Source organism: Kribbella sp. NPDC055110, from assembly GCF_053607525.1.
Map to the genome: position 1 here is coordinate 281,269 of NZ_JBSGTS010000005.1, position 55,979 is coordinate 337,247.

General features: G+C 69.4%; 55 protein-coding genes, 1 tRNA gene and 2 riboswitches (1 of these 58 running past the window's edge). Of the genes, 14 read left to right on the plus strand and 42 right to left on the minus strand.

What is annotated here, in order from left to right; translation table 11 throughout:
• Positions 1-4: 4 nt before the first annotated feature.
• The 16 genes from ACWF0M_RS11110 to ACWF0M_RS11185 form a co-directional block, all read right to left on the minus strand.
• Positions 5-1,009: an IucA/IucC family protein gene (locus ACWF0M_RS11110; protein WP_452235462.1), complete on the minus strand. Its 1,005-nt coding sequence runs from the start codon at positions 1,007-1,009 to the stop codon at positions 5-7.
• The gene (locus ACWF0M_RS11115) at positions 1,006-2,502 is read right to left on the minus strand and encodes a pyridoxal phosphate-dependent decarboxylase family protein (protein WP_452235463.1); all 1,497 of its coding nucleotides are present in this window, start codon (positions 2,500-2,502) and stop codon (positions 1,006-1,008) included. The genes ACWF0M_RS11110 and ACWF0M_RS11115 overlap by 4 nt, the downstream gene beginning before the upstream one ends.
• A gap of 70 nt (positions 2,503-2,572) precedes the next feature.
• A complete protein-coding gene (locus ACWF0M_RS11120; RefSeq protein ID WP_452235464.1) occupies positions 2,573-4,837 on the minus strand; it encodes a hypothetical protein in 2,265 nt (754 codons plus the stop codon).
• A gap of 36 nt (positions 4,838-4,873) precedes the next feature.
• A tRNA-Asn gene (locus ACWF0M_RS11125) sits at positions 4,874-4,945 on the minus strand.
• A 53-nt stretch (positions 4,946-4,998) separates the two neighbouring features.
• Positions 4,999-5,316 (minus strand): helix-turn-helix domain-containing protein, encoded by a 318-nt coding sequence (locus tag ACWF0M_RS11130; RefSeq protein WP_452235465.1) that lies wholly within the window; start codon positions 5,314-5,316, stop codon positions 4,999-5,001.
• A gap of 87 nt (positions 5,317-5,403) precedes the next feature.
• Positions 5,404-6,705 carry a serine hydrolase domain-containing protein gene (locus tag ACWF0M_RS11135; RefSeq protein ID WP_452235466.1) on the minus strand — a complete coding sequence of 434 codons (1,302 nt, stop codon included), beginning with the start codon at positions 6,703-6,705 and terminating at the stop codon, positions 5,404-5,406.
• A 41-nt stretch (positions 6,706-6,746) separates the two neighbouring features.
• Positions 6,747-9,578 (minus strand): aminomethyl-transferring glycine dehydrogenase, encoded by a 2,832-nt coding sequence (gene gcvP / locus ACWF0M_RS11140; protein ID WP_452235467.1) that lies wholly within the window; start codon positions 9,576-9,578, stop codon positions 6,747-6,749.
• 69 nt (positions 9,579-9,647) lie between these two features.
• A riboswitch (glycine riboswitch) is annotated at positions 9,648-9,737 on the minus strand.
• Between the two features lie 108 nt (positions 9,738-9,845).
• The gene (locus ACWF0M_RS11145) at positions 9,846-10,352 is read right to left on the minus strand and encodes a MerR family transcriptional regulator (protein WP_452235536.1); all 507 of its coding nucleotides are present in this window, start codon (positions 10,350-10,352) and stop codon (positions 9,846-9,848) included.
• A 296-nt stretch (positions 10,353-10,648) separates the two neighbouring features.
• On the minus strand, positions 10,649-11,143 hold the full coding sequence (locus tag ACWF0M_RS11150) for a bifunctional nuclease family protein (protein ID WP_130379352.1): 495 nt from the start codon (positions 11,141-11,143) through the stop codon (positions 10,649-10,651).
• Between the two features lie 62 nt (positions 11,144-11,205).
• Positions 11,206-11,919 (minus strand): transcriptional regulator FtsR, encoded by a 714-nt coding sequence (gene ftsR, locus ACWF0M_RS11155; protein ID WP_452235468.1) that lies wholly within the window; start codon positions 11,917-11,919, stop codon positions 11,206-11,208.
• On the minus strand, positions 11,906-12,466 hold the full coding sequence (locus ACWF0M_RS11160) for an FHA domain-containing protein (protein ID WP_452235469.1): 561 nt from the start codon (positions 12,464-12,466) through the stop codon (positions 11,906-11,908). The genes ftsR and ACWF0M_RS11160 overlap by 14 nt, the downstream gene beginning before the upstream one ends.
• Positions 12,467-12,603: 137 nt before the next feature.
• A complete protein-coding gene (gene gcvH, locus ACWF0M_RS11165) occupies positions 12,604-12,987 on the minus strand; it encodes a glycine cleavage system protein GcvH (protein WP_452235470.1) in 384 nt (127 codons plus the stop codon).
• 13 nt (positions 12,988-13,000) lie between these two features.
• Positions 13,001-13,813, minus strand: coding sequence for a DUF881 domain-containing protein (locus tag ACWF0M_RS11170; RefSeq protein WP_452235471.1), 813 nt, complete (start codon positions 13,811-13,813; stop codon positions 13,001-13,003).
• Positions 13,814-13,816: 3 nt separating this feature from the next.
• Positions 13,817-14,149, minus strand: coding sequence for a small basic family protein (locus ACWF0M_RS11175; protein ID WP_452235472.1), 333 nt, complete (start codon positions 14,147-14,149; stop codon positions 13,817-13,819).
• Complete coding sequence (locus ACWF0M_RS11180; protein WP_452235473.1) at positions 14,146-14,994, minus strand: DUF881 domain-containing protein; 849 nt, start codon at positions 14,992-14,994, stop codon at positions 14,146-14,148. The genes ACWF0M_RS11175 and ACWF0M_RS11180 overlap by 4 nt, the downstream gene beginning before the upstream one ends.
• Positions 14,991-15,587, minus strand: coding sequence for a CDP-alcohol phosphatidyltransferase family protein (locus ACWF0M_RS11185; RefSeq protein ID WP_452235474.1), 597 nt, complete (start codon positions 15,585-15,587; stop codon positions 14,991-14,993). Before ACWF0M_RS11185 ends, ACWF0M_RS11180 begins: the two co-directional genes overlap by 4 nt.
• A 193-nt stretch (positions 15,588-15,780) precedes the next feature.
• Here ACWF0M_RS11185 and ACWF0M_RS11190 point away from each other — a divergent pair, with 193 nt between their 5' ends.
• Entirely contained in the window at positions 15,781-16,149 is a 369-nt protein-coding gene (locus ACWF0M_RS11190) for a YciI family protein (RefSeq protein ID WP_452235475.1), read from the plus strand.
• The gene (locus ACWF0M_RS11195) at positions 16,149-17,330 is read left to right on the plus strand and encodes an RNA polymerase sigma factor (RefSeq protein ID WP_452235476.1); all 1,182 of its coding nucleotides are present in this window, start codon (positions 16,149-16,151) and stop codon (positions 17,328-17,330) included. The genes ACWF0M_RS11190 and ACWF0M_RS11195 overlap by 1 nt, the downstream gene beginning before the upstream one ends.
• Positions 17,331-17,358: 28 nt before the next feature.
• On the opposite strand, the gene ACWF0M_RS11200 is transcribed toward ACWF0M_RS11195, so the two are convergent.
• Positions 17,359-17,970, minus strand: coding sequence for a class I SAM-dependent methyltransferase (locus ACWF0M_RS11200; RefSeq protein WP_452235537.1), 612 nt, complete (start codon positions 17,968-17,970; stop codon positions 17,359-17,361).
• A gap of 173 nt (positions 17,971-18,143) precedes the next feature.
• Here ACWF0M_RS11200 and ACWF0M_RS11205 point away from each other — a divergent pair, with 173 nt between their 5' ends.
• The 3 genes from ACWF0M_RS11205 to ACWF0M_RS11215 all read left to right on the plus strand — a co-directional run bounded on the left by ACWF0M_RS11205 (position 18,144) and on the right by ACWF0M_RS11215 (position 22,457).
• Positions 18,144-20,366 (plus strand): glycoside hydrolase domain-containing protein, encoded by a 2,223-nt coding sequence (locus ACWF0M_RS11205; RefSeq protein WP_452235477.1) that lies wholly within the window; start codon positions 18,144-18,146, stop codon positions 20,364-20,366.
• The gene (locus tag ACWF0M_RS11210) at positions 20,363-21,655 is read left to right on the plus strand and encodes a glycosyltransferase (RefSeq protein WP_452235478.1); all 1,293 of its coding nucleotides are present in this window, start codon (positions 20,363-20,365) and stop codon (positions 21,653-21,655) included. Before ACWF0M_RS11205 ends, ACWF0M_RS11210 begins: the two co-directional genes overlap by 4 nt.
• Before the next feature lie 190 nt (positions 21,656-21,845).
• Positions 21,846-22,457, plus strand: a complete 612-nt coding sequence (locus tag ACWF0M_RS11215) for a GNAT family N-acetyltransferase (RefSeq protein ID WP_452235479.1) — start codon at positions 21,846-21,848, stop codon at positions 22,455-22,457.
• Here the strand turns inward: ACWF0M_RS11215 and ACWF0M_RS11220 are convergent.
• Positions 22,454-24,064: a DNA polymerase Y family protein gene (locus ACWF0M_RS11220; protein WP_452235480.1), complete on the minus strand. Its 1,611-nt coding sequence runs from the start codon at positions 24,062-24,064 to the stop codon at positions 22,454-22,456. The two genes, ACWF0M_RS11215 and ACWF0M_RS11220, sit on opposite strands and share 4 nt — an antisense overlap.
• On the minus strand, positions 24,064-24,834 hold the full coding sequence (locus ACWF0M_RS11225; protein WP_452235481.1) for a hypothetical protein: 771 nt from the start codon (positions 24,832-24,834) through the stop codon (positions 24,064-24,066). The genes ACWF0M_RS11220 and ACWF0M_RS11225 overlap by 1 nt, the downstream gene beginning before the upstream one ends.
• Positions 24,835-24,909: 75 nt before the next feature.
• Here ACWF0M_RS11225 and ACWF0M_RS11230 point away from each other — a divergent pair, with 75 nt between their 5' ends.
• A complete protein-coding gene (locus ACWF0M_RS11230) occupies positions 24,910-25,374 on the plus strand; it encodes a PPOX class F420-dependent oxidoreductase (protein ID WP_452235482.1) in 465 nt (154 codons plus the stop codon).
• On the plus strand, positions 25,375-26,112 hold the full coding sequence (locus ACWF0M_RS11235) for a PIG-L family deacetylase (RefSeq protein ID WP_452235483.1): 738 nt from the start codon (positions 25,375-25,377) through the stop codon (positions 26,110-26,112).
• On the opposite strand, the gene ACWF0M_RS11240 is transcribed toward ACWF0M_RS11235, so the two are convergent.
• From ACWF0M_RS11240 to ACWF0M_RS11295, 12 genes are all read right to left on the minus strand, one after another.
• Complete coding sequence (locus ACWF0M_RS11240) at positions 26,078-26,767, minus strand: GntR family transcriptional regulator (RefSeq protein ID WP_452235484.1); 690 nt, start codon at positions 26,765-26,767, stop codon at positions 26,078-26,080. The genes ACWF0M_RS11235 and ACWF0M_RS11240 overlap by 35 nt on opposite strands.
• A gap of 135 nt (positions 26,768-26,902) precedes the next feature.
• A complete protein-coding gene (locus ACWF0M_RS11245) occupies positions 26,903-27,838 on the minus strand; it encodes an alcohol dehydrogenase catalytic domain-containing protein (protein WP_452235485.1) in 936 nt (311 codons plus the stop codon).
• Between the two features lie 64 nt (positions 27,839-27,902).
• Positions 27,903-28,814: an amidohydrolase family protein gene (locus ACWF0M_RS11250; RefSeq protein WP_452235486.1), complete on the minus strand. Its 912-nt coding sequence runs from the start codon at positions 28,812-28,814 to the stop codon at positions 27,903-27,905.
• Between the two features lies 1 nt (position 28,815).
• Positions 28,816-29,205: a cupin domain-containing protein gene (locus ACWF0M_RS11255; protein ID WP_452235487.1), complete on the minus strand. Its 390-nt coding sequence runs from the start codon at positions 29,203-29,205 to the stop codon at positions 28,816-28,818.
• Positions 29,202-30,761 carry an FAD-dependent monooxygenase gene (locus ACWF0M_RS11260; protein WP_452235488.1) on the minus strand — a complete coding sequence of 520 codons (1,560 nt, stop codon included), beginning with the start codon at positions 30,759-30,761 and terminating at the stop codon, positions 29,202-29,204. The genes ACWF0M_RS11255 and ACWF0M_RS11260 overlap by 4 nt, the downstream gene beginning before the upstream one ends.
• A gap of 3 nt (positions 30,762-30,764) precedes the next feature.
• Positions 30,765-31,490 (minus strand): SDR family NAD(P)-dependent oxidoreductase, encoded by a 726-nt coding sequence (locus ACWF0M_RS11265; RefSeq protein WP_452235489.1) that lies wholly within the window; start codon positions 31,488-31,490, stop codon positions 30,765-30,767.
• Positions 31,487-32,185, minus strand: a complete 699-nt coding sequence (locus ACWF0M_RS11270) for a GntR family transcriptional regulator (RefSeq protein ID WP_452235490.1) — start codon at positions 32,183-32,185, stop codon at positions 31,487-31,489. Before ACWF0M_RS11270 ends, ACWF0M_RS11265 begins: the two co-directional genes overlap by 4 nt.
• Positions 32,186-32,224: 39 nt before the next feature.
• The gene (locus ACWF0M_RS11275) at positions 32,225-32,620 is read right to left on the minus strand and encodes a RidA family protein (RefSeq protein ID WP_452235491.1); all 396 of its coding nucleotides are present in this window, start codon (positions 32,618-32,620) and stop codon (positions 32,225-32,227) included.
• Positions 32,620-33,708: an Ldh family oxidoreductase gene (locus ACWF0M_RS11280; protein WP_452235492.1), complete on the minus strand. Its 1,089-nt coding sequence runs from the start codon at positions 33,706-33,708 to the stop codon at positions 32,620-32,622. Before ACWF0M_RS11280 ends, ACWF0M_RS11275 begins: the two co-directional genes overlap by 1 nt.
• The gene (locus ACWF0M_RS11285) at positions 33,705-34,499 is read right to left on the minus strand and encodes an ABC transporter permease (protein WP_452235493.1); all 795 of its coding nucleotides are present in this window, start codon (positions 34,497-34,499) and stop codon (positions 33,705-33,707) included. Before ACWF0M_RS11285 ends, ACWF0M_RS11280 begins: the two co-directional genes overlap by 4 nt.
• The gene (locus ACWF0M_RS11290; protein ID WP_452235494.1) at positions 34,496-35,293 is read right to left on the minus strand and encodes an ABC transporter ATP-binding protein; all 798 of its coding nucleotides are present in this window, start codon (positions 35,291-35,293) and stop codon (positions 34,496-34,498) included. The genes ACWF0M_RS11285 and ACWF0M_RS11290 overlap by 4 nt, the downstream gene beginning before the upstream one ends.
• Before the next feature lie 22 nt (positions 35,294-35,315).
• Entirely contained in the window at positions 35,316-36,350 is a 1,035-nt protein-coding gene (locus ACWF0M_RS11295) for an ABC transporter substrate-binding protein (RefSeq protein ID WP_452235495.1), read from the minus strand.
• 392 nt (positions 36,351-36,742) lie between these two features.
• Between ACWF0M_RS11295 and ACWF0M_RS11300 the strand changes: the two genes are divergently transcribed.
• Both ACWF0M_RS11300 and ACWF0M_RS11305 read left to right on the plus strand, forming a co-directional pair.
• Positions 36,743-38,026, plus strand: a complete 1,284-nt coding sequence (locus ACWF0M_RS11300) for a sensor histidine kinase (RefSeq protein WP_452235496.1) — start codon at positions 36,743-36,745, stop codon at positions 38,024-38,026.
• 1 nt (position 38,027) lies between these two features.
• Positions 38,028-38,678 carry a response regulator gene (locus ACWF0M_RS11305; protein ID WP_452235497.1) on the plus strand — a complete coding sequence of 217 codons (651 nt, stop codon included), beginning with the start codon at positions 38,028-38,030 and terminating at the stop codon, positions 38,676-38,678.
• Here ACWF0M_RS11305 and ACWF0M_RS11310 read toward each other — a convergent pair.
• On the minus strand, positions 38,675-39,223 hold the full coding sequence (locus tag ACWF0M_RS11310; RefSeq protein WP_452235498.1) for a MarR family winged helix-turn-helix transcriptional regulator: 549 nt from the start codon (positions 39,221-39,223) through the stop codon (positions 38,675-38,677). The two genes, ACWF0M_RS11305 and ACWF0M_RS11310, sit on opposite strands and share 4 nt — an antisense overlap.
• Before the next feature lie 122 nt (positions 39,224-39,345).
• Between ACWF0M_RS11310 and ACWF0M_RS11315 the strand changes: the two genes are divergently transcribed.
• Positions 39,346-40,014: an FMN-dependent NADH-azoreductase gene (locus tag ACWF0M_RS11315; protein ID WP_452235499.1), complete on the plus strand. Its 669-nt coding sequence runs from the start codon at positions 39,346-39,348 to the stop codon at positions 40,012-40,014.
• A 109-nt stretch (positions 40,015-40,123) separates the two neighbouring features.
• Here ACWF0M_RS11315 and ACWF0M_RS11320 read toward each other — a convergent pair whose 3' ends face one another.
• The 10 genes from ACWF0M_RS11320 to ACWF0M_RS11365 all read right to left on the minus strand — a co-directional run bounded on the left by ACWF0M_RS11320 (position 40,124) and on the right by ACWF0M_RS11365 (position 50,866).
• Positions 40,124-40,957 (minus strand): putative RNA methyltransferase, encoded by an 834-nt coding sequence (locus ACWF0M_RS11320; RefSeq protein WP_452235500.1) that lies wholly within the window; start codon positions 40,955-40,957, stop codon positions 40,124-40,126.
• Positions 40,958-40,962: 5 nt separating this feature from the next.
• On the minus strand, positions 40,963-41,838 hold the full coding sequence (locus tag ACWF0M_RS11325) for an ABC transporter permease (RefSeq protein ID WP_452235501.1): 876 nt from the start codon (positions 41,836-41,838) through the stop codon (positions 40,963-40,965).
• Positions 41,825-42,760 carry an ATP-binding cassette domain-containing protein gene (locus ACWF0M_RS11330; protein ID WP_452235502.1) on the minus strand — a complete coding sequence of 312 codons (936 nt, stop codon included), beginning with the start codon at positions 42,758-42,760 and terminating at the stop codon, positions 41,825-41,827. Before ACWF0M_RS11330 ends, ACWF0M_RS11325 begins: the two co-directional genes overlap by 14 nt.
• A gap of 8 nt (positions 42,761-42,768) precedes the next feature.
• The gene (locus tag ACWF0M_RS11335; protein WP_452235503.1) at positions 42,769-43,815 is read right to left on the minus strand and encodes a LolA family protein; all 1,047 of its coding nucleotides are present in this window, start codon (positions 43,813-43,815) and stop codon (positions 42,769-42,771) included.
• 182 nt (positions 43,816-43,997) lie between these two features.
• Positions 43,998-44,594: a hypothetical protein gene (locus ACWF0M_RS11340; protein WP_452235504.1), complete on the minus strand. Its 597-nt coding sequence runs from the start codon at positions 44,592-44,594 to the stop codon at positions 43,998-44,000.
• The gene (bluB, locus tag ACWF0M_RS11345; RefSeq protein WP_452235505.1) at positions 44,591-46,003 is read right to left on the minus strand and encodes a 5,6-dimethylbenzimidazole synthase; all 1,413 of its coding nucleotides are present in this window, start codon (positions 46,001-46,003) and stop codon (positions 44,591-44,593) included. The genes ACWF0M_RS11340 and bluB overlap by 4 nt, the downstream gene beginning before the upstream one ends.
• On the minus strand, positions 46,000-47,337 hold the full coding sequence (locus ACWF0M_RS11350; protein ID WP_452235506.1) for a cobyrinate a,c-diamide synthase: 1,338 nt from the start codon (positions 47,335-47,337) through the stop codon (positions 46,000-46,002). Before ACWF0M_RS11350 ends, bluB begins: the two co-directional genes overlap by 4 nt.
• 14 nt (positions 47,338-47,351) lie before the next feature.
• Positions 47,352-47,966 (minus strand): cob(I)yrinic acid a,c-diamide adenosyltransferase, encoded by a 615-nt coding sequence (gene cobO, locus ACWF0M_RS11355; protein ID WP_452235507.1) that lies wholly within the window; start codon positions 47,964-47,966, stop codon positions 47,352-47,354.
• 1 nt (position 47,967) lies between these two features.
• Positions 47,968-49,968 (minus strand): putative cobaltochelatase, encoded by a 2,001-nt coding sequence (locus ACWF0M_RS11360; RefSeq protein WP_452235508.1) that lies wholly within the window; start codon positions 49,966-49,968, stop codon positions 47,968-47,970.
• A 69-nt stretch (positions 49,969-50,037) separates the two neighbouring features.
• Positions 50,038-50,163, minus strand: a riboswitch (cobalamin riboswitch).
• The gene (locus ACWF0M_RS11365) at positions 50,159-50,866 is read right to left on the minus strand and encodes a FadR/GntR family transcriptional regulator (RefSeq protein ID WP_452235509.1); all 708 of its coding nucleotides are present in this window, start codon (positions 50,864-50,866) and stop codon (positions 50,159-50,161) included. (Overlaps the previous riboswitch by 5 nt.)
• A gap of 127 nt (positions 50,867-50,993) precedes the next feature.
• Here ACWF0M_RS11365 and ACWF0M_RS11370 point away from each other — a divergent pair, with 127 nt between their 5' ends.
• The 4 genes in view from ACWF0M_RS11370 to ACWF0M_RS11385 are tightly spaced (at most 11 nt apart) and all read left to right on the plus strand, a layout consistent with a single transcriptional unit that may run on beyond the window.
• Complete coding sequence (locus ACWF0M_RS11370; RefSeq protein WP_452235510.1) at positions 50,994-52,604, plus strand: ABC transporter substrate-binding protein; 1,611 nt, start codon at positions 50,994-50,996, stop codon at positions 52,602-52,604.
• A gap of 11 nt (positions 52,605-52,615) precedes the next feature.
• Positions 52,616-53,575: an ABC transporter permease gene (locus ACWF0M_RS11375; RefSeq protein WP_452235511.1), complete on the plus strand. Its 960-nt coding sequence runs from the start codon at positions 52,616-52,618 to the stop codon at positions 53,573-53,575.
• Positions 53,575-55,530, plus strand: a complete 1,956-nt coding sequence (locus ACWF0M_RS11380) for a dipeptide/oligopeptide/nickel ABC transporter permease/ATP-binding protein (protein ID WP_452235512.1) — start codon at positions 53,575-53,577, stop codon at positions 55,528-55,530. The genes ACWF0M_RS11375 and ACWF0M_RS11380 overlap by 1 nt, the downstream gene beginning before the upstream one ends.
• A protein-coding gene (locus ACWF0M_RS11385; protein WP_452235513.1) for an oligopeptide/dipeptide ABC transporter ATP-binding protein crosses the window boundary here: on the plus strand, positions 55,527-55,979 show its beginning. The gene runs 576 nt beyond the window's last position; 453 of the gene's 1,029 nt are visible here — the first part of the coding sequence; it begins with the start codon at positions 55,527-55,529; the stop codon falls past the right edge of the window. Before ACWF0M_RS11380 ends, ACWF0M_RS11385 begins: the two co-directional genes overlap by 4 nt.

Consider the following 55,979-nt stretch of genomic DNA (forward strand, 5'->3'; position numbering starts at 1 on the left):
ACTCTCACCGTGGGGGGGGGTCTTTTTTGTTTAAACCACCCCCCCCCCCCCCCCCCAAATCGCCCCGGCACACCGCGGCCCCCCCCCCGCCCCGCGCCCCCCCGCCGGGGCCCCCCACGATGCTGAAGCGCGGGTGCGCGGTCGCCGTACCCGCGTTGTACGCCGCGTCGAGCAACCGATTGATCTCCAGCCCGCGCCGCAGCTCGGTCGGGGTCGACTCGCGCCGCGAGTTCGTGATCCGCAGACCGAGCGACAGCTTCAGCATCACCGGCTGATCGGGGTGAAAGACCGTTCGCAGCGAAGACGTCGGGTACCACTCCGCACCCTGCGGCCCCAGTGCCTTCACGCGGCCGTCCCGAATCAACGAGGCCACCTGCGGCCGCGACAGCAACGACGACGCCTGCCACGGATGGGCCGGGATCAGGACCCGGCCCGACGACGGGGTGATACCGGCCAGCGCGCCCATCAACTGCACAGCGTCCAGTCCCTGCAGCGAGGGCGCGCCGGCCACCTGGTCCGACGACACCAGTTCGGCGTCGGCTTCGAACCAGTGCACTGCGAAACGGCCACCGAGCTCCGGCGAGTACGCCGCCAGCTCGGCACCGCTCAGTCCGTCCCGGCTCTTCGGCGCCGGGTGGTTCAGATGCCCGAACAGCAACGCCTGCTCGAACTCCAGGAAGCGTCCGGGCCCACGCTCGCCGTCAGCCTCGGAAAGAAACAAGGAGACGTTGCGCACCGACTCCGCCGTCCGCGCGGCCAGATCGTCGATCTCCGCCGGATCCGCGTCCGCCGACAGCAACCGCACCAAGTCCTCAGGAACAGCCGGTACGCCGTCCACCTGTACGTCGGTGAACTGGTGCAGCCCGGTCCGCGACGCGTGCTCCACCCGCGCCGTCACCGTCGAACCGCCGGTCTCGAAGGTCAGCGCCCCGACCGCGACCGGTACGGACGACTCGCGGGTATAACACCGCAGGATCGCGTTCAGATGCGCATCAGCCGCAATAGTCACGCCGCTCCTTCGCCGGTCTGGACGTCGAGGCCGGTGGCCACGACCTGGTCGAGCAGGTCCTCGATGTCCGTCGCGGTGGCGTTCGGGTTCAGCAGCGTCAACTTCAACGCGACTGCCGCCGGGCTGGGTGAACCGCCGCCGCGGGCCGGCAGCTTGGTCCGGCCGATCAGCACCCGCCCGGAGGTCAGCAACCGGCGCCGAACCTCGCCCTGGAGCGCGTCCAGTCCGGACGCGTCCAGGCCCCGCCCGGCGACCCGGAACAGCACCGTGGTCAGGGTCACCGGCGCCAGCAACTCGAGGTTGCTGTCGGCAACGACCCGGGCCGCGGCGGCGTGCGCGAGCTCGTGGCAGGTGTCGACCATCGTTCCCAGTCCGGCCCGTCCGTATGCAGTCAGCGTGGTGGCAACCTTGACGGCATCCGGTCGGCGGGTGGTCTGCAGACTGCGGCCGAGCAGCCCGTCCAGCCCGGAGTCGATGTCGTCGGCCGGGTTCAGGTAGTCCACCGAGCGGTCGAACGCCGCGAACCGGCTCCGGTCTGCCACCAGCAGCACGCTGGTCGCGGCCGGCTGCCAGCCGATCTTGTGCAGGTCCAGCGTCACCGAGTCCGCCAGCGGTACGTCGGCGAGCAGCGGCGCCAGCCGGTCGGAGAACAGTGCCCCGAACCCGTACGCCGCGTCGACGTGCAGCCAGGCGCCATGTGCTCGGGCCAGCGAGGCGATCGCAGCGATCGGGTCGATCGATCCGAAGTCCGTCGTACCGGCGGTTGCGATCACCGCGACCGGCGTACGGCCGGGCTTCGCGAGCTCGTCGGCGAGGAGGTCGGTCCGCATCTGGAAGTTCTCGTCGGAGGCGATCGTGATCGCGGCCTCCTCACCGAGCCCGAGGGCGGCGCAGGCTCGCTGGACCGAGAAGTGGGCGAGTTCGGAGCAGAACACGACCGGCCGGGCGAAGCCCTGCAGACCGTTCCGCCGTACGTCGACGCCCGCAGCGGCGGCTGCACTGTCGCGGGCGATCAGGATCGCGAGCAGGTTCGAGATCGAACCACCGGGCGTCAGCACGCCGTCCGCCTGCGGCCCGAAACCGGCTAGCGATGCTAGCGCCCGCACGACCCACTGCTCGATCGCCAGCGTCGCGGGACCGGAGTCGTAGGTGTCCATCGAGGCGTTCGAGGCCGACGCCAGGGCGTCCGCGTCGACCGCGACCTGCAGGACCGGCGGCTGCAGGTGCGCCGCTGCGTGCGGGTGGCTGAGGTCGATCCCATGCTCGTCGAGCAGCCCCGCGATCAGGTCGAGCGCGGCGGACTCCCCCACCCCGGTCGACGGGACCCGCGGCTCACCGAGCACCTCGGCGGCGCGCCGCAGTACCGCTCCCGGCGAACCGTGCGGCAACGGTCCGCGCTCACGGTCCGCGACCGTCGAGGCCAGCGGCCAGCGTGCGGCGAACGGATCGCGAACAGGTGCGGGCAGCGCGGTCAGACGCGCGGGCTGCGACATCCAGATCTCCCGGGAAGTTGTCGAGTAAGGCAACCCTTACTAAGGCAGACCTAACTTTTGCCCGGTGCACTCACGGTGTCAACTCGGCCACGTCCGAAGTGGCGATCCTCACGAGCCAATGCGGGCCGGTGGTCCAGCCGAGGAGGCGGCGGCCGCCTTGGGGGGTGCGGCCTTGGGCGTCGAAGCGCTCGCCGGCGGCTACGTCCAGGAGCCCGGTGACGGCTGGTGCGAACTGCGGACCGAGGACGCCGGCTCGCTCTACGAGCTTGGCCAGGACGTTGGCGCTGTCGCAGTAGCTGAGGAAGAAGATTGCCTGGCGCCAGGCGTACGCCGTGTTCTTCACGGCCTGCAACGAGACAGGCTGCGTCTGGCGCTGCATCGCCCAGCTGAACGCGCGGTCCGCGAGTTCGGGGCCGACCTCACGGAGCCAGTCGGTCAGGTCTAACGCCTCGACCAGTACGGCGAGGTTGTGCGAGGTCAGGATCTGGCTCTGCTCCAAGACGGTCCCGTTCTGGGCGACGTACCCGGGCGTCTGCGACGTGTGCGCCTCCTGAGCACGTAGGCGGCACATCTCCGCGAAGTCGTCGGACGTCAGCTTCCGCCAGCGGATCCGCGAACGCTGGGGAGCGGCCGGCCACGCGGCGGGTAGGTCGTAGTAGCGCCCGTACAGCGTCCCGGACAGCACCCGGCTCGCGACCGACGCCGCCTCCCGCCACTTCGCCGTGAACGTGCCCATGAAGATGTCGGCAGCGACCTCCTCGACGAGCGGCAGCCCGAGGCCGGCCTGGCTGACCAGTGTGCGGAACTCGCGGACGAGCGGGTTCGGCAGGATCGTCTGCGGGAACGCGCCGAGCGCGACGGCGGTGGTCTCACGCAGCGTCTGCGCGGCGGCTCGGGTCGCCTTCTGAGAGCGGTCGCGGTACGGCGCGACGGCGGAGATCCACGGCAGCTCGTCGAACCGGACCTGATGCTCGAGGTTCAGCAGCAGCAGAGTGCGCCGACGACGGAAGGCCGCGTACGTCTGCGCATACACCGAGGCCAGCACCGGATCCGCGATATTTGCCGCCAGCAACTGTGACGTGACCTGCGGCAGCACCTCGGCGAGCACCTCCCCCGAGCCGATGACGCCGCGATCCACCAACTCGCCGATCGGCGCCTCGAGCGCCCGCGCCGCCTTCGCCAGCAGGTGCGGCGGCATCGCCACGCCGGCGGCTGTCGGAAGCTCCGCACCGTCGACGTCGCCCGCGATCGGACCGAGCCCCGGCAGTCCTCCGTCCCGCGGGAAGCGGTCCAGCCGCGTACTCAGCACGTGCGCCAAGGTCGCGTACGTCGGACGCGCCGCCACCTCGTACTGCGCCGTACGCAAGGATGCGCGCGCCTCGGACCCCGGTGCGCCGTGGGCGCTGATCGTGTTCGCCAGCGCGCGCCGGATCCACCCGACCTCGCGCCCGGTCAGGGCCGAACTGTCGACGGGACAGCGTTCCAGCGCCGACTGCAGCCGCGCGAAGTTGCTCTTCGGGTGCCGCGCATGGTGGCGCTCGTCCGCGGCCGCGTACTCGTCCAGCCACTGGCGACGCCGTTCCATCCAGTCATCCGGCCAGACCCGGCACGGCCAGCCACCGCTCACCACGCCCGAACTCAGCTCCGGGAGGTCACCGTCGACCGTGTCGCACCACAGCGCCACCAGCCGGTCGTGGAGCGGGTTCCAGACGTGGAGAGTCTCCCGCATCGCGGCGATCCGCGGCGGAACCGTTGCCTGTCGCAACTGAGCACGGACCTGATCCACCGAGTGCCGCCGTACCACCGCCCCGGCCGGAGCTGACGACGGACCGAACGTCGGGGTGAATCGGAGCCGGTGCATCAACGGGCGAAGCGCGGCGACCAGGTCGAGCGCCGCGGCGAAATGCCCGTGTTCGAGCAACCAGGCGACGACCAGCAGCGCCGATTCCTCGGGTACGTCGACGCGGCAACGCCCGGTGCGCAGCGCCTGCCCCAGCTCCGCGAGGCCTTCGTCACCGAGGTACCAGAGATTCAGCCGTTCCCGATCCGTCTCCCCCGGCGCGTTCACCGGCAGCCGGGCGAGCTCGTCCGCACTCGGCGGCGATTCCGCCACGTACCGACCGGTCGCGAACCCTCCGGTCACCACCTCCAGCGTGACCCAGACAGGCGTGTCGGCGACCGGCGTCCGCGACCCGATCGTCAGCCGTCCGGACGCCATCCCCTCGAGAACGGTGCGCCAGGCGTCAACCCGGACCGCCGCGCGCCGACGTACCGCTGGATCCTCCGCGACCAACGCCCGTTCGAGCGCATGCTGCAACCGGCCCGTAGCGTACATCCGGAACCCCCGTCCTCTGGATGGAACAACGCTCAGACATGGAGGCAGGACTCGAACCTGCGCCCTCCCGGTGAACAGCCGGGCGATCTACCCCTGATCTACTCCATGCAGTGCGTTACAGGCTAGCTGCACGGCTCCCACTCCCGTGGGAGCCGATGCGGTCAGGCGATTGCCGAGATGTCGCCGTCGTCGAAGTAGATGGCCTGATGAAGGCGACCGCCGAGCGCTGCCGCATAGCGGAGCAGAACCTCTTGCCCGGAGATCTTGCCTTGCTCGATCTGGGAAACCCTGCCCTTGGTGACCCCCATCCGCTCGGCGACCTGGGCCTGTGTCAGGCCACGACCGCGCCGGATCTCTGCCAACCGGTGCCCCTGAACCTCCGCGAGGAGCTCCTGCTTGCCGGCCGCGACGCTTTCCTCGCCCCCGGCACGTGCGACCTCCTGATCGCGGATGTCCCGCCAACTCACGTAGCCGGTCATCGATCGCCCCCTTCGGCCTGTCGAACGCGAACAGGAGCCGGTGTATAGCAAATGCTATACCAGTCGATCGGTTCGAGGCTGCAGGTCTCAGGCGCCGTACGGCGTCCGGGTGAGGACGAACGTTGCGACCGTCAGGTGGGTGATGGTTTGACTGTTGCGGGTTACGTGGAGTTTTTCGCCGGCTAGGTAGCCGTCGCGGCCCTCGTAGAGGTCGGGGGCGAGGGGTGAGAGGCGGGTGGTGAGGCCGCCGGAGAGTTGCAGGATTCCGGCGCAGACGGAGATTGTCAGCGGCGTGTTGCCCCAGTACCAGTGGCCGAGCAGCTCGCTGCCCTGGGCCAGGGGTGGCTCTGGCACCCACTCCTGGGTGATCGGCGGCTCGTACTTCGTCAGGATGCGCACCAGGTCGGGAGCCAGCGAGGCCACCCGGCCGTACGTCGCGTTGCCGAGTGTCACCGCACCGACCCGGCGGACGCGGTCGACGAACAGCCCGGCGAGGAAGCCCGGCATCGAACCGGTGTGGCCGATCAGCAGGTGCGGATCGTCCGCGATCAGCCGCAGGCCGAGCCCGTACGACGCGTTCAGCCCCTCCCGCGGGTCCGACGCCACCGGCGCCGCCATCTCCTCGACCGAGTCCCGGCTCAGCACCTCGTGCACCGGGTCGATCCAGAACTCCGCGTACCGCGCCAGGTCCTCGATCGTGCTCCACAGCTGCCCCGCCGGCGCCATCGCGCCCGAGTCGTACGCCGGCTCCGGGTCCAGTTGCCCGCTGAACGGGTGCACCGAGAAACCCTCGGCGGCCGGGGCCGACGGAAAGTACGTCGTACGCCGCATCTCGAGCGGATCCAGGACCCTGGCCTGGACGAGCTCGATCCACGACTGGCCCCGGAGCCGGGCGACGATCTCCCCGAGCAGTCCGTATCCGAGGTTCGAGTAGTGGTGCCGCCGATCCGCCGGGCCGACCGCCTGCGAGTCGTTCATCGCCGCGGTCAGCTCGTCGAACGGGACGCCCGGATTCCGTTCCCACCAGGGCCCCTCGGGCTCGGCGTTCATCCCGCCGCTGTGCGCGAGCAACTGCCGGATCGTCCGGTCCCCGAACGCGATACCGGGCAGATGCTTGCCGACAGCATCGTTCAGCGACAGCAGCCCGTCGTCGCGGCACTGCATGATCAGCACCGCCGTCATCGTCTTCGTGATCGACCCGATCCGGTACTGCACATCCGGACCGGGCAACGCCCCGTCAGCCGTCGCGAACCGCCCGCGCGCCCCGCTCCACGCCAACTCCCCGTCCCGCAGCACCCCGGCGTTCACCGACGGCAACTTCGACTCCCCCTGCGCTGTCGCAACCTCGGCAAACAGAGCGGCGGCGGTATCAGGACGTACGGAAGTCAATTGAGCTCCAGGCAGGTCGTGGACAGACCAGTATGCCCGTATTACTCGAACGCCTCCGGGGGCGGGCAGGAGCAGACCAGGTTGCGGTCGCCGTACGCGCCGTCGATGCGGCGGACCGGGGGCCAGTACTTCGAGGCGCGGTCGACCGAGCGGGGGAACGCGGCCTCTTCGCGGGTGTAGGCGTGCTCCCACTTGTCGTTGATCACCGACTCCGCGGTGTGCGGCGCGTTCACCAGCGGGTTGTCGGCGGCCGGCCACTCGCCCGCGGCGACCCGGTCGATCTCGTGCCGGATCGCGATCATCGCGTCGCAGAACCGGTCGAGCTCGCCGAGATCCTCGGACTCGGTCGGCTCGACCATCAGCGTGCCCGCGACCGGGAACGACATCGTCGGCGCGTGGAAGCCGTAGTCGATCAGCCGCTTCGCGACGTCGTCGACGCTGATCCCAGTCTCCTTGGTCATCGGCCGCAGGTCCAAAATGCACTCGTGCGCGACCAGGCCGTTCTCGCCGGTGTACAGCACCGGGAACGCACCCTCGAGCCGCTTCGCCACGTAGTTCGCCGTCAGAACGGCAGCCTTCGTCGCCTCGGTCAAACCGGAAGCACCCATCATCCGGATGTACGCCCACGAGATCGCCAGCACACCGGCCGAGCCGAACGGCGCCGCGCTGATCGGACCGACGCCGGACTCCGGACCGGCCTGGTCGAGCAGCGGGTGGTTCGGCAGGTACGGCGCGAGGTGCGCCGCGACCGCGACCGGGCCGACGCCGGGGCCACCGCCGCCGTGCGGGATGCAGAACGTCTTGTGCAGGTTCAGGTGGCTGACGTCGCCGCCGAACTCGCCCGGCTTCGCGAGCCCGAGCAGGGCGTTCAGGTTGGCGCCGTCGACGTACACCTGACCGCCGTGGTCGTGGACGATCTGGCAGACCTCGCGGACGCTCTCCTCGTACACGCCGTGCGTGGACGGGTACGTGATCATGATCGCGGCCAGCTTCGCCGCGTGCTCGGAGGCCTTCGCGCGCAGGTCGTCCAGGTCGATGGTGCCGTCGTCGTTGCCCTTGACAACGACGACCTTCATCCCGGCCATCACGGCCGAGGCGGCGTTGGTGCCGTGCGCGCTGGCCGGGATCAGGCACACGGTGCGGTCCTGGTCGCCGCGCGCGTGGTGGTACCCGCGGATCGCGAGCAGGCCGGCCAGCTCACCCTGCGAGCCCGCGTTCGGCTGGATCGACACCTTCGCGTACCCGGTGACCTCGGCGAGCCAGCGCTCCAGCTGACCGATCAGCTTCACGTAGCCGGCCGCGTCCTCGATCGGCGCGAACGGGTGCACGTCCGCGAACTCCGGCCACGTGACCGGCTCCATCTCGGTGGTCGCGTTCAGCTTCATCGTGCAGGACCCGAGCGGGATCATGCCGCGGTCCAGCGCGTAGTCCTTGTCGGACAGCTTGCGCAGGTACCGCAGCATCGCCGTCTCGGACCGGTGCGTGTTGAACACCGGGTGCGTCAGGTACTCCGTGGTCCGCGGCACGCTCAGAGCGGGAGCACCGAGCGTGTCGTCGTACTGCCCGCCGAAGGACTGGCAGACCCGGGTCAGCGTCGCGACGTCGGTCTTCTCGTCGCAGGAGATGCCGACGTGGTCCGCGTCGACGAGCCGCAGCCAGATCCCGTTCTGCCGGGCGGCGTCCACCACGTCGGCGGCGCGTCCCGGGACCCGGGCGAGGACAGTGTCGAAGAAGTCGTCGTGCACGACCTCGACGCCCCCGGCGCGCAGCGAGGCGGCGAGCTTGCCGGCGTACGAGTGCACACGCTCCGCGATCGCCTTCAGGCCATCGGGCCCGTGGTAAACGGCGTACATCGACGCCACGACCGCGAGCAGGACCTGCGCTGTACAGATGTTCGACGTCGCCTTCTCGCGACGGATGTGCTGCTCGCGGGTCTGCAGAGCCAGCCGGTACGCCGGGGCGCCGTCAGCGTCGACCGAGACGCCGACGAGGCGACCGGGCAACTGCCGCTCGAGGCCGGAATGCACCGAGATGAACCCGGCGTGCGGGCCGCCGTAGAACAGCGGTACGCCGAAGCGCTGCGAGGAACCGATGACGATGTCGGCGCCCGCCTCACCCGGCGCCTCGAGGACCGTAAGCGCGAGCAGGTCGGAGGCGACGGCAACCAGCGTGTCGCGCCCGTGCGCCGCCTCGATGAGCGGCTTGAGGTCGCGGACGACGCCGTTGGACCCCGGGTACTGCACGAGGAGACCGAAGAAGTCGCCCTCGGGCAGACCGTCCGTGGTGTCGGCGACGACGACCTCGATACCGAGCGCCTCGGCGCGGGTCTGCACGACCGCGATCGTCTGAGCGAACGTGTCGGCGTCGACCAGGAAGCGGTCGGACTTGCTCTTCTTGTTCGAGCGGTGCGCCAGCGTCATCGCCTCGGCGGCCGCGGTGCCCTCGTCGAGCAGCGACGCGTTCGCGGTCGGCAGCCCGGTTAGGTCGGAGACCACGGTCTGGAAGTTCAGCAGCGCCTCGAGCCGGCCCTGGGAGATCTCCGGCTGGTACGGCGTGTACGCCGTGTACCAGGCCGGGTTCTCGACCAGGCGGCGGACGATCACGGACGGCGTGAAGGTGCCGTAGTACCCCTGGCCGATCATCGAGGTGGCGACGGTGTTGCGGGCCGCGAGCTGGCGGAGCTCGGTCAGCGCGTCCACCTCGGAGGCGGGCTCCGGCAGCCGGAGCGGCTCGGTGGAGCGGATCGACGCCGGGACCGCGTCGTCGACCAGCGCGTCGACGTCGTCGTACCCGAGGAGCTGCACCATGCGGGCGACCTCGTCCGGTCGCGGCCCGATGTGGCGATCGGCGAAAATTGCAGAGACTTCGGTCATCAAGAGGCTCCGTTGCTGACGTGCTTCCGGTCGCCTCCCCCTCTGTCACGCAACGCGCTCCAGAGTCGCCTATGACACTCGGTCCATGGGCCTGAGAGGTTCCGGGGAGGAATTGCCCCTTCGGCGCCCGATGACACGGGTCTCTCCCGAGTGCTGTGAACGGCTGCCTCGAGGCTACCAGGAATCTCCGAACAGTTCGGGCAGCAGCCCCCGGGCGGCGCCGCGGAGCGAGTCTGCAGTGAGTGGGCGCACAGTGAAGAAACTGGATCAGCCGGTCATCCGGGCGCGACGGCGGGCGGCGAGTTCGTCGCCCTTGTGGCCGTCGGCGTCGCCGTCGTCGTGACCGTCGGCACGCTCCTGGGGCAGCTCGGACAGCGACCCCTCGACCTCGCGCCAGACACCGCCGAGCGCGATCCCGAACACCCCCTGGCCGCCGGCCAGCAGGTCGATCACCTCGTCGGGCGACGTGCACATGTAGACCGACGCGCCGTCGCTCATCAGCGTGATCTGCGTCAGGTCGTCGAAGCCGCGCTTGCTGAGGTGCGCGATCGCGGTCCGGATCTGCTGCAGCGAGATCCCGGCGTCGAGCAGCCGCTTGATCACTTTCAGCAACAGAACGTCGCGGAAACCGTACAGCCGTTGCGTCCCCGAGCCGGTCGCCGGGCGGACGGACGGGGAGACCAGGCCGGTGCGGGCCCAGTAGTCGAGCTGCCGGTAGGTGATCCCGGCCGCCGCGCAGGCCGTCGGACCCCGGAACCCGACGTCCTCCGGCATCGGCCGCAGGTCGTCGTCGAACAGCAGACCCTGAACGCCGGCGGTGGCAGTAGCGGCTGCCACAGCCTCAGCGTGCGCGTCGGACGTCGACTGCGCCGTCAGATCCGTGTCCCCGGTGCGTGTCACGCCTGAGCCTCCCTGGATACCGACTGGAACGAGCCATCTCCGTGGAGTGACACCACCCCACGACGTCTTCACGGTAAGCCGCCGCCCGAACAGGGTCAACGACAACCGCATCGAGCCGGGAGCGTGTCGCGACCGCCGTACGAATCGTTACCTAGGTGCGCTGGTGCTCGTCAGCTCTTGTCGAAGTCCTCCGGGGTCACCTGGTCGAGGAACTCCCGGAAGCGCTCGACCTCCTCTTCCTCCTGCACTTCGTCCGCGCCGTCCGTCTCACTCTCCGGGACCGGGATGCCGGCCTCGGCGAGGATCTCGTCGGCGCAGAACACCGGGGTGCCGGTCCGCAGCGCGATCGCGATCGAGTCCGACGGCCGCGCCGAGATCTCGGTCTTGTCGTCGAACACCAGGATCGCCTCGAAGATGCCGTCGGTCAGGTTCACGATCCGGACCTGGCTGAGGGTGTGCCCGAGGACCCGGATGGTCTCCGCGAACAGGTCGTGGGTCAGCGGCCGGGGCGGTTCCATGCCCTGCTGGGCGAAGGCGATCGCACTCGCCTCGGCAGCACCGATCCAGATCGGCAGGTACCGCTCACCTCCGACCTCTTTGAGCAGCACGATCGGCTGACTCGAGGGCATCTCCACCCGGACTCCGACCACGTCGACTTCGCGCACACGTTCAGCCTACTCCGAGGGGAAGCCCCGAGCGGTCCCACGGGGGTTCGCTGTGGACAGCCTTACGAACGCGGCAGGCGCGAGCGGACCAGGGCGGTGTGTAGACGGACGGTGAGGGCGGCCAGCTCGGCGGTCTGTTCGGTACGGCGGGGGCCGGTGACCTGTTCGATCAGGCCGACCTCGCGGTCCGCCGCCGTACGGAAGGCCCGCAGGTGCCGTGGTTCGAGGCCGTACGCCGCCAGCTCGGCCGCGACCTGTGCGATCACGATCGCGTCGCCGCCGTAGTGGTTGCCGCTGGCCACCACCAGGCCGTGACTCTCCAGCTCGTCGAGCAGTTCGGACGGTACGCCGGCAGCGGCCCGCAGCTCGTCCCGCGTCAGCCGCAGCTCGGTGCTCGCGGCGCCGAAGTCGTCCGCGATCGGCTGGCCCGGTGTCTGCGGCAAGGAACTCGGCGCGACCGGTGGACCGGCGGCGGCCGGCTCCAGGCCGCGGTCGATCGCACCGAGGTGTTCCTTGATCACCTTCAGCGGCAGGTACTGGTCGCGTTGCGCGGTCAGCACGTACCGCAACCGCTCCAGGTCGTCGGCACTGAACTTGCGGTAGCCGGACGCCGTGCGGGCGGGCGTCACCAGCCCCTCGGCCTCCAGGAAGCGGATCTTGGAGATCGTGACGTCGGCGAACTCGGCCTGCAGGAGCTGCAGCACCTCTCCGATGCCGCGGCCGCCCGCAGGCGCAGTGCCGGTGGGCTCAGGAGCGCTGGGATCAGGCCTGGCCACTGGCGTAGTACACCAGCCGGTACTTGCCGATCTGGACCTCGTCCCCGTTGGTCAGCAGGACCTCGTCGATCCGGTCACGGTTGACGTACGTCCCGTTCAGGCTGCCGACGTCGCGGACCTTCACGCCGTACGGGTCCCGGCGGAACTCGGCGTGCCGGCGCGACACCGTCACGTCGTCGAGGAAGATGTCGCTGTCCGGGTGCCGGCCGGCGGTGACCACGTCGACGTCGAGCAGGAAACGGCTGCCCGCGTTCGGCCCGCGCTGGACGATCAGCAGGGCGGACCCGGCCGGCAGCGCGCCGACCGCGGCCGCGTCGTCCAGGGACAGCGGCTCGCCGGTGCGCTCCGGCTCCGGCTCGGCACCGATCGGGGTCAGCATCGCCGTGTCGGTGACACCCGGTGTCGGCAGCGAGGTCGACTGGGGAGCCGACTGGGGGTTCGCCGGGGCTGCCGCCGGGCGGTCCGCGCCAGGCAGCATCGCTCCGCACTGCGAGCAGAACCGGCTGCCCTCGGAGTTCTCGTGCCCGCACTGGTTGCAGAACGGCATGCTGTGATCCTCCCGATCGCCGGTGGTCCGGCGACGTTTTCGATAGACCCCGTGATAACAGTGTGACTTGCTGGAACAAGATGAGGGGACCTCAACCCTCGACCAGCGGTTGAGGTCAGTAACCTACCAGCCGCGGTTCAGCCTTGGTCGAGCTGGCCCTGGTAGGTCTCGGCGTCCATCAGGGCGGCCACCTCGGCGGTGTCCTCGACCTCGATGTCGAGCAGCCAGCCCTCGCCGTACGGGTCGCTGTTCACCAGGTCCGGCTGGTCGGCGAGCGCCTCGTTGACAGCGGTCACGGTGCCGTTCACCGGGGCGAACAGGTCGCTCACGCTCTTGGTCGACTCCAGCTCGCCACAGGCGTCGCCGGCCCGCACCACGCTGCCGACGTCAGGCAGCTGCACGTACACGATGTCGCCGAGCTGGTCCTGCGCGAAGTCGGTGATGCCGACCCGCACGGGTCCTTCCTCGCCGGCCTTCAGCCACTCGTGCTCGGCCGTGTACTTCAGGTCTTCGGGGTACACCTTGTCCTCGTTTCTACTTCGTCGGGCTGGGCGCCGGGCGAGCGTAACGATGCTCCTCCGGCGCGTGCAAGGCAGTGATCGCGACGGTCTCGAGCTCGTTGACCTCGGCGGTACCACCCACCTGCGGACCGGTCACCTCGCTGACCAGACCGCCTGGGAAGTTGGCCGCCTCGGACAGGTTGTGGGACTCCCCGATCGCCTCGATGACGTACGGCGAGTTCATCTTCTGGCCGTCGATCTTGATCCCCGGGGCGTCGTCCACGAAATCGGTGCTGGCCACCACCCGGACCGCTCCGTTGATCTGGATCGCCTCCGCGCCGGCGTCCCGCAGTTCCTCGATCGCGTCCAGCAGGTTGCTCGACGTCATCTTGCCCTGCGGGTCGTTCAGCGTGATCCGGACCCCCGGGCCTTGCGCGGGCAGCGTACCGGCCAGGATGCCGAGGGTGCGGACCTGGGCCTCGGCCTGCTCGCGGGCGGTCTGCGCCTTGTCGGCACTGGAGGACAGCGAGTTCTTCCGCTCCTCCAGGTCGGCGATCTCGCTCTCCAGCCGCCGGGTGTTCTGCCCGAGGCCGTCGAGGATCGCGATCAGGTCCTCGCGGCGGGCATTCTGGTAGCCGTCGTCGGCCCGGTTCACCCGGACCTGCACGACCGCGACACAGGCCACCAGGGCGAGCACGACCGCGACGATCGCCTGACCGCGGGACGGCTTGAACCCGGACCGCAACCGGCGCAGCGCCAGGTTCGGCGTCCGCGGTTTCGGCATCGGCGTCGGGGTCAGCGGCTGCGGCGGCTCGACAGCCGGCTGCTCGGGCTTCTCGTCGCTCATCTGTCAGGCCCGGAAGATGTGCCGGCGGATCGCGGCCATGTTGGTGAAGATGCGGATGCCGAGCACGACGACCACACCGGTGGACAGCTGCGAGCCGACACCGAGCTGGTCGCCCAGGTACACGATCAGGGCCGCGATCAGCACGTTCGACACGAACGAGACGACGAACACCTTGTCGTCGAAGATCCCGTCCAGGAACGCCCGCAGCGCGCCGAACACCGCGTCCAGCGCCGCCACCACCGCGATCGGCAGGTACGGCTGCGCCCACTCCGGTACGTCGGGCGCCACCAGCAGACCGACGACGACACCGACCACCAGTCCCAGTACGGCGATCATCTCGTTCTCACCTTCGCGTAGCGCAACGCGATGGTCGCATCGGCCGGCACCAGCAAGGAGTCCTCCGTCGTGATCGTCATCCGGACATCGAAGTTGCTCACCAAGTACTGCACCCACTGGCCGCCCGAGCTTTGCGCGAACCGGGCCGGCATCGTCGCGGTGTCCCCGATCGCGAGCACCGTGTACGGCGGGGTCAGCGAACTGTAGTCAACGGTGATGGCACTGCCCGCACCGCGGATCGCGGTCAGCGACGTGATCCGGTGACCGTTCACCGAGATCGCCTCCGCGCCGGACGTCCACAGGCCGTTCACCAACTGCTGCAGGTCGACGTCGAGCAGCCGGCCTTCCTTCGCGTCGGCGTTCTTGGCGTCGTCGATGACCGCTTTGATCCCCGGACCGGTGACCGCGATCGCTCCGGTCTGCAGCTCGAGGTCGTCGAGCTTCTGCTGCAGCGCAGCGCCCGTACTGTCGTTGCTCAGTCCGCTCGCCTGCAACCGGCGTACCTCGTCGGCGAGCTGGGACTGCCGGCTGCGCAGGTCGGTCAGCCGGTTGTCGGCCTGGTTGATGCGGGTGATCAGCTCCTTGCGCTGCTTCTCCGCCTCCGGCGCGCTGCGGAAGTTCTGCGCGGCGGCGACAGCGAGCAGGAAGCCGAGTACGGCGGCGGCCACCACCAGCATCACCCGGTGCCGGGACCGGGTCTGCTTGCCGGCGGAGCCGGTCCGGGCCGCGACGGCGTACCCCTCGTCGAGGGGGTGCGCCATCAGGTTGTTCAGCAGCGACATCGACGCGTCGACGCGTCGTGGTGGCGGTTGCTGGGTCGGCTGCTCGGGGGCTTGCTGGGTCACCCGGCCGAGTCCTTGATCGGTTTGACCGTCTGGACGAGGTGCCGCAGCTGGGCGAAGTACAGCGCGCCGGCCCAGTAGTACAGACCGGTCCCCCAGATCGCGAACGCCCAGCCGAACACGCGGGCGAGCAGGTTGAGGGTGCTGTCGCCGTCGCCGAGCAGGAGCAGCGGGAACGCGTACAGCAGGCAGAACGTGGCGGACTTGCCGAGGAAGTGCACCGGCAGCGCGTTGAACCCGCGGCGGTGCAGCGCCGGCAGTGTGAGGGTGAGCAGCAGGTCCCGAAGCGGCAGCGCGATCGCCAGCCACCACGGGATGATGTCGCGCAACGCCAGGCCGATGACGGTCGCGAAGATGTACAGCCGGTCGGCCACCGGGTCGAGCATCTGACCCAGGCGACTGGTCTGGTTCATCCGGCGGGCGATCTGGCCGTCGGCCCAGTCGGTGAACCCGGAGATCGCCAGCACGAGCAGCGCCCAGCCGTCCTCCTTGGGCCCGAGGACCAGCCACAGGAACAGCGGCACCCCCAGCAACCTGAGGAAGCTGAGCGCGTTCGGGATCGTCCACACCCGGTCGGACACTTCCAAGTCCGGCACGCGACCCCTCCCTCTCTCCACCCTGGATTCCCGTCGTAACTGTACTGGGGAGCCCCGACACGTTTACGCCCGGCCGTCCCGGGGCAGGCCCCTACATTCCCCTGATACCAGAACGCGTCGCTGCGCCGGTCGCTACGCCTGCGACGAACCGGTGACCCGATCGATACCCAAGGGTGATGCTTACTCTGAGCAGATGAGGTTCCTGGTACTGATCTACGGCAACCCCGAGTCCCGGGCGGTGTGGGACTCGATGACCGACGAGCAGAAGAAGGAAGGCATGGCCGGGTACGCCGCTCTGCACGAGGCGCTCGCCGCGCACGACGAGCTGGTCGCGTCGGAGTCGCTCGACGCCCCGGAGCTGACCAAACAGGTCCTCGTCCGCGATGGAAAACCGATGACGACGGACGGTCCGTTCGCCGAGGTGAAGGAGCAGTTGGCCGGCTTCTATCTGCTGGAGTGCGACTCGATGGACCGCGCGGTCGAGATCGTCGCGCAGATCCCGGAAGCGCCGTTCAGCGTCGTCGAAGTGCGTCCCGTCCGTGACCTCAGCGCCTTCAGCTGATGCTCGAGGAGCTGCTCCGCGAGCAGGCGCCACAGGTGCTGGGCGCGCTGGTCCGGCGGTACGGCGACTTCGACGCGTGCGAGGACGCCGTACAAGAGGCTCTGCTGGCCGCGTCGCTGCAGTGGCCGGGTGAAGGTGTTCCAGCTAATCCGCGCAGCTGGCTGATCACGGTCGCTTCGCGGCGGCGGATCGAGGTACTGCGGAACGAGGCGGCCCGGACCCGGCGGGAGGAGACCGTCGCGTCGTGGACTCCCCCGGAGCCTGCGTCGTCGGAGGACGACTCGCTGACGCTGCTGATGCTGTGCTGTCATCCGGCGCTGACACCGCAGTCGCAGGTGGCGCTCACGCTGCGCGCCGTCGGCGGGTTGACGACCGCCGAGATCGCGCGGGCGTTTCTGGTGCCGGAGGCAACGATCGGGCAGCGGATCAGCCGGGCGAAGGCGAAGCTCCAGGATGCGCGGTTCGCGATGCCGGCGGCGACGGAGCAGCCCGAGCGGCTGGCCGCCGTACTGCATGTGCTTTATCTCGTCTTCAACGAGGGCTACACGGCCTCGTCCGGTACGTCGTTGCACCGGGTCGAGCTGAGTGCGGAGGCGATCCGGTTGACACGGCTGCTGCATGCTTCGTTGCCGGCCGAGGGTGAGGTGGCCGGGCTGCTCGCGTTGATGCTGCTGACCGACGCGCGTCGACCCGCCCGGACGACGACGGACGGTGCGCTGGTGCCGTTGCCCGAGCAGGACCGGTCGTTGTGGGATGCGTCGGCGGTTGCCGAGGGCACCGAGTTGATCGAGTCGACGCTGCGGTCGGCGCCGGTCGGGCCGTACCAGTTGCAGGCCGCGATCGCCGCGGTCCACGACGCCGCGGCGAACGCCGACGAGACCGACTGGCGCGAGATCCTGATGCTGTACGAACTCCTGGAGGCGACCGCGCCGGGTCCGATGGTGACGCTGAACCGGATCGTCGCGGTCGCGATGGTGCACGGCCCCGCAGCCGGTCTCGCGTTGCTGGACGAGGTCGACCCGGCGTTGCACGGGCACCACCGGCTGGCCGCCGTACGTGCTCACCTTCTCGAGCTGTCAGGTGACAAGGTGGGCGCCCGGGAGGCGTACCACCTCGCTGCCCGGCTGACGCAGAGCACGCCGGAACAGCGCTACCTGCAGTCCCGCGCCGACGCGCTCTAGCGTTTGTCAGGCCGGCACCGGGCCCGTCTCAGGCGAGCGGCCGGCCCCAGCTGAGCTCGGCCTCGATGGTCAGCTCCAGTACGCCGTCCTTCGCGTAAGGACGCAGTACTGCCTCGACACTGGTGTCGAACGCAGCCGCCTCGTCCGCCGGCATCAGGCCGCGAGCCAGGCTCGACGTCGAGTGCAACCTCTCGATGTAGTCGGTGACCTTCTGGCGGTGCAGGACCCGCTCGGTCCGCGCCGTACCGGTGAGGTCGAGCAGGCCACGTTCCCGGATCGCGTCGACGACGCTGAATTTCGGGTCGTGGTTCTGCTTCCGGGAGTGCCGCAGGATCACCTTCACAAGCTCGGCCGACCACGGCTCGTCGACGGAACCGTGCTCGATGACGACCAACTGGGCGTTCGGGGTCAGGTGCGGGACGATCCGCGCGAACGTCTCCTCCCACGGCATCCAGTGGATGCTCGCCCCGGCCGTCACCAGTGCGTACGGGCCGTCGAGGTCGGCGGTCTCGATCGGGTTGACCTGCCAGGCGAGATTCGGGTGGTCGCCGCCCGGGCGCTGTTTGCCGACTTCGACCATCGGCGCGGAGAAGTCGATCGCGTCGACGTACTCGACCCGCGGCGCGAGCGGCCGCGCGATCGCGCCCCTGTCATGCGTCGGAGCGTAGACCGGGGCGGGCCGCCCGTTCGCCGATTTCTGCTGTCGGCCGACCGGCGCGCCCGTAACCTGCGCGTCTTCTGCGGTCCACGCGGCGGAAACATGCGCTTCTTACCTTGAGGGTCCACGTCAGCCGCGTGAGGCGGTGATTCCCGATGATGTACGAGCACGTCGACCCGTTCATCGGGACCGGCGCCACGGACCTGCCCACGCCCAAGGGCCTGGCCGCGACCTGGTGGTGGCCCAAGCCGCAGGTCGGCAACACGCACCCGGGCGCCATGCATCCCTTCGGGATGGTGTCGGCCAGCCCGTACTCCGGGGCCTACCCGACCGGCTACGGACTGTACGACTTCAACACCGAGGGCGTTCCCGACCTGTTGTACGACCGCCCGGTCGCGTCGGGATTCACCCACTTCCAGCAGTCCGGCACCGGCGCGATCCGCAAGTACTACAACTACTTCCGGGTCACGCCGATGCTCGGCCCGCTCGACGATCTGGGCACCACGTGGGACCTGCTGGACGAGGTGGCCGAGCCCGGCTACTACGCGGCGACGCTGAGTTCGGGGGTGCGTTGCGAGGTGACGGTCGGCCCCAAGTCGGCCGTCCACCGGTACACCTTCCCGGCGAACGACGCCGCCCGGATCGTTATCGACGCCTCGACCGGCGGCCTGGCCATCCCGCACAGCCGGACAGTGCCGCTGAAGGCGCACCTGGCGATGCTGGAGCCGGGTGTGGCGCAGGGCGAGATCCACGTCGAAGGGGTGCCGCTGGCCGTGCACCTGGAGGTCGACGCCCCCGGCTGGCGGCAGCTGCTGTGGTACGACCGGCGCCTGATGCCCGGCGGCACCCGCCTCGACTTCGACTACATCCGGCCGACCACCTTGCGGCCGTTCGGGCTGATGTTCATGGGCCCCTCGCGCGCCGAGCAGACCGTCGAGGTGCGGCTGGGGTTCTCCCTGCGCGGGTGTGAGACGGCCCGCGACAACCTGCACACGGACGTCGGCCGTACCCAGACCACCTTCGCCGGGCGGCGCGGCGAGACAGCAGCCACCTGGCGCGACCACCTCGGCAAGGTTGCGATCAAGACCGACTCCGACGAGCAGGCAACGGTCTTCGGCACCGCGCTCTACCACTCGCTGGTCAAGCCCTGCTTCGCCCCGGACGAGAGCCCGTCGTGGACGACCGAGGGCCCGTACGCGTTCGACATCTGCACCATGTGGGACATCTACCGCACCCAACTGCCGTTGATGACGACGCTGTTCCCGGAGCGTTCGGTCGCGCTGGCCGGCGCGCTGCTGTCGATCGCCGAGCAGGAGGGCAACCTGCCGATCGGCTACCGGATGGCCAAGGGCGCCGACCGGTTCTCCCGGCAGGGCAGCGCGCTCGCGCACACCTTCTTCGCCGATCTGTGCCAGCTGGATCTGCCTGGTATCGACTGGGACTGGGCCATGGTGCACCTGGAGATGGACCTGCGCCGGACGTACGGCGAGGACTACCTGGTGCACGGTGTGGCGCACCCGATCAGCCACACCCTCGACCTGGCGTACGCCTACCACTGCACCGCGGAGATCGCCGGCAAGGTGCGCGACCGGCAGCTGGCCCAGCAGATGCGCGACCTCGCCCACGGCTGGCGGGCGGCGTACGACCCGGGCACCGGCCTGCTGCGCGACTCGACGTTCTACGAGGGCGGCCGGTGGAACTACTCCTTCCGGCTGCTGCACGACATGCGCGCCCGGATTGCGCTCGCCGGCGGCGACGACGCGTTCGTCGGCCTGCTCGACCGGTTCTTCGGGTACGGCGCCGCACCGGTCACCCAGCCGGGCGTGGCGCCGAGCGTGGCCGAGATGGAGGCCGGGTACGGCCTGTGCCGGTTCGAGGGACTGAACAACGAACCGGACTACGAGGCGCCGTGGTCCTACCACTACGCCGGACGGCCGGACCGGACCGCCGAGGTGGTGCATGCCGCGGTCGCCAACCAGTTCAGCACCGGCCGGGGCGGCCTGCCAGGCAACGACGACTCCGGCGGGCTGTCCGCCTGGTACGTGTGGGCGACGCTCGGGCTGTTCCCGGTGGCCGGGCAGAACCTGTTCCTGGTGAGCGCGCCGGCCGTGGCGGAGTCCACGACCCAGCTGCCGGAGAGCGAACTGTCCATCACCACAACAAGATTCGAACCGGTCGAGGCAGGCGGACCGGTCTCCTACGTCCAATCCATCGCGGTGGACGGCAAGACCCTCGAACGCCCCTGGATCTCCGGCCGGGAACTCCGGCACATCCGCAACCTGCACATCGAGCTCGGCCCCCGGCCCTCCGGCTGGGGCACCCGGATCAGGCCACCATCCACATCCGACCCACTGCACACCACTGGAGGTGAGGCATGAACATCCCATCCACACCCAATCGCCGTCTGGTCATCGTTGTCCGCGCAGATCCGGTGATCTGCGGGCACTCCGGTGAGGCCCGGTGCCTCGCCGAGGTGGCCCTCACCCGCGGGTTCGACGACGTACGGATCGTGACCTGGCCGCTGGACGCGCTGGAGGCGGCAGGCCTCCCGTTGAAACCACTCGACGGTGTGCTGCCGTACAGCCCCGGCATCACCGTGGAACGGCCCGATCCCGTCGGCGACTACCGGGTCCCCGACGGGCGCTACCTGTCCGGGCTCATCGGGCGGCTGGTCGAGCTGTTCACCGACGGCGTGCCGACGGTCGCGATGTCCCTCTACCTGAGCCCGCACGCGATCGCCGTACAGGAAGCCGTCCAGGTCGCCCGCAGGATCGGCCCCGCCCAGGTCATCACGGTGGCTGAAGCAGTCGGCTCCGACATCACCAACGTGGTGCGCGAGTGCGTGAACACCGGCCGGTTCGGGGCGGCCGCGCACATCCTGTCGGTCTACCTGGCGGCCGACCACTGCGTGGCGGTGTCGGAGTACACCAGGGACCTGATCGTGGCCTCGGCGGCGACGCTCGACGGTATGCACGGCACGACGTTCGCGCAGCAGTGCCGGGAGCGGATCGCGATCTCCTACCCGGCGGTCGACTCCTGGTCCTACCTGTCGCTCACCGAGGACAGGATCGCCGAAACCCTGACCCGGCGGGGCCTTTCGCGGGACGGGTACGTGCTGTTCCTGTCCCGGATCGCCTCGGCGAAGGGGGTCGACGACCTGATCGATGCGTACGCCGGATCGCGGTCGGCCGAGCGGGTGCAGCTCGTCCTGGCCGGGCGCGGGCCGCAGGAGGACGAGGTGGTGGCGCGGGTGGCGGCAGCGGGGCTGGGCAACCGGGTGCGGGTGCTGACCGACGTGGACGACGCGGAGAAGCCGGCGCTGATGGCCGGGAGCGCGGCGTTCGTGCTGCCGACCCGCGAGCAGCCGGAGTTCGTGGAGACGTTCGGGATCGCGCTGGTCGAGAAGGCTCTCGCCGGCGGCGGACCGATCATCACCTGCGCGACCGGCGGCGTACCCGAGGCAGTCGGTGACACGGCCCTACTGGTGCCGCAGCACGACCCGGCCACACTGCGAACCGTCCTCGACGAGGTGGTCTGCGACTGGACCCCCGAGCAACGAGCCGACGCCGAGCAGCGCGCACGGGCCCACGCACTGCAATTCGACCGAGCAGCAGTCTTCGACCGCCTCTTCGCCCGAGCCCAACCCCCCGCCGTCCCCGTCGCCTGAACTTACTCGCCGCCCCAGACGGTCGCGTGCTGCGCGAAGTACGCCCGGTCGCTGTGCACCGGGATGACACACACCGTTGTTAGGAGGTTTTTGCTGGGATGGCGCCAGAAACCCTCCGGTGAGATACCGAAAACTCTCCTAAGTGGGTTCCGGAAGGTGGTTGTCCGGAACTGGGGTTAGCGTGCTGCCTATGCAGGTGATCGAGGAGTCGCAGGTGACCGTCGTGCCGGCGAACGAAGTGTCGTGGGAGGACTTGCAGGCGGTGTTCGGTACGGCGGATGCGGGGCAGTGCCAGTGTCAGCGGTTCAAGATCCGGGGATGGATCTGGCGGGACTCCACCCTGGACGAGCGGATGACGCGACTGCAGGACCAGACCGCGTGCGGCACACCGGATGCGACGTCGACGAGCGGGCTGGTCGCGTACGTCGACGACGAACCGGCCGGCTGGGTCGCCGTCGAGCCGCGGACGGCGTACCCGAAGTTGCGGACGTCGCGCATCCCGTGGGCGGATCGCTCCGAGGACAAGGACGACGAGAGCGTCTGGGCCGTCACCTGCATGACCGTCCGCAAGGGCTTCCGCGGGCGCGGCCTCACCTATCACCTCGCCCGCGCCGCGATCCCGCACGCCCGCAGCCGAGGAGCCCGCGCGCTGGAGGCCTACCCGATGCTCACCCAGCCCGGCAAGACCATCACCTGGGGCGAACTCCACGTAGGCCCCCACCAGGCCTTCGAAGAAGCCGGCTTCCGCCAGATCACCCACCCAACCCTCCGCCGCACCGTCATGCGCATCGACTTCACCTAGTCGTAGGTGGCTTGGGCTTGCCAGGTGGTTCGGTGGAGGGTGAAGAGCCAGGCCCGGGTGTCGGCGGTCTGGAACTGGAAGCGGGCCTGACGAGACTCGGTGCTGGGGTCCCACCAGCGCTCCGTGGTGAGCCAGGGGCCGGCCCAGGCGGTGATCGGGTGGATCTTGTTGCTGTCGGCAACTTGAACGCCGGTGCCGTCGGCCGGTAGCAGGGTGAACGCGATGGGGGCGCCGGACAGCTCGCCGCGGGCGCTGACCGACACCTGAGCGCCGTCCGCGGCGAACACCTTCGCGGGGATCGGCTCCGGGAAGACCGTGGTCGGCGCCAGCGCCGGCCAGCGCTTCGCCGTACCGGCAGAGCCGGTGATCGAACCGGGCCAGGGCTGGTCCGGGGACCGCGCCGGGACGGCCGGATCGCCCCACGGGACCAGCGTCTGCCGCTCCGCGAACCCGCGACCGCCACCGATCACCACCGACACCACCGCACCGTGACCGAGCATGCTCTGCACCCGCGACAACGCCCGGTGGATCCGCTCGTCCGGACCACCGCCCCACAACCCGTCGGCATGCGCGCCGACCGGGTCCGCCTGGTCCGGGATCAGCCGCACCCGGACGACCGGTGACGTCAGCTCGCTGGTCGCCGTACCGCTCCCCTGCAGTTGCCAGCGCACCCGATCCACCACGTCCGCCGCGGTGAACCAGCGCGGATGCAGCCACTCCCGCTCGTGGATCCGCCCGGACTCGGTGCCGACCTCGACCCGCAGCGTCGTACACACCAGGCCGAGCTCGGTCAGCCGGACGATCAGCTCGTCGGCGACCGCCCGGACCGCGAACGCGACCTGGTCGACCCGGTCCACGGACGGCTCGAAGTCGAGCGTCCGGGTGAGCTCCGGCGGGATCTCCCGGCCGGTCACCGGGCGATCGTCGTACCCACGGGCCAGCCGATGGGCGAAGGCGCCGTCCGGACCGAACCGGGTCAGCACCTCGGTCCGGGGCAACTGCGCGAACGCACCCAGCGACCGCAACCCCAGCCGGCGCAGCAGGTCCGTAAGCGCGGGCTGCTCGAGTACGTCGACCGACAGCGGCGCGAGGAACTCCGGTGAACCGTCCGGCGGCACGATGTGTACCCGGGTCTGCACGGAACTCACCCGGGCCGCCTGCTCCGCGGCGAACGGCCCGTCGGCGATCCCGATCCGGCTGCCGTGCACGTCGTACGTCTCGAGCCGGTCGAGCAGCTTCTCCGCGGCCGCTTCCTCGCCGCCGTAGAACCGCGCCGGGCCGCGTGCCTTCAACGCGCACATCCCCGGCCGGATCACCTGCACGCCCGGCGTGATCGCCTCCAGGCACGAGATCACCGGGTCGAACGCCCGCGCGTCGATCACCGGGTCGTACTTCAGCACGACCAGCTCCGGGCACCGCGACTGCGCGTCCCGCGCCCGCTGCCCGCGCCGCACTCCTTCGGCGCGTGCGGTGGCGGAGGTGGCGAGCACCTTTCCCTTCTCCAGTACGGCGATCGGCTCGTCCGGTGATCGCCCGGTCGCCACCGCGGCCGCCGCCACCGGCCAGTCCGGCACCCAGATCACCATCGTCCGCGTCAGTCCACTCATCAGCCCACCGCACCGATCTGGTCCGCCCATTCCTGTGGCCGGGCTTCCGCTGGCTCGGTGGAGCGGATCGTGCCGTCGGCGGCGGGCAGCCAGAGTTCATGACGAGCCCGTACGGCGGCGCGCCGGCCGGTGACCGCGACGGTCGCGCGCCGGGCGGCGAGCAGGCCTTCGCCGTCGCCGAGACCGGTCCAGGTGTTGCTCTCGATCTCGAACCGGGCCTCACTGCCGGGCCAGGACCCGTACGCGATCAGCATCGCGCCGCGGGTCCGGAGCCGCGCCGCGAGCCGGGACGCCTCCCCCGGTGTCACCTCGCCGGGCGGGCGGACCACCACCACGGTCAGCGCATCGACCAGCGCGGCGACGACGCTCAGCCACTCCCGCCCCGGATCCGGAACCAGCACGAGACGCTCCAGGTCCACCCCGAGCCCGCGCGCCGCCTCCGCCCCGAACGACGGCACCCCGACCACACCGCACCAGGCACCCTCCGCGGACGGCCCGGCCATCAGAGCCATCACCAGCGCGGCACTCCCCCGCACCGAGTACACCGAACCGCCGCGCAGGCTCGCCCCCGCCAGCAGCTCACCCACCGCCGGATGCGTCGGCAGCTCCCGATCCACTCCCGCCGTATCCAGCGCCTGCTGCACCCGAGCCACCGAAGGCGGCCCGGCGGCAGCCTTCAGGGCGGACTTCCGGTCCTTGGCCTCAGCGAGGAGCAGCCGCGCGTGATCGAGCGCCGTGACCCGACCTTCCCCTGCCGCGCTCCCCGTCATAACTCCATGTTCGAACACCTGTTCGAACAAGTCAATCCGGTCGTCCACAGCTGCCCAGCACATAGGGTGGGAGGCATGCCAAGGACTATTGCTACCAACACCAAGGTCGAGCTCGACGGGTTGCTGGAGTTTGTGCGGCCGCGTCATCACATGTTGCTGATGACGACCCGGGCCGACGGGACGGTGCAGGCTTCGCCGGTGTCGGGTGGGGTGGACACCGAGGGGCGGATCGTCATCTCGTCGTACCCGGAGCGGGCGAAGAGCACGAACGTGAAGCGGGCCGGCAAGGCGAGCGTGCTCGTGCTGTCGGACGACTGGAACGGCGCGTGGGTGCAGGTGGACGGTAGCGGTGAGGTGATCGAGCTGCCGGACGCGGTGGAGGCGCTGGTCGACTACTACCGCTCCATCTCCGGTGAGCACCCGGACTGGGACGAGTACCGCGAGGCGATGGTGAAGCAGGGCAAGTGCCTCATCCGCATTACCCCGGAGCGCTGGAGCCCGATCGCCACCGGCGGCTTCCCCGCACATCTCGCTGACTAGATGCGTACGGCGCTGGTAGTCCACGCGCACCCTGACGACGAGGTGTTCGCCACAGGCGCCGCCACGTCCGTACTGAACGAGCAGGGCTGGCACGTCGTACTGCGGGTCGCTACCGCCGGCATGCACGGGGCGTCCGACCACCTGACCGCAGCCTGCGCACTACTAGGGATCCACGAGTGGGACTGGCTCGGCGCAACGGACCAGTGGATCGACGACGGCGGCCGCAACGGACCACGCACGCTGGCCGCAGCGTCGCCCACCGCCATCGCCGAGGCGATCCAAGCCGCAGCCAAGGCGCTCCAGCCTGAGCTCATCCTCACCGTCGGCAGTGACGGGCTGACAGGTCACCCGGACCACATCGCCATCTCACAAGGCGTCCAGCGAGCACTGCAGCACGTCGACTGTCGTGCGCTGGGTGCACGCGTGCGAGCTCAAGACGTGCGTGCGGGTGAGCAGCTGGTCCAGCAGCTCACACCGGGTCAGCAGGTCGGGTCAGGCCATGTCAAAGGGTGCGACGCACCGCTGGAAGAGATCGGCGGAGCATCCGAGCAGCGACGGCGGCAGGCACTGGACGAGTACTACGACGGCCTGGGCAGCAAGCCGCTCGCAGAACTCCTCAAGGTGCACCGAGCGAGCAGCGACGGACTACTACTGCGTGCGGTGTTCGACGCGACCGGCTGGCAGCAGGACCGCTTCGAGCAGCTCACTGCTTGGAGCGACGCTCCATCGTCTCGGTGATGCGCTGCATAGCGCCTTCCAGGTGCTGGCGCAGCGCTGCCTCCGCGCCCTCTTCGTCGTGCGCCAGGCACGCGTCGAGGATCGCCTGGTGCTCGCGACGGGTCTGCTCGATCCGGGCCTTGGTCTGCCGCGAACCGAACCGGTAGCGCTCACTGTTCTGCCAGACCGGCTCGATCGCCCGCGGCAGCCACCGCGAGCCGCCGGACCGGTAGATCGCGAAGTGGAACTCGGTGTGTGCCTGCCGGGACGCGATGTTGTCGCCCAGCTTCGACAACCGGACATGCTCGGCCAGCGCGGTCCGGGCGGCCGCGGCGTCCGAGTCGGAGAACCGTGTCGCGGCCGCACGGACTGCCAGCGACTCCAGCGACAGCCGGGTCTCGTGGGTGTCGCGCAGGTCCTCCATCGACAGCTCACGCACCCAGGCGCCCTTGTGCGGGACGATCTCGACCAGTCCGAGCGCTGCCATCCGCCGGAGCCCCTCCCGGATCGGCATCTGGCTCATGTCCAGTCGCTTGGCGAGCTCCTCCAGACGGAGCGCCGTACCGCTGGGAAGTTCGCCGGACAGGATGAGCTCGTGCAGCTCGGCGGCAGCTTCCTCGGCGAGCGTACGACGCCCTGTGGGTCCCCCAGGCGTGAGCTCGAGTCGTCGGATCATCAGTAGCGGGCTGCCTCTCTCCTATTCAGCTCTGGAGGTACCGTAGCCGCCGACCGGGTTTCTGGCGGCCTTCGACGACAGATTGCTCAGCTCAAAGCCCAGCAAACATGAGTGGTCTAGGCCACCGGTGCTCCCTCAGAGACCGGTCAGGTCGAGCAGAACCCGGCCCGCTTGCCGGTCCAGCACGTCACCGATCCGCTCTGCCGGTACGACGTCGTAGTCCGCTCGCCAGGACACCGCTGCGATATCGGCCAGCGCCTGACCGACCGCGTCCGGTGCCAGCGTGGTCCGCTGCAGGTTCACCGGCAGCACCCGCAGGTCCCGGCCGACCAGCTGGTGCAGGTCGATCGTGGTGAACTCACCGGCCTTGTAGCCCAGTACGGCGATCCGTCCGCCCGGAGAGATGTGCCCGAGCACCCCACCGGCCACCGGACCGCCCATGGTGTCGATGACTGCGTCGCACCACGGCAGCTCCCGACCCACCTGTCCCAGACCGTCCACACGGACGAGCTGATCCACCAGTCCGCTCGCACCGTCGGCGCGGTCGTCCAGCGACACCAGACCAATCACCCGGGACGCACCGGCCGACCGTGCGATCGCAGCACACATGTGCCCGACCAGGCCGGTGACGCCGGTAACCACGACCGTCTCACCCTCCCGTACGTCGGCCACGCGCCGTACGGCGGTATGCGCGGTCAACGCCGGCGTCATCAACGCGAGCGCCGTACCCGGCTCCAGCGACGACGGCAGCCGGTGTACGGCGGCATTCGGCACGACGGCGTACTGGCCCCAGACACCGTCCCGGGTCACGCCGACGCCCGCGCCGCGGACCACCACCGACGTACCCGCGTCGAAAACGTCCGAGCTCACCACGACACCGGCTCCCTCGGAGCCAGGCACGAACGGCATGGCCGGCTGCTTCCCGGCCAGTGTCGACCGGTCCAGTGGAGTCACCGCGGCCAGCCGCATCTCCACCAACGTCTCACCCGGACCGGCGGTCAGCTCGACCTCTTCGGCCTTCGGCTGCTCCCCTGGTCCGTGACTGCGCAGGACAGTCCCCCGTGTACTCACGCCTCTACCCCGTTCCCCACGATTTGATATCTGATCACAACCTCGATCAGACGGAACACCTGTCTCACCACTCGGCGACCTCCTTCGCCAGTGGCCGGGTCAGCACCTCGGCCGTGGCGGACCGCCCTGAGGCTCGCACTGTGGACACCTCGTCGCTGCCCATCGGGAACGGCCAGTCACTCCCGGCCAGCACCCGCTCGGGCCCGAACGTCTTCGTCAGCAGCTCCAATACGGCGTCGTCGTGGACCAGATCGTCGACGTAGAAGCGGCGCAGCGCCTCGGCCACCGGCAAGGACACCGGCTCGATCCCCGGCCGGGCCTGGTCGATCCCGCGCTGCCACCGTCCGGCGACGGCCGCCGTCACACCACCCCCATGGCACAGACAGAACCGGATTCCCGGGAACCGCCCCGGCACGTCCGCGAAGACGAGCGAAGCCGCCGCCAGTCCGGTCTCGTACGGATTCCCCAGCAGGTTCGACAGGTAAAACGAATCAAGCCGCTTGTCGTCACTGTGTCCCGGGTGAATGAGCGTGAACGCCTCCAGCGCGTCCAGTACTCGCCACACCGGATCCAGCCCGGCGTAACTCGGCGTACCGAGGGCAAAACCGCTGAAGACGCCTTCGCCGGCCAGTCCGGCGGCTACAGATGGTGCTGCCGGGTCGAGCAGCGGCAGGTGCGCAAGCACGCGCAGCTGCGGTGTGGCGAGCTCCCGGAGGCCCTGGTTCACCAGCTCGGTCCACTCGAGGCTGGCGTCGTACCGGAAGAGTGCCGGCGGCACTGACACCACAGCACCGTCCAGGTCTTGTGAGGAGATCCAGTGCAGCAGTGCAGCCGGGTCGGCGAGCCGGCGCAGCGGCAACCGCTCCCCGTCGACAACCAGCGAACCGTTGTCGACGTGCAGCCCGAACTCACCCCGATAGGCCGCCGCCAGCACGGTCGGCGGGATCAGGTGGGTGTGGACGTCCCAACCGGCCATGTCAGCGGGCGTCCTCGTCGTTGTCGTAGAAGGCCGGACGCTCCGGGTAGTGCGGACCGTCGTACACCTCCAGCAGGACAGAGGTCTCCTCGGCGCGCGTCGGGCCGTGGACGACGCCCTTCGGGTTCCAGTAGAAGCTGCCCTTGGTCAGCGTCGTACCGGTCGGCAGGTACACGTACCGGCCGGACAGGCAGAACATGAACTGGTTCGAGGCGTGCTTGTGCTCCGACGGGATACCCGAGCCTTTCTCGAACCGCACGAGCGCGATCGACGCCTCGGTCACCGGGTCGCGCCACAGCATCTTGTGGGACAGGCCGTCCAGCGACTTCTCCACCCACTCCAGGTCGTCCGTCTGCAGCAGGATCTCCTGCAACGGCTCGTTGAAGCTCATGGCACCTCCCGGCCGGTGACCCGCGTGTACAGCGCCTCCGCCACACCGGTACCCATCGGGGTAACCGCAGCGATATGACCGTCCGGTCGAATCAGTACGACGCTGTCCGCCGGTACGCCGTACCGCTTGGTGGCGACGCTGCCCGGATCGAACAGTGCCCTGTCCCGCAGACCGGAGTCGTGCGGCGCGTCCCACCGGGACACCGCGTAGTGCTGCAACGCCGGCGACACGTTCACCGGGATCTCCGGCCGCCGTCGTACGTCGGTGAAGTAGAGCGCCACGAACGAGTCGCGACACAGGTCGTGGATCGTCGTACGACCGGTCGGACTCTGCAGCACCAGGTCCGGCGCCCGGTCACCCGCCCGTACGGCAGGCGGCGCAGCGGATGTCGCCACCATCGACCAGTCGCCCACACCCTCGACGTCGAGCCGCACGCTCAGCAGCGTCCGGTTGTACGCCGTGGCCCACGCGCCCGTGTCCTCGGTGACAGCACCGCGCTGGAAGGACATGTACTTACGGGCCGCCTCCGCCATCTCGCCCGAGCCCTCGATCGCCACCGGCCGCTGCTCCCGTTCGTAGCCGTCCAGCAACGACGGCGCAGCCCAGCCGCGCAGTACCCAGGCCAGCCGCCACGGCAGGTTGGACGCGTCCAGCGCACCCGTGTTCAGACCGAGCGCCCACATCGGTGTGATCAGGTGTGCCGCGTCGCCCATCAGGAACACCTTGCGATCGAGTGTCCACTGCTCCGCCACCCGATGGTGCACGTTGTAGACCACAGAGCCGAGCAGCTCGATCCGGTCCACCTCGCCGATGAACTGCTTCACCTTCACCAGCAGGTCCTCGTCACCCGGCGCGTCGGCACCGGGCGCCAGTGGGAACAGGAACCGCCAGTTGTCCGGCTGCCGGATCAGCACCATCCACTCGGACTTGTCCGCGAAGTACGCGAGGTACGGGTAGTCCCTGGCGTTGTCGACGTCCAGGTCCACCACGACGTCGATCAGCATGTACCGCTCGGGCAGGGTCTCCCCCACCACCTTCACACCGAGCGCGTCGCGGATCCGCGAACGCCCGCCGTCACAGGCCAGCAGGTACGACGCTTCCAGCTCCTGCGGACCGTCCGGGGTCTCCAGCTGCAGTACGACGCGGTCGTCGCGGACCTCGAACGACGTCATCCGGTGCTGCGTCCGCACCGGCTCCGGAAGAGCTGCCGCCAGCAGCGGCTCCATCTTCTGCTGCGGCAGGTTGATGACGAACGGGAACTGGGTGTCGTTCACCAGCTCGGCCAGCTGCACCGAGGCACGCGGGGTGTTCGTGGCCCGGTCGATGTCACCGATCTCGTCGATCCGCAGTGCGGCGCCGAGGATGCCGTCGACCGCGCCGTACCGGTTCCAGATCTCCAGCGTCCGGCTGAGCGTCGTACCGGCCTTGGTGTCCGACGACAGGACCGCGTCCTCCTCCAGCAGCACGTACGGGATGCCGTAGTGCGCCAGACCGAGAGCCGTGGTCAGACCGATCGGTCCGGCACCTACGACAGCAACAGGCAGCTGTTCAGTCACTTACTACTCCACAAAGCTCGTGAGCTTGGCAAACGCGCGTTCCCGGGTCAGCACGGACCCGGTCATCGCGGCCGCGTCGGACAGCAGGAACAGCAACGGGCCGACCACGTCCTCGGGGTCGCCGATACCTATGGTGTCCTGCCAGTGCTCCCGGTCCGCACCGGCGTTCGCACCTCGGAACTGCTCGGTGTCGATGACCCCTGGCGCGACGACGTTGACCCGGACCCGGTCACCGGCCACCTCCACCGCGAGCGACTTGGCGAACGCCACCAGCGCCGCCTTGCTCGCCGAGTACGCCGCAGCGCCCGCAAACCCGGTCGACGCCATCCCGGACGTGAACACCACCACCGAACCGGACTGCCGCGCCACCATCTGCGGTACGACGGCCTGACACGCCCAGACGACACCGTCCAGGTTCACCTGCAACGTGCGCGTCCACTCGGCCGCATCCAGCTCCAGCACCGGCGACCGCGGCTGCACCGCCGCACCGGCGACCAGACCGTCGATACGCCCGTACCGCTCCACCACGCCCGCTACTGCAGCCTCGACCGCGGACCGGTCCGCCACATCCACCTTGACGTGCTCAACGCCTTCAGCCGGTGCAGCGACGTCGAAGACCACCGCCGTACCGCCGGCTGCGTTCACCGCAGCAGCCAAGGCAGCACCGATGCCCTGGGCGCCACCTGTGATCACCACGACCTCACCGGTCGCATCGAAGCGCACCTTCATGGCGTCTCCTTCTGCTTGGACGTCATGGTGTCGGTGATCCGCTGGAAGGCGCCGGCCAGGTGACTGCGCAACGCCTGCTCAGCCGCGTCCGGGTCCCGGGCCACGCAGGCGTCCAGGATCGCCTGGTGCTCCTGCCGGCTCCGCTCGATCAGGAACGCGGTGGGACGGCTACCGAACCGGTACCGCTCGCTGTTCTGCCAGACCGGCTCGATTGCTCGCGGCAACCACTGCGAGCCGCTGGCCCGGTAGATCGCGAAGTGGAAGTCCGCATGGGCCTCACGGGCACCCGCGGAGTCCTCCGCGCGCGACAACCGGAGGTGCTCGGCCAGTGCGGCCGCTGCCTTCGTCAGGTCTCCATCGGTGAAGTGGGCCGCAGCCGCGCGTACGGCGAGACTCTCCAACGCCAGCCGCGTCTCGTGCGTGTCGCGCAGGTCCGACAGCGACAGGTCACGTACCCACGCGCCACGGTGCGGGATGATCTCGACCAGGCCCAGTGCCTCGAGCCGACGGAGGCCTTCACGCACGGGCATCTGGCTCATCTCGAGCCGGCTGGCCAGCTCCACCAGGCGAAGAGGCGTACCACTGGGTAGCTCGCCGGACAGGATCAGCTGGTGCAGCTCGGCGGCGGCGTGTTCGGCGAGGGTACGACGCCCTCCCTTGCCACCACCTGGCAATAACTCCAAGGGCCCGCTCATCTCAGGTCCACTCGACGCCACGCATGGATCTCACCCCGGTCATGCGATCACGGCGATCGCGTTGATCTCGATCAGGTAGTCGGGGTGCGCGAGCTTGCTGACCTCGACCATCGTGGAGGCCGGCAGCGGCTCGGTGAAGTACTGCGCCCGGATCTCGTGGATCTTGGCGAAATCCTCCATGTTGCGCACGTACACGTCCACCCGGCAGACGTCCGCGAGAGTGCCGCCGGCCGCCTCGACCGCCGACTTCACGTTCTCGCACACCTGCCGGGTCTGCTCCAGGACGTCCCCGGCGCCGGCGATGCTGCCGTCCGGCCGGCGGGCGGTCATCCCGGAGACGAACACCAGCCGCCCGGTCGCCTCGATCGTCGTCGCCTGCGAGAACACCCCGTTCGGGCTCCGCAACGCGTCGGTGGAAACCTGTGTCTTCGGCATCAGCCCAACACCCCTCCCGCCGGGATCACGGCGCCGACCGCGCGTGCGGCCGCGAGTAACCCGTCCAGTCCCGACTTTTCGATCCGTACGCCGTTGCGCCGCTGCTGCGCCGCGCGCTCGGCCTCGATCTCACCCGGCAGGTACAGCCGGTTCACCCCCGGAGCCGTCGCGCTCCCCCGGACGCGGGCGGCCAGCCCGGACGAGCGCCGCTTGAAGTCCTCGACGCCGCCCATCAGCTCCGGGTCGATCGCCAGGAAGAGATGCGCGCAATCGTTCGGCCGGTCCGGCTCCCGGTACAGCGGCCGGACCTGGTCGCCCCACCCACCGCCGCTCAGGACGCCGGTGAGCACGTCGATCATCAGCGCCAGCCCGAAGCCCTTGTGGCCCGCGGCCGGCAACAGCATGCCGAGCACCGCCTCGTCCGGGTCCGTGGTCGGCGTCCCCGAGGGGTCGGTGGCCCAGGTGTCCGGGATCGTCCGCCCGGCCGAGGCGGCGAGCCGGATCTTCCCCAGGGCAACAGCCGACAACGCCATATCCAGAACGATCTCCACGCCGGCCGAGGTCGGCACCGCGATGGCGAGCGGGTTGTTGCCGACCAGCCGCTCCGCGCCGCCCGGGGCGGGCATCAGCGGCGTGGTGTTCGACATCGCGATACCGATACATCCCGCCTGGCCGGCTTGCATCGCCCAGCGACTGGCCGCGCCGAAGTGGTGGGCGTTGCGCACCGAGACGATGCCGATCCCGTACCGGCCGGCGCGCTCGATCGCGTGCCCCATTGCCTGCGGGCTGGACAGTTGACCCATCCCGCCGCGGGCGTCCACGACCATCGCGGCACCGGCGTCGAACAGGACGTCGAGCTCGCGTTCCCGGGTCACACCGCCGGCGTTCAGGCGTTCGACGTACATCGGAACCAGCATCACGCCGTGCGAGCTGACGCCGCGCAGATCGGCCTCGACGAGCGCGGTGGCGATCTCGGTGGCGTCCGCGGACTCGAACCCGAGCGCCGTGAACACCGCCGCAACGGTCGCCTCCAGCCACTCGGGCCGAACCAGCACCCGCCGATCCGCATCAGATGCTTGAGCGGTCATCGGGACTCCCGGGCCCACGGGAGAAGCCAGTGCTCCAGGAAGACCAGGGCGTAGAACAAGGCGATGCTCATCACGCTCAGCAGGGTGATCGCGGCGAACGCCAGCGTGGTGTCGGCGCTCGCGCCGGACTGCTGGATGACGTACCCGAGTCCCTTGGTGGCGCCAACGAACTCGGAGATCACCGAACCGATCACCGCCAGCGAGATCGCCACCTTGAACCCGGTGAAGATCTGCGGCATCGCGTACCGCAGCCGGAGCTTGAAGAACTCCTGCGCCCGGCTCGCGTTCAGCGACCGCATCAGCTCGACCAACTCGGCCGGCGTCGACTTCATCCCCTGCGCGGTCGAGATGACGATCGGGAAGAAGCACATCAGCAGCACCATCACGACCTTCGGCCACTGCCCGAAGCCCATCCAGATCACCAGCAGCGGCGCGATCGCCACCTTCGGGATCGAGTTCACCATCAGCAGCAGCGGGTACACCAGCCGCTCGAGCACCACCGAGCGGACGATCACCAGCGCGATCGGCACACCGATCACGATCGCCAGACCGAAGCCCTCGATCGTCTCGAGCATCGACGTACCGGTCTCCTGCAGCAGGTAACCGGGCTGCTCGAAGAACTTGACCACGACGTCCCACGGGCTCGGCAGCAGGTACGGCTCGATCGAGAACGCGACCGTCGCACCCCACCACAGCCCGATCGCGATGGCCAGGCCGATGATCGGGAGGACGACGGCGGCCGCCGGGGAATCGGTCAGCCAGGTCCGCTTCGGCATCGTCCGCCGGGTCATCGCGGCCGCACCTCGTCCACCGGCCGCGCGTCCTTCTCGGCGAGCAGCTCGTGCAACCGCCCGCTGATCGCGGCGACCTCGGTGAGGTGCGCGTTCTGGCCGAGGCTGCGCGGCCGCGGGATGTCGATGTCGACGACCTCCCGCATCCGGCCCGGCCGCGGCGTCAGCACGACCACCCGGTCGGCCAGTACGACAGCTTCCTCGATCGAGTGCGTGACGAACACGATCGTGGTGGACAGCTCCATCTTGATCCGCTGCAGCTCCTCGGACAGCTCGGTCCGGGTGAGCGCGTCGAGCGCGGAGAACGGCTCGTCCATCAGCATCACCTGCGGGTCGCGGATCAGCGACCGGCACAGCGACACCCGCTGCTGCATACCGCCGGACAGCTCGTGCGGCAGGCGCCGCTCGAACCCCTGCAACCCGACCAGTTCGAGCAGCTCATGAGCCCGGTCCCGGTACGCCGCTCTGCTGCGGTCGCCGGCGCCCTTGTCGATCTCGACCGGCAGCATCACGTTCGACACCACCGAACGCCACGGCAGCAGCGCCGGCCGCTGGAACATGAACGAGACGTCCCGGCGCGGTCCGGTGACGGGCTCCCCCGCCACCTGGACCGCACCGGACGTCGGGGGCAGCAGTCCCGCGATCAGCCGGAGCAGCGTGGACTTGCCACAGCCGGACCGGCCGATCAGCGTGACGAACTCACCGCCGCGGACGTGCAGGTCGATCTTCTCCAGGGCCGTCACCTGGCCCTCGCGTCCGTCGAAGACCTGCCCCACGCCGTCCAGGCGAATCATCCGGTTCCCGTACTCCTAACCCTCAGCTCTTCGGCGCCAGGCTCATCGTCACCAGGTCCTCGGGCGTGATCGAGCCCTTGCCGATCGCGCCCTTGCCGGTCGCGTCCGGCGCCTCCAGCAGCGAGATGATCTTCTGCACCCGCTCCTGCGTGACGTCGCCGAGCGGACCGTTGAAGCCGGTCGGCTTGATGTACTTCTGCATGATCTTCAGCTCTTGGGTGGCGACGTCGAGATCCGTGTTCGGCACGTACTTCTTCAGGATCGCGGCGGCGGCGGCCGGGTCGTCCAGGGTGTCCTGCAGGCCCTTGAGCAGCGCGTTGGTGAACTTCTTCACCTGGTCCGGGTGGTCCTTGGCCAGGTCCGTCCGGGTGATGATCGCGTTGCCGTACAGGTCCGGCACCTTGTCGCCGTACGGCAGCTTGACGACCGCGCGATGCTTGCTGTCGGCCTTCGCGATCAGCGGCTCACCGACCATGAACTGGCCGATGCCCTGGACCTTGCCGGACGCCAGCAGGGCCGGCAGGCCCGGCGGCGGCGACGGGAGGAAGGTGACCGACTTCGGGTCGATACCGACCGCCTTGGCGTAGACCGGGAACATCACCGTGTTGGTGGACCCCGGCTGGTCGCCGATCGTCTTGCCGGGCAGGTCCTTGGGGCCGTTGATCCCCAGTCCCTCGAGCGACATGATCCCGGCCAACGACCGCTGGTGGATCATGCCGACCGTGGTGACCGGGAGCTTCTGCTTGGCGAGGGTGATGGCGATCGCGGTGAAGTCGCCGATGCCGTAATCGGCCTGACCGCCGGCCACCAGCTTCATCACGTCGACGGTGCCGCTGCCGGGCGAGATCTTGACGTCGAAACCGGCGTCCTTGAAGTAGCCCTTGTCCAGCGCGACGTACGCGTACGCCTCACGCCCGAAGGTGTTGAACGACGTCAGGTAGCTGACCTTCTGCAACCCGTTGCCGTCGGCTTCCTTACTGCTGTCACCGTTGCACGCACTCACCAGGGCGAGCCCCAGGACCGCCATCAGGGCGATGACGGAACGCCTCAACCTCATATCGACCTCTCTCGTCCCGATATTTGATCAAACATCAAATATGAAAGGGTGGTCAATTCGCCCGCGGGGTCTTCACGGGGACTTAACGTCCGCCGCGCCGGGTCCTCGCAGTCCTGCTGACCACCCGTCCTGGAGCCGTTCCCCCTACCTGCCCGGACACATCCTGTGACCGGACGGGCACCCGCCCCGACCACAGACCGTACCTGCCTGAGCAGCAGATCGCGACGCCCGCAGAGACCGAACTCGGCGCCACCGGGTCAAATTTGCGTAAACCCTCAACTTCTTGGTGACCCAGCCCACCCCGACCGGCCGGAATCGCGGGTTTCCCTCCGTTCACTCCGGGGAGGGAGGTGGCGCTCGCCCGGCTTTGACAGGATGTGATGGTGCGAGCGGTGACACGGCGGGTCTGGCGGGCGGTCGGTTGCCTGTGGCGTCCGTCGACGTACCTGCGCTGGGTGTACCTGCTGCTCGGCGCGGCGCTGGTCCTGGCGTTCATCCTGGTCGACAGCGCGCTCGGCGCGGTGGTCGGCGATCTCGGCCTGCCGAAAGTTGCCACCGGCACCATCTGGGTGCTGCTGGGTCTGGTGCCGCCGGTCGTGCTCGGCCTGTTGCCCGCGGTCCGCGAGGTCGAGGGCATCGCGGTCGAGTCGCTGCTCGCGGTGCGGTTCGAGGAGCGTCCACTCGGTCCGGCGCGGACCTGGGCGCAACGGCGGCGTACGACGGTGTGGTTCTGCCTGCACCTCCTGGCCGGCGGCGTCGTCGGCATCCTCAGCACGATCGTGGTCGGTCTCGGTGCGATCTGGCTGGCCGCTCCGTTCCGCTCCCCCGGTGCTCGCGACGTCGTCCCCGGCTGGTCGTACGACGTCCGCGGCGACTGGACCGACCTGTGGATGCCGGCCGCGGCGATCGGCGGTCTCGCCGGGCTGTTCCTGCTGTCGGCCGCCGTCGGCTCACTGCTCGCGTACCTGGCACCCCGCGTGCTCGGCCCGACCGCGGCGGAGCGCATCGAACTCCTCGAGAAGCAGACCGCGACACTTGCCGAGCGCAACCGTCTCGCCCGCGAGCTGCACGACAGCGTCGGGCACGCGCTGAGCCTGGTCACGATCCAGGCGGCGGCCGCCCGCCGCGTGCTGGCCAGCGATCCGGAGTTCGCCGAGACCGCACTGGCCGCGATGGAGACCTCTGCCCGCGCGGCGCTGGCCGATCTCGACCACGTGCTCGGCCTGCTCCGCGACGACCGGCGGCCGGGTTCCCGGACCACGCCGCAGGCCACGCTCGGAGGTCTGGACCGGCTGGTCGACGCCACCCGCGCCGGCGGGATCACGATCGAGGTCGAACGATCGGGCGAGCTGGAGCAGTTACCGGCCGCGGTGTCCCGCGAGGCCTATCGGATCGTCCAGGAGGGCCTGACCAACGCGATCCGGCACGCCGGACGCCCGGCCGGCGAACTGGCTGTACACCTGTCGATCTGCCTGGATGCATCCGGGCTGCGGCTCGCCGTGACCAACCCGGTCAGCGGCAAGTCCGATCACTCCGGGGGCGGCCGCGGCCTGGCCGGGATCCGTGAAAGAGTCGCCGTACTGCGAGGAACCGTCGACGCCGGCCCGGTCAGTTGGCAGGACGACCCGGGATGGCAACTGGCAGTGCAGTTGCCTGTGAGCGTGACGAAGGGATGACATGAACCTGTCGGTAGTTGTCGTCGACGACGAGCCGCTGATCCGGAGCGGGTTGCGGGCCATCATCAACGCCGAGGAGGACCTCACGGTCGTCGGCGAGGCCGGCGACGGGGCGGAGGTGCTCCCGCTGGTACGTCGTACCGGCGCGGACGTCGTACTGATGGATGTCCGGATGCCCGCGGTGGACGGCATCCAGGCGACGCGACTACTGCTCGACAGCCTCGACCCGGCTCCGCGCGTCCTGGTCGTCACGACGTTCGAGAACGACGACTACGTGTACGACGCGTTGCGCGCCGGAGCGTCCGGGTTCCTGCTCAAGCGGACCCCGCCGGACGACATCATCGCGGCGATCCGGACGGTCGCGAAGAGCGAGTCGCTGCTGTTCCCGGAGGCGATCCGCGCCCTCGCGCTCGCCCACGCCGGCGCCCCGGCGGCGACCGGACTCGACCGGTACCAGCTGACCGAGCGCGAGCAGGAGGTGCTCCGGCTGATGGCGCGCGGACTGTCGAACGCGGAGATCGCCGCGGAACTGATCCTCGGCCTGCAGACGGTCAAGACCCACGTCGCGAACGTGCTCTCCAAGCTCAACGCCCGGGACCGGACGCAAGCGGTGATCCGGGCCTACGAATCAGGCTTCGTGCCGCTGCACTAGGTGTTAGCGGGGTCGTCGGCCTCGGCGAGGGTGCAGGCGTTGTGGAGCGGGTCGACGGCGTTGGCCTTCATCGCCAGCCGCTGCAGGAGCATCCGGAAGCTTGACCGCTCCGACTCGTCGAGGATACCGAGCATCTCGTCCTCGGTGGCACGGAGCCGCCGTTCGAGGTCACACAGGGCCTCGTGGCCTTCCTCGGTCGGCGCGATCAGCCGCGCCCGGCGGTCGGCCGGATCAGGCCGGCGCTGCACCAGACCCGCCTTCTCCAGGTCGTCGAGCAGATAGGTCATCACGGTCCGGTCGACACCGAGCTGAGCGGCGAGATCAAGTTGCCGCTTCGGACCCTCGGCACTCGTCGTGGCGAGCACCTGGTAGCCCCGCGGTCCGCCGGGCAGCCCTTCCAGCGCCGCCGCGGACGCCTTCGCGTACCGCCGGAAGACGACGCCCAGCGCCCAACCGAGGTCGGCCTCGACCGGTGCGCCACTGGCGACCGCGGGCTCGACCCCACGCGTGCCTCGGGTCGCGACTTCGGGCGAAGTACTGGACATGTCCCCATCGTACGTGGTGTACGCCACCCGGAATACGATCTGACTTGAATATGTTCTGCATGACAGATTATCTTCGAGGCAGCACATACGAGCATGCCCCCTCAACGTATGGAGAACGAACAATGAGCACCCTGTTACGCGTCGACGCCAGCATCCGGCTGGACGGCTCGGTGTCCCGCGCCCTTGCGGACAGCGCGGAGGCCGCCTGGAAGGCTGAGCACCCGGACGGCGTCGTGCTACGGCGTGACCTCGGCCAGCACCCGCTGCCCGCGACCGTGTGGCCGACCCTGGCCGCGGCGCAAGTGGGCCAGGAGCCGGTCGCCGATTCCGACCGGATGCCGCTCGCCGAGGCGCAGGCCATCGCCGCCGAGGTAGCGGCCGAGGCCCGCGCCGCCGACGCGATCCTGCTCGCCGTACCGATGTACAACTACGGCATCGCCCAGCACGTGAAGACGTGGATCGACCTGTTGGTGATCGACAAGGACTTCGCCTTCGGCTCGCGCCCACTGGCCGGTCGGCCGGCGATCTTCGCGCTCGCCCGCGGCGGCGGTTACGGCCCGGGCTCGCCTAAGCAGGGCTGGGACCACGCCACGCCGTACCTCGAGCGCATCTTCGGCGACGTCTTCGGCATGAACATCCGCACCGCCGCCGCGGAGCTCACCCTCGCCCCGGTCACCCCGGGTATGGAGGAGCTCATCGACGCCTCCAAGGTCTCGGAGTCCGAGGCGCACGTGGAAGCCGAGACCCACGGAACCGTCGTCGCCCGCGAACTCGTCGGCAAGGCAGCCTGACCAACCGGACCTCCGCCACTCACCAACTCGCACTCGACTCTCGGCGCACGCCTGACCTGAGCGTGCGTCGCTCCGCCGACGGGTGGTTGGTGAGTGGCGGGCGTCCGCCTCAGCCGAGCCGACGCCAGGTCGACAGCGTCACCGACAACGTGACGACCGCCGGCTCCGGCAGTACGGCGATCCGCTGCAACAGCTCGCGGTAGTTCAGGTGCCGGGCGCTCGGCGTCATCAGCACCAACTGCTCCACGGCCGACCGGTCGAGCCGCATCGTCTCCTCGACCACCTCCGTGCCGACGCGTTCGAAGGACCCAGCGAGCGACTCCTCCAGTCGGCGTTCCTTCTGCTCGTCGACGCTGACCAACCCCAGTACGTCGACCAGCTCGCCGAGGTGCTGCTGGTTCGGCGTCACCACGAGCAGCCGACCGCCCGGGGCCAGGACGCGGGCCATCTCGCCCGCGTTGCGTGGGGCGAACACGTTCAGCATCAGGTTCGCCGCACCGTCCATCAACGGCAGTTCACGCCACGCGTCGCACACCACGGAGGCGATCCGCGAGTCGGCTCGAGCCGCGCGACGGGCGGCGTACTTCGACACGTCCAACGCGATTCCGCGGCGGCCCGGGGACAGTCCCAGGACACCCGACAGGTAGTAGGCGGTGCCGGCGCCGACCTCGACGACCAGGTTGTCCTCGCCCAGTCCGGCCCGCAGGATCAGCGCGTCCCGGATCGGTCCGTAGTGGCCGGTGCCGAGGAAGACCGTGCGGGCGCCGACCATCGCGGCCGAGTCGCCCTCGATCCCGTTCGACGCCGAGGGCAACAAGTTCAGGTAGCCCTGCTTCGCCAGGTCGTACGCGTGCCCGCGTGGGCAGCGCGCCGTCCGGTCGTCCAGCGCCAGCCGGTCGGCACACACCGGACAGCGCAGGACGGCGACGAGATCAGCTTCCACGCGGCTCAGGTTATGTCGCGGCTGGTGATCCTCGCCCAGGCGGCGGCGTAGAAGACGGCCAGGTAGCCGGCTTGGAGGAGCAGGTTGCGGCCTATCTCATGCCAGTACGGCGGGTCGCGGAGCAGGTCGGCGAACGACTGCCAGCGGTAGATCAGCAGCCACGGGTGGATCGCGTGCAGCTGCGGGATCGCGGTCAGGATCCCGAGCACGATGAACGTGCCGAACGTCGCCGCCATCGCGGCCAACGGGGTCGAGGTCAGCGACGAGACGAACAGGCCGATGCCGGCGAGTCCGAGCAGGGACAGCGAGATCACGAGCGCGATGCCGAGCGCGCGGAGCAGGCCTTCGCCGAGTGAGACGGTCGAGCCGGAGAGCAGCAGGACGTCGCCGACCGGGAACAGGATGAAGCCGACGATCAGTCCGGAGATCCAGATCGTCATCGTCGCGGCCAGGCAGAAGACCGCGAGGGCGACCATCTTGGCGGCGAGCAGCCGGGACCGGCCGGCCGGTGCGGTGAGCAGGTTGCGCAGGGTGCCGAGGCTGGCCTCGCCGGCCAGCGACTCCCCCGAGATCACGGTCACCGCGGTCGGCAGGAAGAACGGCAACGACAAGCCGAGGCTGCCGACGATCAGGAAGAGCCCGTTGCCGGCGATCTGCCCGATGAACCCCTCGGCGCCGCTGTCCGAGCCGGCGATCTTGATCGCGATCCCGATCAGCAGCGGTACGGCGGCCAGCACCCCGAGCCCCACCTGAGTCCGGGCCCGCGCGAACACCAACCGCAGCTCGGAAAGAAACAGCGCGAGAGTGTGCCGCCCAGCACTGGGGCGTTGGGTATCAACCAACGCCTCAGCTGGTTCGGCTGCTGCTTCACTCTGCGACATCGAAGCCCTCCCCGGTGAGTGCCACGAAGGCGTCTTCCAGACTTGGGCGTTCGAGCCCGAAGCCGTGGATGCGGACGTCGGCGGCGACCAGCGCGGCCGCGAACTTCTCGATCGGCAGCTCGCCGGGATCACCCTCGACGGTCTCACCGCTCGTCGTCAGGTCCGTCACGCCCATCCCCTGCAGCGTCTCGGCCGCCGTCCCGGCATCCGGCGTACGGACGATCAACCGCGGCCGGAGCTCGGCGCGCAGGTCCTCCACCGTCGACTGCCGGAGCAGCTTGCCGCGGCTCATCACGGCTGCGTGCGTGCAGACCTGCTCGACCTCGGCAAGGAGATGGGTCGAGGTGAAGACGGTCGTACCGTCGCTCGCCAACTCCTGGATCAGGTGCCGGACCTCGCGGGTGCCCTGCGGGTCGAGGCCGTTCGTCGGCTCGTCCAGCACGAGCAGCTCCCGGCGCTGCATCAGCGCGACCGCGATCGCGAGCCGCTGACGCATGCCGAGCGAGTACGCGCGCACCTTCTTACCGGCCGCGTTCGACAGGCCGACCCGTTCCAGTGCCTCGCCGGCCCGCGCCTTCCGGGTTTTCGGATCGGCGGTGCGGTCGGCGGCGTCGAAACGCAGCAGGTTCGCCTGGCCGGTCCAGAACGGGTAGAACGCCGGCCCTTCGACCAGCGCACCGACCCGGGGCAGGACCCGCAGGTGCGCCTTCGGCATCGGCTCGCCGAGCAGCTCGACCTCGCCGGACGTCGGCGCGATCAGGCCGAGCAGCATCCGGATGGTCGTCGTCTTCCCCGACCCGTTCGGACCGAGGAAGCCGAACACGCTGCCGGCCGGCACCTCCAGGTCGACCGAGTCCACCGCGACCTGGCCGCTGTGGAACCGCTTGGTCAGCCCGTGGGTGACGACCGGCGCGCTCGACATCTGGCTGTTCAGCGGGGGGCCTTCGCGGCGGCGGCCTGCAGGGTGTCCGGGGTGACCAGGCCGACGAAGACCCGGCCGTCGTCGGTGATCAACGCGCTCACCATCTTGCTGGTCAGCACCTTGCCCTTGCCCCACGTGCCCGACACGGTCGGCGCCTTCGCGAGCAACTGCGCGAGCGGCCCGTTCCCGGTCAGCTGGCCGGTCTGCGCACCGCGGATCAACGCGACGCTCTCCCAGCCCGTACCGATCACGGTCGGCTTGTCCGCGTTCGCCGTACCCGGCTTCTTCGGCTCGACCTGCCTCGGGGCAACCCGCTTCGGCTCCGCGCCCGACGGAACCTTCTGGTCAGTGACCTTCACACCCTGCGGCGGGGTGAAGGTGAACGTGCCCGCCGCCGGTACGTCGAACGACACCGAGCTGAAGCCCACCTCGACGGCCGGGTCGTTGCCGGTCCGCGGCATCACCGTCACGTCCAGCGGGACCCACGTCTTGGAGTCGATCGCCAGTGTCACCGAACCCACGGTCGTCTTGTCGGTCTTCGGCACCAGGCGCAGCTTGTAGGCATCGCGGCCGGCGACCTTCTCGGTGCCGCTGACCTCGACCTTGGTGGTCGGGTCGATCGCGTCGAGGAACTGCTTGGCGACCGTCTGCGGGTCGTACGACGGCACCGCCTTCTCCGGCTTCGCGTTCTCGTGCGCGGGAACCGTCAGCTTCATGGCTTCGCGCCGGGACGAGTCGTACGCCCAGGCGGACTTGCCGTCGGTCGTCCAGACCCGCTCCGCCTGGTTGTCGAGCACCGAGACCCGCGCCTTGTCCGGGCTCGCGAACGCGACCCGCGCCGTGTGCTGACCGCTCAGCATCTCGGTCAGCTGCTCGCTACCGGCCGGTGCGCCGGGGATGGCCGGCAGGCCCAGGTTCGCGTCCGAGCGGACCGTGCCGCTGAGGCCGTCGACCTTCGCCGTCTGAACCTTCGCGAGCAGATCCTGCGCGGAGATGCCGGGCAGCTTCGGCGAGGCATCCGCGACCACTGGTCCGAGTGCCCCCACCCCTGCCACCACGGCGACTGTCGTGACCGGAACCAACCACCGTCGACTGCGCTGTGCTACGCCCATGGATACAGCCTCGCACCGGGCAGGACCGGAACCAAGCCCACTCAGGGTAGGTTCACCCGAAAGAGTGAGCCCGGACTACGACCGTGGTCGTACGCCGAGCTCAGCTCGCACTCAGGTGGACCGGATCAGCGGCTCTGGAGAGCGTCCAGAGCGACCGTCATCGCGGCCGCGACGCGGAAGTCGAGGCGCTCGTCCTGGACGGTGATGCGGTAGCGGTCCCGGACCGACATCTTCCGCTCCACCGACAGCACCGGCTGCCCACTCGACCGGTCGGTGAAGTCGAAGTGGAAGATGAACGGCAGCGGGATCTCGCCGATGAACGGCACGAAGTCCCAGACCCGCCGGACGATCGCGACCGTCTGGTTGCGCTCGGTGCCGTCCGCCTCGACGCCCGGCGCGCTGAGCTGCCAGCTGGACCGGAGGAGACTCTTGCCGAACTCCTTCTTGAACCAGCCGATCGCCTGCCCGTCGGCGTCGAACACGTCGTACCCGGACCCGAGGTCGATGGTCTTACGGGCCTTGAACGAGAACACCGCCTGGGTCTTGGTGTCGTCGCTGTAGAACGTCACCTGCTCCTTGAACGCCATCCGCTTCTGCTGTGCGAACGCGAGCAGCGCGCCGTCGGTCCCGTCCGGGTTGGTGACGATCAGCTCGTACTTGTTCGCCATCAACGTCACACGCTGCTTCATCGAGAACGCGGGCACGTACATAGGTGCGGTCATGTCGTGGAGTGTGTCAGACCAGAGGCCGACGCACCGACCTGCAAACCGCGAGCGAGCGCTTCGGCACACTCGGAGTTCTGTGCAAGCTGTACGGCGAGGTGCCCAACGCCCTGCAGGGCGAGGTCGCGGGCGATCTCGACACCGAACTCGACGGCCTCGGCGGGTGTGCGCGCGGGCCGCCACAACACCCCGAAATCTGCTTGCGGGCGGTCTGCTTGGAGATCGACGATCAGTGCGTCGGCCTGTTGCAGTTGGCTCGGGTCGCCGCCGACGATCACCTGAACCCGCTGACCGGTTGTCGGTACGGCGTTCTGCGCGGCCCGGTTTTGCGCGGCCCGGAGCGCGTCGTCGACGATCGACGTACCGCGGCGGCCCCATTCCTCGTGGTGGATCGCCCAGGACAGCGGGCGCCGCTTCGCCCATCCGGAACGTACGAGTTCGGGGGTCGCGGCGAACTCCTCGACGTACCCGATGCACAGGTAGCCGACCAGCTCGATGTGCGCGGGCAGGTCGAGGACCGCGGCGACCTCGCCTGGTTCGAAGAAGGAGACCCAGCCGACGCCGAGACCCTCTGCGCGGGCGGCGAGCCAGAGGTTCTGGATCGCGATCGCCGCGGAGAACATGGTCGTCCGCGGATCCGCGTGCCGGCCGAGAACGTGCCGGCCGCCGCGGCCGGGGTCGCAGGTCACCGCGAGATTCAGTGGGGTGTCGAGGATCGCCTCGATCTTCAGCCCGTCGAACGCCGCGCGCCGGTCCTCGGGGAGGGATGCAGCGAATGCGTCCCGCTGCGCGGTCGCGAGATCATGCACCTTGCGACGGGTCGCGATGTCGCGGATCACCAGGAAGTCCCACGGCTGGCTCAGTCCGACACTCGGCGCCCGATGCGCTGCCTCCAAAACCCGCCCGAGCGTCCCGTCGTCAACCGGCAGATCCACAAACCCCCGCCGCACATCCCGCCGCTCAGCAATAACCCGCTGCACAACCTCGCGATCCCGAGCGTCGTACCCGTCCGCCCGCTGCACAACCGGGCGATCCCGCGTGTCACGCCCATCCACCCGCCGCACGCCGATTGCGATTGTGGTGTTGGGGGATTTGCGTTTGGTGATGAGGAGTTGGGCGCCGGTTGCGAGTACGGCTGCTTCGGCGATGCTGGGGGTTCCTTTGAGTTGCTCGACCTGTTCGCTAGGGGTTGGCGTCGGCTGGTTGGCGAGTTCGTCGTTCGAGAAGGTGCGAAGCTCAGCACCCAACTGCGCAACGAGCTCTTGCAGCGCAGGTTCGTTCTCCTTGCCGGCGATCGTGACGACCAGTCGCACCTCGCCCGCGAGTTCGTGGAGGGTTGTCGTCACGAGATCCTGCAGCTCGGCGTACGGCGTACCGCTGCGGAGTCCGACGCCGACGACCAGGTTCATCGGGCACGCTCGCGGGCGGCGGCGACCAGTCGTGCGGGGACGTCTGGGGTCGCGGTCCAGTGCAGGTGCAGGTACGACGCGTGGACGTGCGGGAGGGTGATTCCTTCGACGCCGCCGGGGAGATGCCAGGCCGGTTGTACGTCGGCGTCGAGGTCGATCGTGGTGCGGTGGAACTCGTGGCCGCGCACGCGGCGTCCTTCGTCGAAGAACGCGGTGCTGGTCGCGGCAACCGCCGTACGGTAGCCGAGGGTGAGGCGGCTGGTCATGCGGCCGGTCGCCGGGAGTACGCCGGTCATCGGGTGACCGTCGAGTTCGCGGCAGAGGTACAGCAGGCCGGCGCATTCGGCGATCACCGGGAGCCCGTCGGCGATCGCGGCGGCCACTTGTTTGCGCAGCTCGACGTTCGCGGAGAGCGCCTCTGCGTGGAGCTCCGGGAAACCACCGCCGAGGTAGAGCGCAGCGGTTGCCTCAGGCAACGGATCGACGAGCGGGTCGAACGTGACGACGTCCGCACCGGCTGCGGTCAGCAGCTCGGTCGTCTCGGTGTAGTGGAACGAAAACACCGGCCCGGCCGCAACAGCAACCACAGGCCGACCTGCACTCGCCGACAGTACGTCGGGGGTCCAGGGGGTCGTTTGGTGGGGTTGGGCGGCGTGGGCGGCAGCGACTACGGCCTGGAGGTCTACGCCTTGGCGAACTAGTTCTGCGGCGGCGTCTACGGCTTGTTCGGCTTGGGTGTGTTGTTCGTTGGCGGGGATCAGGCCGAGGTGGCGGCTGGGGACGGTCAGGCGGGTGTCGCGGCGAAGGACGCCCAGGACGGGTACGCCGGTCGGCGCGACACCGGCTCGTACTTCAGCCTCATGCCGGTCCGAGCCCACCTTGTTCAAGATCACCCCGACGATGCGGATCTCGGTGTCGAAGGCAACGAAACCTTGGACGACGGCCCCGACGCTCCGGCCCGCTGCCGACGCGTCGACGACCAGCACGACAGGTGCCTTCAGCAACTTCGCGACGTGGGCCGTGGACGAGAAACCTTCCGTCCCGAGCGCGCCGTCGTACAGCCCCATCACACCCTCGACCACGGCCAGATCCGCACCGGCGGAACCGTGCCCGAACAGCGGTCCTACCAGTTCCTCGCCCGACAGCATCGGGTCGAGGTTCCGCCCCGGTCGCCCGGTCGCGACCGCGTGGAACCCGGGATCGATGTAGTCCGGCCCCACCTTGAACCCGGCCACGACGTACCCGGCCCGCCGCAGCGCCGCCATCAACCCGACGGCGACGGTCGTCTTACCCGCACCGGAGGACGGCGCCGCAACCACCACCCGCGGAATCATCGTGGTTTCCTGGGTTACCACTCGATGCCCTTCTGGCCCTTCTGGCCGGCGTCCATCGGGTGCTTGAGCTTGGTCATCTGGGTGGCGAGGTCGGCGGCCTCGAGGAGGTTCGGGTGGGCGTCACGGCCGGTGATGACGACGTACTGGTGACCGGGGCGGTTGACGAGCGTGTCGACGACCTCGTCCACGTCGATCCAGCCCCACTTCATCGGGTACGTGAACTCGTCGAGCACGTACAGGTCATGGGTCTCGGCGGCCAGGCGGCGCTGGATCTCGCGCCAGCCCTCGACCGCGTCGGCGGCGTGGTCCTCCTCGGTGCCGGCCTTGCGGGACCAGCTCCAGCCTTCGCCCATCTTGTGCCACTCGACCGGCCCGCCCTCACCGGTCGACTCGTGCAGCCGGCCGAGCGCCTTGAATGCGCTCTCCTCGCCGACCTTCCACTTCGCGCTCTTCACGAACTGGAAGACCCCGAGGTTCCAGCCCTGGTTCCAGGCCCGCAGCGCCATCCCGAACGCGGCCGTCGACTTCCCCTTCATCTCGCCGGTGTGCACCATCAGCAGCGGACGGTTGCGGCGCTGGCGGGTGGTCAGGCCGTCCTCCGGTACGGCGACCGGCTGTCCCTTCGGCATGTCAGGCCGCCTTCCGTTCTGCGACCGTCCGGATAAGGTTGCCAGCGGCAACGTCTCCGAGGTCGAGGTACTCCGCTCCGAGATCCGAGGCAAGCTCCGCGGAGAGCCCGAGCCGGATACCGCGGCGCGGTTCGCAGTCCACCACGACAGTCGCGACTCCGCGCTGTGCGAGCCATCCGGCGGCCTGGCGGGCGCGCGCGAACGCGTTGTCGCCGTGCGTCGCGCGGCCGTCGGTCACGAGGACGAGGAGCGGGCGCCGGCGCGGGTCGCGGATCGCGGCGATCCGCAGTACCTCCGCCGCTTGCAGCAGTCCCTCGGCGAGCGGCGTACGTCCACCGGTGGGGAGAGATTCGAGCCGTCGTACGGCGGTCTCGACGCTGCCCGTCGGCGGCAGGGCGACTGTCGCGGCGGCGCCGGCGAACGTGACGAGCCCGACCGTGTCGCGGCGCTGGTACGCGTCGAGGAGGAGCGAGACGATCGCCGTCTTCACCTCGCCCATCCGCTTCTTCGTCCCCATCGAACCGGAGGCGTCGACGCAGAACAGCACGAGATTCCCCTCCCGCCCTTCCCGCACCGCGAGCCGCACGTCGTCCGCCCGCACCACCAGCCCGGGACCGCTCCGCCCGCGAACCTTCTGGTACGGCGCTGCGTTGCGCATCGTCCCCAACAGATGCGGACGCCCCGCCTCGCGCCCGATCCGGCCGCGATCCCCCACCACGCGCCCGACTTCGGTGATCGCCCGAGACCGCCGCCCGGCGACACCGGCTCCCGCGACCTGAACACTCAGCAGGCGAGCCTGGTACGGCGCGGAACTCCCAGCAACGTCACCGCTCGGGGCCGGGCCGGCCGACGGCTGACCGACGGACTGCTCCTCGCTTTCGGAAGTACCACCCTCGGAGGAAGCAGAGTTGTCGACTCCCCCACCAGGTCCGCCGCCTGGATCGTCCGGCCCGTCGTCGTCGGGGTTTTCGGGCGGAGTGCTGTTGTTGATGGCTTCTTCCAGCTGCTGGTCGTCCAGGCCGGGGGCGTCGAAGGGGTTACGGCGGCGGCGGTGCGGGAGGGCCAGTTTGGCGGCGGCGCGGACGTCTTCGACCTCGACGACGGTGCGGCCGGACCAGGCGGCGTGAGCGACCGCCGTACGGGCCGTGACCAGGTCGGCGCGCATCCCGTCGACGTCGAACGACGCGCAGATCTCCGCGATCTGGCGGAGCGCCGCGTCGGTCAGGATCACCTCGGTCAGCAGGTCGCGCGCCTTCACGATGCGTTCGGCGAGTTCGCGCTGCGCGCCGTCGTACCGGGCGACGAAGTTCTCCGGGCCGGCCTCGTACGTGAGCCGCGCGCGCATCACCTCCACCCGTACGGCGGGATCGCGGCTGGCGACCACGTCGACGGTCAGCCCGAACCGGTCGAGGAGCTGCGGCCGGAGCTCGCCCTCCTCGGGGTTCATCGTGCCGACGAGCACGAACCGCGCCGGGTGCGTGACCGAGACGCCGTCCCGCTCGACGGTTGCGCGGCCCATCGCGGCGGCGTCGAGGAGTACGTCGACCAGGTGGTCGTGGAGCAGGTTGACCTCGTCGACGTACAGCAACCCGCGATGCGCAGCGGCGAGCAGGCCCGGCTCGTACGCCGTGATGCCCTCCGCGAGCGCTTTCTCCAGGTGGAGCGACCCGATCACCCGGTCCTCGGTCGCCCCCACCGGCAACTCCACCAACCGCGCAGCGCGCACCGACCGGCCCTCCGCGTGCGGGCCGTCCGGGCAGGTGTGGTCCGGGTGGTCGGGATCGCAGGAGAAGCGGCAGCCGGGTACAACGTCGACGGGCGGCAGGATCTCGGTGAGAGCGCGGACGGCGGTCGACTTCGCCGTACCCTTCTCGCCGCGGATCAGCACACCGCCGATGGCCGGCGAGATCGCGGCCAGGATCAGCGCGAGCTGGAGGTCGTCCATCCCGACGATCGCGGTGAACGGGAAAGAATTCGACGGTCCGCTGAACGGAGCCCGCATCGGCGGTGGTCCCTTTCGTCGAGCGGGTGTCCACGCCCGCTACGGCCGGTACGCCGGCGCACGATGATCGCGCGCCTGCGGACGGCAGCGGATGTCCTGGCTTCCGAGATTCCTCCCGGTCACAGTGGCGGGACCGCCCCGGACTCCCAGCACGCTGGTCACCGGTGTTCCTCCACAGCCGTCGGCCCGATCATGGCACATCCGCCGGCCGGCTTCGGTAGGGGCCGGTGCCGAGGCGGGCGCGGACCTCGCCGAAATGCAGGTGGACGGCCTCTTCCGCCCGGTCGGCGTCACCCGAGGCGATCGCGTCGACCACGCGTTGATGCCGCGCCGCGGTTTCGCCCGGTGCCGCGGCGACGGTCTCCAGGTCGGTCTCGACAGCCCGGTAGACGTCCCAGAACAGGCCGACCAACTCGCGGGCCAGCGGGACGCCGGCCGCGTCGCAGATGTGTTCGTGGAACTCGCGGTCCGCGGTCGCCGCGTCCGGCCCGTCGACCCGCATCCGCTCGACACAGCCGGACAGCTTCTGCCGGAGCTCGCCGTCGCCGGTTCCCGCGGCGCGGCGGGTCAGCTCGGTCTCGAGAATCTCCCGGATCTCGAGCAGTTCCCGCAGTCGCTCGGTGCTGCTGCCGGATCGGGTGCGGAACAGCAGCCAGGGGTGCAACGCCGCCGAGCTGGCCGATCCGACGAAGGTTCCGTAGCCGTGCCGGATCTCGACGATCCCCAACGCCTGCAAGGCTTTGAGCGACTCCCGGACCGAGTTGCGGCTGACGCTGAAGTCGGTCATCAGCACGCTTTCCGGAGGCAGCGCGGCGCCTGGCTTGAGGTTGCGTTCGATGATCAGGTCGGCGATCGCGTTCGCCAGCTCGTCACTGCGTTTCGGCCGTGTCACTGCCACGACGCACCTCTCCTCCGGTCTTGACCGACCCGGAAAGGACTCTTAAAGTCGGCACTCATAGGACGTAGGACGTCCTATAACCTACCTCCTCTGAAGCTCCGCCACACCCCCTGCCGCTGGAGGCATCGTGAACCAAACAGGGTTCGACCGCCGCTCGTTCCTGAAGTACTCCGGTGCGCTCGGCGCAGCCGCGACGATCACTGGTGGATTGTCGGCCTGCAGCAGTGGCCCGGCCTCGACCGGAGCCGTCGGCGCCGGAGCGGACACCGGCCTGGTCACGGCGGTGATCGGCTACGGGAACAACCAGAGCTGGGACCCGACCATGACCGCGTCCGCCTTCACGATGGCGGCGATGCAGCACGTCTACGAGGGCCTGCTCGACACCGACCCGATCACCCGGCAGCCGTACGCCGCACTCGGCACGGAGGTGCCGTCCGACCTGAACGCCACGTCCTGGAAGTTCACCCTGCGGGACGGAGCGAAGTGGCACGACGGCCGGCCGGTCACCGCCGACGACGTCGTCTTCACCTTCCAGCGGATCCTCGACCCGAAGCTGAAGGTGCTCACCTACAACTTCTTCGCCGCCTGGCTGAAGGAGGTCAAGAAGGTCGACGACAAGTCCGTCGAGCTGGTGCTGAACTTCCCGTTCCCCGACGGGGCGCCGCGACTGACCATCGCGAAGATCATGCCCAAGCACGTCTTCTCCCAGGCCGGCGCCTGGGACCTGGCCAAGAACGGCAAGGCGGTCGGGTCCGGACCGTACAAGCAGGTCTCGCACCAGCCGAAGTCGAACACCACCTTCGAGGCCTTCGCGGACTACAACGGCCCGCGCCCGGCGGCGTTCAAGAAGATGAACTGGCTGAGCATCGTCGACTCCTCCGCCCGGGTCGCGAAGATCTCCGGCGGCAGTGCCGAGGCCCAGATCTCCGACAACATCCCGTACGCCAACATCGAGCAACTGAAGAGCTCGGGCCTCACGGTCGAGGGCGGCAAGGGGATGAACCACCTGTTCTTGATGTTCAACACCGCGACCAAGCCGTTCGACGACGTCCGGGTCCGGCAGGCGCTGTTCACCGCGATCGACACCGAGAAGATGATCGAGGTCGCGCTCAAGGGCCGCGGCAAGGCCAGCACCTCGTTCCTGAACGAGCAGAACCCGGCCTACGCCAAGGCGAAGACGGTCTACAGCTACGACCCGGCGAAGGCCAAGGCGCTGCTGGCCGAGGCCGGCGTGACGAACCTTTCGATCAACCTGCTCGCGGTGAACGTGAGCTGGATCGTCGACTGCCTGCCGACCATTGCCGCGTCCTGGAACGCGATCGGCGTGAAGACCACGCTGGAGCCGCAGGACACCGCCGCGGTGTTCACCAAGATGGACCAGCACGCCGACTACCAGGTGGTCGCGGCCGCGTCGAACCCGAACCAGTTCGGCGCCGACGCGGATCTGATCCTGCGCTACAACTACACCCAGGGCGGCTCCTGGATGAAGTACACGCGCTGGGAGAACAGCGCCGGCGCCAAGGTGATCTTCGCCAAGATGGACGAGGCGGTCCGGGCCACCGACGCGGACACCCGACTGAAGCTGACCCACGAGTACCTCGACCTGGTCGCCGAGCAGGCGGTGCTGTATCCGGTCGTCCACACCGAGCTGATGACTGCCTGGGACGGGAAGAAACTCAGCGGGATCAAGGCACAGCCCTACCCGGGGATCAACCTGCTGCAGGCGAAGCGGGCCTGAGGTAACCGACTGTGGCCGTCATCGTCCGAATGCTGGTTCGCCGGCTGTTGCTGCTGGTTCCGTTGCTGCTCGGCATCATCGCGTTCGTCTTCCTGGTGATGCGGTTCTCGAACAACGATCCCGCGGTCGCGTACTTCCAGGGCGCTAACCCGACCGAGGAGCAGTTGCACACGTTCCGGCAGGAGAACGGCCTGCTGGACCCGCTGCCGCTGCGCTACCTGCACTTCGTCGGTGACCTGCTGCACGGCAACCTCGGCACCAGTGTGCTGACCAAGGCGCCGGTCCTGCAGTCGGTCACCACCGCGATGCCACTGACGTTCCAGCTCACGCTGCTCGGACTGCTGATCGCCTTGGTGCTGGCCTTGCTGCTCGGCGTCACCGCCGCGATCTTCAGGGACCGCTGGCCGGACCAGGCGATCCGGCTGGTCTCGTTGATCGGCGTGGCCGCGCCTTCGTTCTGGCTGGCGCTGCTGATGATCCAGTACGCCGCGGTCGACCGCGGATGGTTTCCGCCGAGCGGTTACGTGAATCCGGCCGACGGGATCGGACCCTGGCTGCGGACGATGGCACTGCCGGCGCTGGCGCTGTCCTTGCCGGTGGCCGCTCAATTGACCCGGATCATTCGTACGTCCGTCGTCGAGGAACTCGACAAGGACTATGTCCGGACCGCCATCGGCAGCGGCCTGCCGCCCGTGGTGGTGGTCGGACGCAACGTCCTGCGGAACGCGCTCATCAACCCGCTCACCGTGCTCGGCCTGCGAATCGGGTATCTGCTCGGCGGAGCTGTCGTGATCGAGCAGATCTTCACCCTGCCGGGGATGGGCACGCTGATGATCAACGCCGTCCGCGACGGTGATCCGGCCGTGGTGCAAGGCGTCGTACTGACCATCGCGATCGGCTTCGTGGTGGTCAACCTCGTCGTCGATGTGCTGTACCTGCTGGTCAACCCGCGACTGAGGAGCGCCGCCTGATGCGTGCACGACTGGCCCGGCAGCTCTCCCGCCCCGGGATCAACTTCAAGCGGCTGCCACCCACGGCCTGGATCGCGGTCGCGGTCCTGGCGGTGGTGATCCTGGCCGCGATCCTCGCTCCGCTGCTGACGCCGTACGACATCCTGACCCAGGAGGACGCCGGCGGCGGGCCGTCGGGGGCGCACTGGTTCGGGCTGGACAGCGCGAACCGGGACATCTTCACCCGGCTCGTGTACGGCGCGCGCTGGTCGCTGATGATCGGCCTTGGGGCGACCGCGCTCGCACTGACCGCGGGCGCGATCGTCGGAGCTGTCGCGGCCACCTCCCGGAAGGCGGTCGACGAGACCGTGATGCGGCTCCTCGACGTCGTGATGGCGTTCCCGGGGATCGCGCTCGCCGCCGTACTGGTCGCGGTGTTCGGCGGATCCGTCCCGGTGCTCGTGATCGCGATCGCGTTCCTCTACACGCCGCCCGTGGCCAGGGTGGTGCGCGCCAACGTACTCGCGCAGTACGGCGAGGACTATGTGGTGGCGGAGAAGATCATCGGCGCCCGGACCCCGCACATCCTGCTCCGGCACGTGGCGATCAATTGCGCCGCTCCGGTGCTGGTGTTCTGCACGGTGATGGTCGCCGACGCCATCGTCTTCGAGGCGTCGCTGTCGTTCATCGGGGCCGGGGTCCGGCCGCCGGAGCCGTCCTGGGGCTCGGTGATTGCCGATGGCAAGAACATGGTGCTGCTCGGCGGCTGGTGGGCGACGGTGTTCCCGGGACTGCTGATCCTGATCACCGTGCTGTCGCTCAACATCCTGTCCGAGGCCGTCTCCGACGCGTGGGCCGCGCCGGGCGGACGCCGGGCGACCCCCAAGAAGCATGACAAGGACGCGCTGGAGACCGCACAGCCGGGCTCCGGGCAACTGGTCGAGCTTCCGGGTCTGGACCTGGCGGCGACGCGGCTGCGGGAACGCGCGCGGCCGCTGCCGGACGGTGAACCCGTACTGTCAGTTCAGCAGTTGGCGATCGGCTTCGAGGGCCGGCACGACGGGGTCGACGTCGTCGACGGGATCAGCTTCGAGGTACGGCCGGGCGAGGTGCTCGGGCTGGTCGGCGAGTCGGGCTGTGGCAAGTCGCTGACCGCGCTCACCGTGATGGGGCTGGAACCGCGCGGCGCCCGGATCAGCGGCCGGATCCGGTTCGACGGCAAGGACCTGCTACGGCTTCGGCGCTCCGAACGGCGCCGGCTGCTCGGTCACGACATGGCCATGATCTACCAGGATGCGCTGTCCTCGCTGAACCCGGCGATGACGATCAAAGCGCAATTGAAGCAGGTGGTTCGGCGCGGCGGACGGCGTACTCCGGCAGAACTGCTGGAATTGGTCGGCCTGGATCCCGAGCGGACCCTGACCAGCTACCCGCACGAGTTGTCCGGTGGTCAGCGCCAGCGGGTGCTGATCGCGATGGCGCTGTCCCGGGAACCGAAGCTGATCGTCGCCGACGAGCCGACGACGGCCCTCGACGTCACCGTGCAGGCGCAGGTGATCCAGCTACTGCTGCGGCTGCGGGCCGAGCTCGGCTTCGCCCTGATCCTGGTATCGCACGACCTGGCACTGGTCGCCGACGTCACCGACCGGGTGGTGGTCATGTACGGCGGCCAGATCGTCGAGACCGGTGTCACGGCCGACCTGGTCGGCGAGCCCGCGCACCATTACGCCCGCGGCCTGCTCGGCTCGGTCCTGTCGCTGGAGTCCGGCGCGGCCCGGCTGACCCAGATCCGTGGCGTCGTACCCTCGCCGGCCGACTTCCCCGCCGGTTGCCGGTTCGCCGACCGGTGCCCGATGGTCACCGATCTGTGCCGCAGCACCGCCCCCGAGCTGACCGGCCGGCCTGCACAGCACCTGGTCGCTTGCCATCATCCGGCAGTTGTCCTCGAGCCGCTGGAGAAGGAGGCACTGCGATGACGGAGACGGTGCTCGAACTGACAGACGTGCACGTCGTCCACCGGGCCAGGTCCGGCGGGCTGTTCAGCAGGGATCGGGTCTATGCGCTGACCGGGGCCGATCTGAGCGTCGCCGCCGGTGAGACCGTCGGCGTGGTCGGCGAGTCCGGCTGCGGGAAGTCGACGCTGGCCAAGGTCCTGGTCGGTGTCCAGCGACCGACCGAGGGCACGGCCGCATTCCGGGGCCGGGACATCTGGTCCATGAAACCGGCCGAACGCCGCGAGGCCATCGGCGCCGGGACCGGGATGATCTTCCAGGATCCGTCGACCGCCCTGAACCGCCGGCTGCCCGTTCACCGTGTACTGCGTGATCCGCTCGACGTGCACCATCGCGGCACCGTTGCCCAGCGCAACGAACGGGTCCGGGAGCTGATGGCGCTGGTGGGGCTGCCCCGGAGCGTCGCCGACGCC

Coding starts and splice junctions, on each gene's coding strand:
- ACWF0M_RS11115 (WP_452235463.1), bottom strand. CDS start 2,502: ATGTCGCAGCCCGCGCGTCTGACCGCGCTGCCCGCACCTGTTCGCGAT.
- ACWF0M_RS11120 (WP_452235464.1), bottom strand. CDS start 4,837: ATGTACGCTACGGGCCGGTTGCAGCATGCGCTCGAACGGGCGTTGGTC.
- ACWF0M_RS11130 (WP_452235465.1), bottom strand. CDS start 5,316: ATGACCGGCTACGTGAGTTGGCGGGACATCCGCGATCAGGAGGTCGCA.
- gcvP (WP_452235467.1), bottom strand. CDS start 9,578: ATGACCGAAGTCTCTGCAATTTTCGCCGATCGCCACATCGGGCCGCGA.
- ACWF0M_RS11145 (WP_452235536.1), bottom strand. CDS start 10,352: ATGCCGGAGGACGTCGGGTTCCGGGGTCCGACGGCCTGCGCGGCGGCC.
- ACWF0M_RS11160 (WP_452235469.1), bottom strand. CDS start 12,466: ATGCCGTTCTGCAACCAGTGCGGGCACGAGAACTCCGAGGGCAGCCGG.
- ACWF0M_RS11170 (WP_452235471.1), bottom strand. CDS start 13,813: ATGAGCGACGAGAAGCCCGAGCAGCCGGCTGTCGAGCCGCCGCAGCCG.
- ACWF0M_RS11175 (WP_452235472.1), bottom strand. CDS start 14,149: ATGATCGCCGTACTGGGACTGGTGGTCGGTGTCGTCGTCGGTCTGCTG.
- ACWF0M_RS11190 (WP_452235475.1), top strand. CDS start 15,781: ATGAGGTTCCTGGTACTGATCTACGGCAACCCCGAGTCCCGGGCGGTG.
- ACWF0M_RS11195 (WP_452235476.1), top strand. CDS start 16,149: ATGCTCGAGGAGCTGCTCCGCGAGCAGGCGCCACAGGTGCTGGGCGCG.
- ACWF0M_RS11205 (WP_452235477.1), top strand. CDS start 18,144: ATGATGTACGAGCACGTCGACCCGTTCATCGGGACCGGCGCCACGGAC.
- ACWF0M_RS11210 (WP_452235478.1), top strand. CDS start 20,363: ATGAACATCCCATCCACACCCAATCGCCGTCTGGTCATCGTTGTCCGC.
- ACWF0M_RS11215 (WP_452235479.1), top strand. CDS start 21,846: ATGCAGGTGATCGAGGAGTCGCAGGTGACCGTCGTGCCGGCGAACGAA.
- ACWF0M_RS11220 (WP_452235480.1), bottom strand. CDS start 24,064: ATGAGTGGACTGACGCGGACGATGGTGATCTGGGTGCCGGACTGGCCG.
- ACWF0M_RS11225 (WP_452235481.1), bottom strand. CDS start 24,834: ATGACGGGGAGCGCGGCAGGGGAAGGTCGGGTCACGGCGCTCGATCAC.
- ACWF0M_RS11230 (WP_452235482.1), top strand. CDS start 24,910: ATGCCAAGGACTATTGCTACCAACACCAAGGTCGAGCTCGACGGGTTG.
- ACWF0M_RS11235 (WP_452235483.1), top strand. CDS start 25,375: ATGCGTACGGCGCTGGTAGTCCACGCGCACCCTGACGACGAGGTGTTC.
- ACWF0M_RS11240 (WP_452235484.1), bottom strand. CDS start 26,767: ATGATCCGACGACTCGAGCTCACGCCTGGGGGACCCACAGGGCGTCGT.
- ACWF0M_RS11250 (WP_452235486.1), bottom strand. CDS start 28,814: ATGGCCGGTTGGGACGTCCACACCCACCTGATCCCGCCGACCGTGCTG.
- ACWF0M_RS11255 (WP_452235487.1), bottom strand. CDS start 29,205: ATGAGCTTCAACGAGCCGTTGCAGGAGATCCTGCTGCAGACGGACGAC.
- ACWF0M_RS11265 (WP_452235489.1), bottom strand. CDS start 31,490: ATGAAGGTGCGCTTCGATGCGACCGGTGAGGTCGTGGTGATCACAGGT.
- ACWF0M_RS11270 (WP_452235490.1), bottom strand. CDS start 32,185: ATGAGCGGGCCCTTGGAGTTATTGCCAGGTGGTGGCAAGGGAGGGCGT.
- ACWF0M_RS11275 (WP_452235491.1), bottom strand. CDS start 32,620: ATGCCGAAGACACAGGTTTCCACCGACGCGTTGCGGAGCCCGAACGGG.
- ACWF0M_RS11280 (WP_452235492.1), bottom strand. CDS start 33,708: ATGACCGCTCAAGCATCTGATGCGGATCGGCGGGTGCTGGTTCGGCCC.
- ACWF0M_RS11285 (WP_452235493.1), bottom strand. CDS start 34,499: ATGACCCGGCGGACGATGCCGAAGCGGACCTGGCTGACCGATTCCCCG.
- ACWF0M_RS11290 (WP_452235494.1), bottom strand. CDS start 35,293: ATGATTCGCCTGGACGGCGTGGGGCAGGTCTTCGACGGACGCGAGGGC.
- ACWF0M_RS11295 (WP_452235495.1), bottom strand. CDS start 36,350: ATGAGGTTGAGGCGTTCCGTCATCGCCCTGATGGCGGTCCTGGGGCTC.
- ACWF0M_RS11305 (WP_452235497.1), top strand. CDS start 38,028: ATGAACCTGTCGGTAGTTGTCGTCGACGACGAGCCGCTGATCCGGAGC.
- ACWF0M_RS11310 (WP_452235498.1), bottom strand. CDS start 39,223: ATGTCCAGTACTTCGCCCGAAGTCGCGACCCGAGGCACGCGTGGGGTC.
- ACWF0M_RS11315 (WP_452235499.1), top strand. CDS start 39,346: ATGAGCACCCTGTTACGCGTCGACGCCAGCATCCGGCTGGACGGCTCG.
- ACWF0M_RS11325 (WP_452235501.1), bottom strand. CDS start 41,838: ATGTCGCAGAGTGAAGCAGCAGCCGAACCAGCTGAGGCGTTGGTTGAT.
- ACWF0M_RS11330 (WP_452235502.1), bottom strand. CDS start 42,760: ATGTCGAGCGCGCCGGTCGTCACCCACGGGCTGACCAAGCGGTTCCAC.
- ACWF0M_RS11340 (WP_452235504.1), bottom strand. CDS start 44,594: ATGACCGCACCTATGTACGTGCCCGCGTTCTCGATGAAGCAGCGTGTG.
- bluB (WP_452235505.1), bottom strand. CDS start 46,003: ATGAACCTGGTCGTCGGCGTCGGACTCCGCAGCGGTACGCCGTACGCC.
- ACWF0M_RS11350 (WP_452235506.1), bottom strand. CDS start 47,337: ATGATTCCGCGGGTGGTGGTTGCGGCGCCGTCCTCCGGTGCGGGTAAG.
- cobO (WP_452235507.1), bottom strand. CDS start 47,966: ATGCCGAAGGGACAGCCGGTCGCCGTACCGGAGGACGGCCTGACCACC.
- ACWF0M_RS11360 (WP_452235508.1), bottom strand. CDS start 49,968: ATGCGGGCTCCGTTCAGCGGACCGTCGAATTCTTTCCCGTTCACCGCG.
- ACWF0M_RS11380 (WP_452235512.1), top strand. CDS start 53,575: ATGCGTGCACGACTGGCCCGGCAGCTCTCCCGCCCCGGGATCAACTTC.